Annotated in this window: 59 protein-coding genes, 5 pseudogenes and 1 riboswitch (2 of these 65 only partly in view); of the genes and pseudogenes, 41 read left to right on the top strand and 23 right to left on the bottom strand. The window is 64.7% G+C overall.

The genetic code is table 11. The features are described from left to right. Together QI450_RS06555 and QI450_RS06550 are read left to right on the top strand one after the other, a co-directional pair. Positions 1–606 carry the final stretch of an FAD-binding protein gene (locus QI450_RS06555; RefSeq protein WP_282468135.1) on the top strand. The gene continues 984 nt to the left of window position 1, outside the view, so 606 of the gene's 1,590 nt are visible here — the last part of the coding sequence; its start codon lies off the left edge, out of view; its stop codon occupies positions 604–606. Between the two features lie 114 nt (positions 607–720). After that, the gene (locus QI450_RS06550) at positions 721–1,371 is read left to right on the top strand and encodes a hypothetical protein (RefSeq protein WP_226773773.1); all 651 of its coding nucleotides are present in this window, start codon (positions 721–723) and stop codon (positions 1,369–1,371) included. Between the two features lie 293 nt (positions 1,372–1,664). On the opposite strand, the gene QI450_RS06545 is transcribed toward QI450_RS06550, so the two are convergent. Beyond that, positions 1,665–2,570 carry a LysR family transcriptional regulator gene (locus tag QI450_RS06545; protein ID WP_226773774.1) on the bottom strand — a complete coding sequence of 302 codons (906 nt, stop codon included), beginning with the start codon at positions 2,568–2,570 and terminating at the stop codon, positions 1,665–1,667. Positions 2,571–2,714: 144 nt separating this feature from the next. Here QI450_RS06545 and QI450_RS06540 point away from each other — a divergent pair, with 144 nt between their 5' ends. From QI450_RS06540 to QI450_RS06510, 7 genes are read left to right on the top strand one after another with little or no spacing between them, the layout of a single operon-like run. Next, positions 2,715–3,743, top strand: coding sequence for an amidohydrolase family protein (locus QI450_RS06540; protein ID WP_226773775.1), 1,029 nt, complete (start codon positions 2,715–2,717; stop codon positions 3,741–3,743). A 12-nt stretch (positions 3,744–3,755) separates the two neighbouring features. Next, positions 3,756–4,448 carry a 4-carboxy-4-hydroxy-2-oxoadipate aldolase/oxaloacetate decarboxylase gene (gene ligK, locus QI450_RS06535; RefSeq protein ID WP_226773776.1) on the top strand — a complete coding sequence of 231 codons (693 nt, stop codon included), beginning with the start codon at positions 3,756–3,758 and terminating at the stop codon, positions 4,446–4,448. A 2-nt stretch (positions 4,449–4,450) separates the two neighbouring features. Then, a complete protein-coding gene (locus QI450_RS06530) occupies positions 4,451–5,386 on the top strand; it encodes an amidohydrolase family protein (protein ID WP_226773777.1) in 936 nt (311 codons plus the stop codon). A gap of 1 nt (position 5,387) precedes the next feature. Then, on the top strand, positions 5,388–6,689 hold the full coding sequence (locus tag QI450_RS06525) for a protocatechuate 4,5-dioxygenase subunit alpha/beta (protein ID WP_226773778.1): 1,302 nt from the start codon (positions 5,388–5,390) through the stop codon (positions 6,687–6,689). Between the two features lie 32 nt (positions 6,690–6,721). Further along, positions 6,722–7,675 (top strand): Gfo/Idh/MocA family oxidoreductase, encoded by a 954-nt coding sequence (locus QI450_RS06520; protein WP_226773779.1) that lies wholly within the window; start codon positions 6,722–6,724, stop codon positions 7,673–7,675. A gap of 26 nt (positions 7,676–7,701) precedes the next feature. Further along, positions 7,702–8,646, top strand: coding sequence for an aldo/keto reductase (locus QI450_RS06515; RefSeq protein WP_226773780.1), 945 nt, complete (start codon positions 7,702–7,704; stop codon positions 8,644–8,646). Next, positions 8,643–9,341, top strand: a complete 699-nt coding sequence (locus tag QI450_RS06510) for a substrate-binding domain-containing protein (protein ID WP_226773781.1) — start codon at positions 8,643–8,645, stop codon at positions 9,339–9,341. Before QI450_RS06515 ends, QI450_RS06510 begins: the two co-directional genes overlap by 4 nt. A gap of 153 nt (positions 9,342–9,494) precedes the next feature. Here the strand turns inward: QI450_RS06510 and QI450_RS06505 are convergent, their stop codons facing one another. Both QI450_RS06505 and QI450_RS06500 read right to left on the bottom strand, forming a co-directional pair. Then, positions 9,495–9,677: an SDR family oxidoreductase gene (locus QI450_RS06505; protein ID WP_226773782.1), complete on the bottom strand. Its 183-nt coding sequence runs from the start codon at positions 9,675–9,677 to the stop codon at positions 9,495–9,497. 138 nt (positions 9,678–9,815) lie between these two features. Next, positions 9,816–10,241: an FAD-binding protein gene (locus QI450_RS06500; RefSeq protein WP_282468165.1), complete on the bottom strand. Its 426-nt coding sequence runs from the start codon at positions 10,239–10,241 to the stop codon at positions 9,816–9,818. Positions 10,242–10,269: 28 nt separating this feature from the next. Here QI450_RS06500 and QI450_RS06495 point away from each other — a divergent pair, with 28 nt between their 5' ends. The 4 genes and pseudogenes from QI450_RS06495 (at position 10,270) to QI450_RS06480 (ending at position 12,851) form a co-directional block, all read left to right on the top strand. After that, positions 10,270–10,716, top strand: a complete 447-nt coding sequence (locus QI450_RS06495) for an EAL domain-containing protein (protein WP_226773783.1) — start codon at positions 10,270–10,272, stop codon at positions 10,714–10,716. A 10-nt stretch (positions 10,717–10,726) separates the two neighbouring features. Beyond that, on the top strand, positions 10,727–11,005 hold the full coding sequence (locus QI450_RS06490; RefSeq protein WP_226773784.1) for an efflux RND transporter periplasmic adaptor subunit: 279 nt from the start codon (positions 10,727–10,729) through the stop codon (positions 11,003–11,005). 209 nt (positions 11,006–11,214) lie between these two features. Further along, positions 11,215–12,372 (top strand): annotated as a pseudogene (locus QI450_RS06485) (IS3 family transposase). Positions 12,373–12,455: 83 nt separating this feature from the next. Then, positions 12,456–12,851 (top strand): Rid family detoxifying hydrolase, encoded by a 396-nt coding sequence (locus QI450_RS06480; RefSeq protein ID WP_226773785.1) that lies wholly within the window; start codon positions 12,456–12,458, stop codon positions 12,849–12,851. 107 nt (positions 12,852–12,958) lie between these two features. On the opposite strand, the gene QI450_RS06475 is transcribed toward QI450_RS06480, so the two are convergent. Then, positions 12,959–13,246, bottom strand: a complete 288-nt coding sequence (locus tag QI450_RS06475) for a hypothetical protein (protein WP_226773786.1) — start codon at positions 13,244–13,246, stop codon at positions 12,959–12,961. A gap of 118 nt (positions 13,247–13,364) precedes the next feature. Here QI450_RS06475 and QI450_RS06470 point away from each other — a divergent pair, with 118 nt between their 5' ends. The 6 genes and pseudogenes from QI450_RS06470 (at position 13,365) to QI450_RS06445 (ending at position 20,030) form a co-directional block, all read left to right on the top strand. Then, entirely contained in the window at positions 13,365–14,060 is a 696-nt protein-coding gene (locus QI450_RS06470; protein WP_282361112.1) for a LysE family translocator, read from the top strand. A 602-nt stretch (positions 14,061–14,662) separates the two neighbouring features. Further along, positions 14,663–15,517 carry a tyrosine-type recombinase/integrase gene (locus QI450_RS06465; protein ID WP_226774388.1) on the top strand — a complete coding sequence of 285 codons (855 nt, stop codon included), beginning with the start codon at positions 14,663–14,665 and terminating at the stop codon, positions 15,515–15,517. Beyond that, entirely contained in the window at positions 15,514–16,446 is a 933-nt protein-coding gene (locus tag QI450_RS06460) for a tyrosine-type recombinase/integrase (RefSeq protein ID WP_226774389.1), read from the top strand. The genes QI450_RS06465 and QI450_RS06460 overlap by 4 nt, the downstream gene beginning before the upstream one ends. Then, positions 16,443–17,432, top strand: coding sequence for a tyrosine-type recombinase/integrase (locus QI450_RS06455; RefSeq protein ID WP_226774390.1), 990 nt, complete (start codon positions 16,443–16,445; stop codon positions 17,430–17,432). Before QI450_RS06460 ends, QI450_RS06455 begins: the two co-directional genes overlap by 4 nt. 109 nt (positions 17,433–17,541) lie before the next feature. Further along, positions 17,542–17,820 (top strand): annotated as a pseudogene (locus tag QI450_RS06450) (ATP-binding protein); the annotation flags it as partial. Positions 17,821–17,978: 158 nt separating this feature from the next. Continuing rightward, positions 17,979–20,030 (top strand): PIG-L family deacetylase, encoded by a 2,052-nt coding sequence (locus QI450_RS06445; RefSeq protein WP_226776166.1) that lies wholly within the window; start codon positions 17,979–17,981, stop codon positions 20,028–20,030. An 876-nt stretch (positions 20,031–20,906) separates the two neighbouring features. Here QI450_RS06445 and QI450_RS06440 read toward each other — a convergent pair. Next, positions 20,907–21,281, bottom strand: a complete 375-nt coding sequence (locus QI450_RS06440; RefSeq protein WP_226776165.1) for a hypothetical protein — start codon at positions 21,279–21,281, stop codon at positions 20,907–20,909. Between the two features lie 303 nt (positions 21,282–21,584). Here QI450_RS06440 and QI450_RS06435 point away from each other — a divergent pair, with 303 nt between their 5' ends. The 5 genes and pseudogenes from QI450_RS06435 to QI450_RS06420 all read left to right on the top strand — a co-directional run bounded on the left by QI450_RS06435 (position 21,585) and on the right by QI450_RS06420 (position 25,908). Next, positions 21,585–21,863 (top strand): DDE-type integrase/transposase/recombinase, encoded by a 279-nt coding sequence (locus QI450_RS06435; protein WP_226776169.1) that lies wholly within the window; start codon positions 21,585–21,587, stop codon positions 21,861–21,863. A 261-nt stretch (positions 21,864–22,124) separates the two neighbouring features. Beyond that, positions 22,125–22,445 (top strand): annotated as a pseudogene (locus tag QI450_RS18100) (hypothetical protein); the annotation flags it as partial. Continuing rightward, positions 22,367–22,603, top strand: coding sequence for an ATP-binding protein (locus QI450_RS06430; protein WP_348994534.1), 237 nt, complete (start codon positions 22,367–22,369; stop codon positions 22,601–22,603). The pseudogene QI450_RS18100 and the gene QI450_RS06430, both read left to right, overlap by 79 nt. Positions 22,604–24,223: 1,620 nt before the next feature. Next, positions 24,224–24,781 (top strand): DUF5067 domain-containing protein, encoded by a 558-nt coding sequence (locus tag QI450_RS06425; RefSeq protein WP_226776164.1) that lies wholly within the window; start codon positions 24,224–24,226, stop codon positions 24,779–24,781. 122 nt (positions 24,782–24,903) lie between these two features. Continuing rightward, positions 24,904–25,908, top strand: coding sequence for a hypothetical protein (locus tag QI450_RS06420; RefSeq protein ID WP_226776163.1), 1,005 nt, complete (start codon positions 24,904–24,906; stop codon positions 25,906–25,908). 265 nt (positions 25,909–26,173) lie between these two features. On the opposite strand, the pseudogene QI450_RS06415 reads toward QI450_RS06420, so the two are convergent. Beyond that, positions 26,174–26,578 (bottom strand): annotated as a pseudogene (locus QI450_RS06415) (dihydrofolate reductase family protein); the annotation flags it as partial. Positions 26,579–27,469: 891 nt separating this feature from the next. Between QI450_RS06415 and QI450_RS06410 the strand changes: the two are divergent. Continuing rightward, positions 27,470–27,955 (top strand): annotated as a pseudogene (locus tag QI450_RS06410) (DNA polymerase IV); the annotation flags it as partial. Positions 27,956–28,020: 65 nt separating this feature from the next. Here the strand turns inward: QI450_RS06410 and QI450_RS06405 are convergent. From QI450_RS06405 to QI450_RS06390, 4 genes are all read right to left on the bottom strand, one after another. Next, positions 28,021–28,245 (bottom strand): hypothetical protein, encoded by a 225-nt coding sequence (locus QI450_RS06405; protein ID WP_226776162.1) that lies wholly within the window; start codon positions 28,243–28,245, stop codon positions 28,021–28,023. A gap of 401 nt (positions 28,246–28,646) precedes the next feature. Beyond that, the gene (locus QI450_RS06400) at positions 28,647–29,843 is read right to left on the bottom strand and encodes an FAD/NAD(P)-binding oxidoreductase (RefSeq protein WP_226776161.1); all 1,197 of its coding nucleotides are present in this window, start codon (positions 29,841–29,843) and stop codon (positions 28,647–28,649) included. Positions 29,844–30,187: 344 nt separating this feature from the next. Next, positions 30,188–30,412, bottom strand: a complete 225-nt coding sequence (locus QI450_RS06395; RefSeq protein WP_226776160.1) for a DUF2892 domain-containing protein — start codon at positions 30,410–30,412, stop codon at positions 30,188–30,190. Positions 30,413–30,495: 83 nt separating this feature from the next. Beyond that, positions 30,496–30,753 (bottom strand): metal-sensitive transcriptional regulator, encoded by a 258-nt coding sequence (locus QI450_RS06390; RefSeq protein ID WP_226776159.1) that lies wholly within the window; start codon positions 30,751–30,753, stop codon positions 30,496–30,498. A gap of 191 nt (positions 30,754–30,944) precedes the next feature. Here QI450_RS06390 and QI450_RS06385 point away from each other — a divergent pair, with 191 nt between their 5' ends. After that, positions 30,945–32,351: an MBL fold metallo-hydrolase gene (locus QI450_RS06385; protein ID WP_226776158.1), complete on the top strand. Its 1,407-nt coding sequence runs from the start codon at positions 30,945–30,947 to the stop codon at positions 32,349–32,351. A gap of 207 nt (positions 32,352–32,558) precedes the next feature. Next, on the top strand, positions 32,559–33,758 hold the full coding sequence (locus QI450_RS06380; RefSeq protein WP_226776168.1) for an MFS transporter: 1,200 nt from the start codon (positions 32,559–32,561) through the stop codon (positions 33,756–33,758). A gap of 128 nt (positions 33,759–33,886) precedes the next feature. Here QI450_RS06380 and QI450_RS06375 read toward each other — a convergent pair whose 3' ends face one another. From QI450_RS06375 to QI450_RS06360, 4 genes are all read right to left on the bottom strand, one after another. Then, complete coding sequence (locus QI450_RS06375) at positions 33,887–34,924, bottom strand: HAD-IC family P-type ATPase (RefSeq protein ID WP_256447043.1); 1,038 nt, start codon at positions 34,922–34,924, stop codon at positions 33,887–33,889. A gap of 12 nt (positions 34,925–34,936) precedes the next feature. After that, a complete protein-coding gene (locus tag QI450_RS06370) occupies positions 34,937–36,193 on the bottom strand; it encodes an HAD-IC family P-type ATPase (RefSeq protein ID WP_226776157.1) in 1,257 nt (418 codons plus the stop codon). 6 nt (positions 36,194–36,199) lie between these two features. Further along, a complete protein-coding gene (locus QI450_RS06365; protein WP_226776156.1) occupies positions 36,200–36,634 on the bottom strand; it encodes a universal stress protein in 435 nt (144 codons plus the stop codon). Positions 36,635–36,803: 169 nt separating this feature from the next. Next, complete coding sequence (locus tag QI450_RS06360) at positions 36,804–37,199, bottom strand: STAS/SEC14 domain-containing protein (protein ID WP_226776155.1); 396 nt, start codon at positions 37,197–37,199, stop codon at positions 36,804–36,806. 167 nt (positions 37,200–37,366) lie between these two features. Between QI450_RS06360 and QI450_RS06355 the strand changes: the two genes are divergently transcribed. Then, a complete protein-coding gene (locus QI450_RS06355) occupies positions 37,367–37,522 on the top strand; it encodes a hypothetical protein (protein ID WP_168709239.1) in 156 nt (51 codons plus the stop codon). Positions 37,523–37,617: 95 nt separating this feature from the next. Here QI450_RS06355 and QI450_RS06350 read toward each other — a convergent pair whose 3' ends face one another. The 5 genes from QI450_RS06350 to QI450_RS06330 form a co-directional block, all read right to left on the bottom strand. Continuing rightward, a complete protein-coding gene (locus QI450_RS06350) occupies positions 37,618–38,382 on the bottom strand; it encodes a sulfite exporter TauE/SafE family protein (protein WP_226776154.1) in 765 nt (254 codons plus the stop codon). After that, entirely contained in the window at positions 38,379–38,984 is a 606-nt protein-coding gene (locus QI450_RS06345; protein ID WP_226776153.1) for a rhodanese-like domain-containing protein, read from the bottom strand. Before QI450_RS06345 ends, QI450_RS06350 begins: the two co-directional genes overlap by 4 nt. Before the next feature lie 157 nt (positions 38,985–39,141). Then, positions 39,142–39,444 (bottom strand): rhodanese-like domain-containing protein, encoded by a 303-nt coding sequence (locus QI450_RS06340; protein ID WP_226776152.1) that lies wholly within the window; start codon positions 39,442–39,444, stop codon positions 39,142–39,144. A gap of 83 nt (positions 39,445–39,527) precedes the next feature. Continuing rightward, a complete protein-coding gene (locus QI450_RS06335; protein WP_226776151.1) occupies positions 39,528–39,857 on the bottom strand; it encodes a metal-sensitive transcriptional regulator in 330 nt (109 codons plus the stop codon). 2 nt (positions 39,858–39,859) lie between these two features. Then, complete coding sequence (locus QI450_RS06330; protein ID WP_226776150.1) at positions 39,860–40,174, bottom strand: rhodanese-like domain-containing protein; 315 nt, start codon at positions 40,172–40,174, stop codon at positions 39,860–39,862. Positions 40,175–40,313: 139 nt separating this feature from the next. Between QI450_RS06330 and trxA the strand changes: the two genes are divergently transcribed. Together trxA and QI450_RS06320 are read left to right on the top strand one after the other, a co-directional pair. Next, positions 40,314–40,679, top strand: coding sequence for a thioredoxin (trxA, locus tag QI450_RS06325; protein ID WP_226776149.1), 366 nt, complete (start codon positions 40,314–40,316; stop codon positions 40,677–40,679). Positions 40,680–40,748: 69 nt separating this feature from the next. Beyond that, positions 40,749–41,240: an OsmC family protein gene (locus tag QI450_RS06320; RefSeq protein ID WP_282468134.1), complete on the top strand. Its 492-nt coding sequence runs from the start codon at positions 40,749–40,751 to the stop codon at positions 41,238–41,240. A gap of 580 nt (positions 41,241–41,820) precedes the next feature. Here QI450_RS06320 and QI450_RS06315 read toward each other — a convergent pair. Next, entirely contained in the window at positions 41,821–42,237 is a 417-nt protein-coding gene (locus tag QI450_RS06315; RefSeq protein WP_282468133.1) for a hypothetical protein, read from the bottom strand. A 3-nt stretch (positions 42,238–42,240) separates the two neighbouring features. Continuing rightward, a riboswitch (cyclic di-AMP (ydaO/yuaA leader) is annotated at positions 42,241–42,433 on the bottom strand. A 366-nt stretch (positions 42,434–42,799) separates the two neighbouring features. On the opposite strand from QI450_RS06315, the gene QI450_RS06310 reads away from it, so the two are divergent. From QI450_RS06310 to QI450_RS06275, 8 genes are all read left to right on the top strand, one after another. After that, the gene (locus QI450_RS06310; RefSeq protein ID WP_282468132.1) at positions 42,800–43,117 is read left to right on the top strand and encodes a heavy-metal-associated domain-containing protein; all 318 of its coding nucleotides are present in this window, start codon (positions 42,800–42,802) and stop codon (positions 43,115–43,117) included. A 75-nt stretch (positions 43,118–43,192) separates the two neighbouring features. After that, positions 43,193–45,307, top strand: a complete 2,115-nt coding sequence (locus QI450_RS06305) for a copper-translocating P-type ATPase (RefSeq protein ID WP_282468131.1) — start codon at positions 43,193–43,195, stop codon at positions 45,305–45,307. A 73-nt stretch (positions 45,308–45,380) separates the two neighbouring features. Beyond that, positions 45,381–45,851: a hypothetical protein gene (locus QI450_RS06300; protein WP_226775963.1), complete on the top strand. Its 471-nt coding sequence runs from the start codon at positions 45,381–45,383 to the stop codon at positions 45,849–45,851. Positions 45,852–45,990: 139 nt separating this feature from the next. Continuing rightward, positions 45,991–46,602, top strand: a complete 612-nt coding sequence (locus QI450_RS06295; protein WP_226775962.1) for a DUF305 domain-containing protein — start codon at positions 45,991–45,993, stop codon at positions 46,600–46,602. A 79-nt stretch (positions 46,603–46,681) separates the two neighbouring features. After that, a complete protein-coding gene (locus QI450_RS06290; protein ID WP_226775961.1) occupies positions 46,682–47,560 on the top strand; it encodes a F510_1955 family glycosylhydrolase in 879 nt (292 codons plus the stop codon). Between the two features lie 58 nt (positions 47,561–47,618). Beyond that, the gene (locus tag QI450_RS06285; RefSeq protein ID WP_226775960.1) at positions 47,619–49,199 is read left to right on the top strand and encodes a multicopper oxidase family protein; all 1,581 of its coding nucleotides are present in this window, start codon (positions 47,619–47,621) and stop codon (positions 49,197–49,199) included. A gap of 112 nt (positions 49,200–49,311) precedes the next feature. Then, positions 49,312–49,800, top strand: coding sequence for a helix-turn-helix domain-containing protein (locus QI450_RS06280; protein ID WP_226775959.1), 489 nt, complete (start codon positions 49,312–49,314; stop codon positions 49,798–49,800). 57 nt (positions 49,801–49,857) lie between these two features. Then, positions 49,858–50,652, top strand: a complete 795-nt coding sequence (locus tag QI450_RS06275; RefSeq protein WP_226775958.1) for an IS3 family transposase — start codon at positions 49,858–49,860, stop codon at positions 50,650–50,652. A gap of 37 nt (positions 50,653–50,689) precedes the next feature. Here QI450_RS06275 and QI450_RS06270 read toward each other — a convergent pair whose 3' ends face one another. Continuing rightward, complete coding sequence (locus QI450_RS06270) at positions 50,690–50,983, bottom strand: hypothetical protein (protein WP_226775957.1); 294 nt, start codon at positions 50,981–50,983, stop codon at positions 50,690–50,692. Positions 50,984–51,248: 265 nt separating this feature from the next. Next, entirely contained in the window at positions 51,249–52,574 is a 1,326-nt protein-coding gene (locus QI450_RS06265; RefSeq protein WP_226775956.1) for an APC family permease, read from the bottom strand. A gap of 149 nt (positions 52,575–52,723) precedes the next feature. On the opposite strand from QI450_RS06265, the gene QI450_RS06260 reads away from it, so the two are divergent. Then, positions 52,724–53,167 (top strand): hypothetical protein, encoded by a 444-nt coding sequence (locus tag QI450_RS06260; protein WP_226775955.1) that lies wholly within the window; start codon positions 52,724–52,726, stop codon positions 53,165–53,167. A gap of 319 nt (positions 53,168–53,486) precedes the next feature. Then, entirely contained in the window at positions 53,487–53,930 is a 444-nt protein-coding gene (locus QI450_RS06255; protein ID WP_282468130.1) for a hypothetical protein, read from the top strand. Between the two features lie 514 nt (positions 53,931–54,444). Here QI450_RS06255 and QI450_RS06250 read toward each other — a convergent pair. Further along, positions 54,445–54,708, bottom strand: coding sequence for an SHOCT domain-containing protein (locus tag QI450_RS06250; RefSeq protein ID WP_226775953.1), 264 nt, complete (start codon positions 54,706–54,708; stop codon positions 54,445–54,447). 295 nt (positions 54,709–55,003) lie between these two features. Here QI450_RS06250 and QI450_RS06245 point away from each other — a divergent pair, with 295 nt between their 5' ends. Continuing rightward, positions 55,004–55,755 carry the beginning of a TPM domain-containing protein gene (locus QI450_RS06245; protein ID WP_226775952.1) on the top strand. Its footprint extends 913 nt past the window's final position, so only the first 752 of its 1,665 coding nucleotides appear in the window; it begins with the start codon at positions 55,004–55,006; its stop codon lies beyond the right edge, outside the window.

Below are 55,755 nucleotides of genomic sequence, written 5' to 3'. Positions count from 1 at the left end.
CCGGACGCCGCCGCGGTGCCGGCCTGGCTGGTCGTGGACTCGCGGACCTTGGCAAAGTACGGGCTGGGCATGATCACGATGCCCCACCTGCCGCGTGCGGCACTGCGGCGCTACATCAAGGACGGTTATCTCTACGAGGCAGAGACCTTCACCGGCTTAGCGGCGCAGATCGGCGTGGACGCCGCGGGCTTGGAGTCGACCGTGCAGCGCTACAACGGGTTTGCCGCCACCGGCGTGGATGAGGACTTCCACAAGGGCGAGCTGCTCTTCGGTCAGGTGGCCGGGGACCCGGACCATGGGCCGAACCCGAACATCGGGCCGCTGCTGAAGGCGCCCTTTTATGCGATGGCCGTCGTGCCCACACCGCTGGCCACCGCCTACGGGGTGCTCACCGACGGAAACGGGCAGGCACTTGATACCCAGGGCAAACCGGTGGCCGGACTCTATGCCGCTGGAAACGACGCCGCGTCGGTCATGGGCTCGGAATACCCCGGCGCAGGCGTGCAGGTCGGCGCCGGCATGACCTTCGGCTGGCAGGCGGCCCGCCACGCGGCCGCCACAGCCCAGGCCGCGGCTAGTCTGGAGGGCAGCCTCCCCGCGCTCTGATACCAAGCGCCTGGTTTCCCTATTAGCCCCAGGAACGCCCGACGGCGGGACACTCCCGCCGTCGGGCGTTCCTGATGTCGACAAACCACCGCCGCCCACGGGTAACCTTGAGCCATGGCCTCATCCACACCCACCCTCGCGACGCACTGGGAACCCCTGCCCCTGCGAGTCGTGGCGGAGCTGCTCGGGCCGTCATCGGCGCGTTGGTGGTTGTCCGGAGGGGTGGCGCTCGACCACTGGCTCGGCACTAACACTCGCGAGCACGACAATATCGATGTCAGCACGACGATCGCCGACCTGCCCCAAGTGGTGCAGGACTTGCCGGCGCCGTTTAGCGCGTGGGCTCCGTCAGGCGACGGCGTTCTCCCTTGGGCAGAGGCTGATATGGATGCCGACCTGCAGCCGATCCGCATCCATAATGACGCAACGGGCGCATGGGTACTGCAGGTCAACGTCGAGGACGGCACGGATAGCGTCTGGGTTTATCGACGAGATCCCCGACTGCAGCTGCCGTGGGATCGTGCAGTGATCGACGTCGACGGCATTCCGACCGGGGCGCCCGAGGTGCAGCTGGTCTGGAAGGCGCTGCGTCCCCGTCCGGAGGACGACGCCGACAAGGATGCGGTTCTACCGGAGCTCTCTAACGAAGCCCGCGCCTGGTGGGAGCACGCGATTCTGACGATCCACCCGCACTCGTCATGGTCGATCCATGTGCGTAGCCCGTTCGCTCCGGGTAAGGCCAGCTGGAACAGGACAAAACGCTAGCGCTCCGCTTGGGCCTGCCGGCGATGGGCAGCCTGCCTGTGCCGCGTCGGTGAGGTGGCCTACGATCCAGCCGATTCTCAAGAGCGGGTGGTAGCACCCTGCAGGACGTGGTCGGGCCTTCTCCCAGTGCCGTGAATGACGGCTGCCTTCATTACAAGAACCTCGTCATGCTGCCAGACAATCTCGAAGTCGACTGGCGGCGCCGGGTCCCACCGTCCCCACCGACCTCTTCAGTCACGCCGGTGCAGCGTGAGCGGCCTGTCCGATTTTGAGACGCCCGCAGACGCTCATGACTACGACTTGTATTCATCCGCCGCAACCGCATCAAGCACCAGCGAGCGGAACCATCGCTGCGCCTGCGAGAGGCTGGCCTCGCGCCGCGTGTACAACTCCACTGGTGTGCTCTGCCCGGGCCAGGGCAGCTCGGCGATGCGAAGGCGGGGGAACCAGCCGCAGAACACCCCCGCTACATGTCGAGGCAGCAGGACGACCAGATCCGTCGCCTCGAGCACGGCGGGCACGGTGCCGTATTCCTCCATGGTCAGCACGACCTGGGACATCAAGTCGTGTTCGGTCAGCGCCTGCAAAGGATAGACGTGCCCGCCACGGGCGGAGACCCGCACAAAGCGTCTCCCCTCGAACATGTCAGGCCCGGTCGCGGGCAGTGGATGCAACCCGGACGACAGAGCCACGTATTCGACCGAACGCACGTGCGTCCTCCACAGCCGCGGTGTGGCGATCCGCGACACGGTTAATGCCAGATCGATGGTGCCGCGGATTAGCCCGCTCTCGACCTCGTCCGAATCGAGCCGTTCCACCTGTATTCGCGGATCGGCGCCGACCCGCCCGAGGGCGGTCATGATCGGTGGGAGGAACGTCTGCTCGCCGATCGAGGTGAGTCCGAGGACGAGTTCGCCGCTGAATCCGGTCGGTTCGAACACGTCCGCTCCCATGACGGTCGCGTCTATTTGTGCCAAGGCGTTGTGTAGGGGCCCAAACAGTTGCGTCGCCTTCGCGGTCGGCACCATGTCGTTCCCCTCGCGACGGAACAGCTCGTCGCCGAACCGCTCCCTGAGCCGCTTCAGGGAATAGCTGACCGTGGGCTGTGTCACGTGCAGTCGCCTGGCGGCGCCCGTGACGCTGCGCAGCTCGTAGAGCGTGACGAATGTCCGGAGCTGGTTGAGGTCGGTGAACGTCATGCCATAGATCTTATCTATGGATCTGTCTCTGCATATCTATTGGACCGCAGTGGCAAACACCCCTAGAGTCAGTTTGGGGCAGCACTGATCCAACGAAGTGCAGCTGCTTCGCACCGCTTACACTCAGTGACAAGGACGACACGCGTGATTATCGACATCCACGGCCACTACACCACAGCTCCAACACAGCTCGGAGCCTGGCGTGATCTGCAGATCGCATTCTCTGAAGGACGCGCGGACGCTCCTGACCCTGCGACCCTGCGCATCAGCGATGACGACATCCGTGAGACCATCGAGGCCAACCAGCTCAAGCTCATGAACGAGCGCGGCAGCGACGTTACTGTATTCAGCCCTCGTGCCTCGTTTATGGCGCACCACATCGGAGACCTCGCTGTGAGCGAGACCTGGGCCCGGATCTGCAACGACCTGTGCGCCCGCGTCAGCGAGCTCTACCCCGAACGCTTCCTAATGGGGGCGATGCTCCCCCAGTCCCCCGGTACGGATCCCGCGACGAGCGTTGCCGAGCTTACTCGTGCCGTCGAGGAACTCGGCGCCGTCACCGTGAACCTCAACCCCGACCCGTCCGGCGGCAACTGGACGTCCCCGCCGCTGACCGATCGCTCGTGGTACCCGATATACGAGAAACTCGTCGAATACGAGATCCCGGCGATGGTGCACGTCAGCACGTCGTGCAACCCGGCCTTCCACACGACCGGAGCGCACTACCTCAACGCCGACACCACCGCGTTCATGCAATTACTCCAGGGGGATCTGTTCCGCGACTTCCCCGAGTTGAAGCTCGTAATCCCTCACGGCGGCGGCGCCGTTCCCTACCACTGGGGGCGCTTCCGTGGGCTCGCAATGGCGCTGGGCAAGCCTGTAATCGAGGAGCACCTGCTGAACAACGTGTTCTTCGACACCTGCGTGTACCACCAGCCGGGCATCGACCTTCTCACCAAGGTCGTCCCGACCGAGAACATCCTCTTCGCGAGCGAGATGATCGGCGCCGTGCGCGACGTCGACCCGCGCAGCGGACACTACTTCGACGACACCAAGCGGTACGTCGACGCCACCACGAACCTGAGCGACGCGCAGCGCGCGCAGGTGTTCGAAGCCAACGCCCGCCGTGTCTACCCAAGGCTTGACCGCGCCCTTACTGCGCGCGGTCTCTGAGAGGACCATCAATTGCGACTGAACAACCTCGGCATCGTCCGCACCAACATCGAACGTCCGGATCCCACGGACGTCAAACGGCTTTCGCAGTTCGGCGTCGCCACTATCCACGAGGCGATGGGGCGAGTCGGGCTCCTGCGCCCCTACATCAGGCCGGCCTACACCGGCGCTAAGCTCTGTGGTCCGGCAGTGACCGTGCTGCTACAGCCTGGTGACAACTGGATGTTCCACGTCGCCGCCGAGCAGGTGCAGGAAGGCGATGTGATCGTCGCCGGCTGCACCACCGAAAGCGAAGACGGCTTCTTCGGTGAGCTGCTCGCCACCTCGCTGACCGCCCGCGGCTGCAAGGGCTTGGTGATCGACGGTGGTGTCCGCGACGTCGCCGATCTGGAGAAGATGGATTTCCCGGTGTTCTCCCGCGCTGTCAACGCCAAGGGCACGGTCAAGGCCACCCTCGGATCGGTGAACATCCCCGTAGTGGTCGCGAACGCCGTGGTGAACCCTGGCGACGTGGTCGTGGCCGACGTCGACGGCGTCGTGGTTGTCCCGCGCGAGCTTGTCGGAGCTGTGGCAGACGCCAGCCAGAAGCGCGAGGATAACGAGGAAGCCAAACGCGTGAAGTTCCGTGAGGGCGTCTTGGGCCTGGATGTCTACGGCATGCGAGAGCCGCTCGCCGCCGCCGGCCTCGAGTACGTGGAGAAGTGACCATGGCGCACGGAGACACCACGGGAGGCTTCGAGAAGTCCGCAGGCTGGCTCGACTGGTACGACGGCCCCACCAAGCCCACGTTCCGCCTGCCGGCCGACGCAGTCGACGCGCACTGCCATGTGTTCGGGCCCGGCGAACGGTTCCCTTACGCCCCCGAGCGGAAGTACACCCCGTGCGATGCCTCGGCGGAGCAGCTCTTCGCGCTGCGCGACCACCTCGGCTTCGACCGCAACGTGATCGTCCAGGCGACCTGCCACGGCGCCGACAACCGGGCACTGGTCGATGCGCTGCAGCACAGCGGCGGCCGCGCCCGCGGCGTCGCCACGGTCCGCCGCGACGTGACCGAGGAGCAGCTGGCCGAGCTGCACGCGGCCGGCGTCCGCGGGATCCGGTTCAACTTCGTCAAGCGCCTCGTCGACCGGGTGCCCACCGACTCGCTCGAGGAGATAGTCGCGAAGATCGCGCCGCTCGGCTGGCACGTGGTCATCTACTTCGAGGCCGCGGACCTGCCGGAGCTCTACGACTTCTTCTCCGCGATCCCGACCGACGTCGTCATCGACCATATGGGCCGGCCCGACGTGTCCAAGGACCCGGACGGCCCTGAGTTCGCACTGTTCCTGCGCTTCATGCGCGAGAACACCAATGTGTGGACCAAGGTCTCCTGCCCAGAGCGCCTGTCCGTCACCGGCCCGCACGCTCTCGACGGCGAACAGCACGCCTACACCGACGTGGTGCCGTTCGCCCGACGCGTGGTCGAGGAGTTCCCCGACCGCGTGCTGTGGGGAACCGATTGGCCCCACCCCAACCTCAAGGACCACATGCCCGACGACGGGCTGCTGGTCGACTACATCCCACAGATCGCGACGACGCCCGAGCTCCAGCAGAAGCTGCTCGTGGACAACCCCCGCCGCCTCTACTGGCCCGAAGGAGCATGACATGGCACTCGACAAGCCGTACAAGGACGTTCCCGGCACGATCATCTTCGACGCGGAGATGGCCCGCAAGGGATACCACCTCAACCAGTTCTCGATGTCGCTGATGAAGCCCGAGAACCGCAAGCGCTACCTGGCCGACCGCGAGGCGTACCTCGATGAGTGGCCCCTTTCGCCCAAGCAGCGCCAGGCTGTGCTGGATATGGACCTCAACGCCATGATGGCCGAGGGCGGCAACATCTACTTCCTGAGCAAGATCGGCGCCACGCACGGCCTGAGTTTCCAGCAGATGGCCGGCTCCATGACTGGCATGTCCGAGGCCGCCTACCGCGACATGATGATCGGCGGCGGACGCCACCCCGAGGGCAACCGCCTCAAGGACCTCGACGGCTGGGTCCCGCCGGCGCGGCGCGAGAAGTCCGAGACCATGCGCGAGAACGCCCCGGCGAAGTACACGTCGGCGCTGTTCACCTCGCATGTCCCGGCGATCGGTGCCGCGATGGACCTCGGCAAAACCGAGGAGCCGTACTGGAAGAAGGTGTTCTCCGGGTACGAGTGGACCCGCAGGTGGGCCAAGGAGAATACGCCCGACGTCGTCATCCTCGTCTACAACGACCACGCCACGGCCTTCGACTCGTCGATCATCCCCACCTTCGTGCTCGGCACCGGGGCAGAGTACCCGGTCGCGGACGAGGGCTACGGCCCCCGCCCTGTGCCCGATGTGAAGGGCTACCCGGAGTTCGCCGCGCACATCGCGCAGTCGGTCATCCAGGACGACTTCGACCTCACCCTCGTCAACGAGATGGTCGTGGACCACGGGCTCACCGTGCCGCTCTCGCTCGTCTTCGGCGACGTCGAGGAGTGGCCATGCAAGGTCATCCCGCTGGCCGTCAACGTGGTGCAGTATCCGGTGCCTTCCGGCCGCCGCTGCTACGAGCTCGGCAAGGCCCTTCGCCGCGCCCTCGACAAGTGGGACGGCCCGGAGCTCAACGTGCAGATCTGGGGCACCGGCGGCATGAGCCACCAGCTCCAGGGTCCGCGTGCCGGCCTCATCAACGAGGAGTGGGACAACGCGTTCCTCGACCACCTCATCGCCGACCCGCTGGGCCTGACCGAGTGGGATCATATGGAGTACGTCGATGAGGCGGGCTCCGAAGGCATCGAGCTCGTCGATTGGCTGATCGCGCGCGGCGCGATGGACGACCAGTTCGGCGGCGAGGCGCCTTCTGTTGACCACCGGTTCTACCACGTGCCGGCGTCGAACACCGCCGTCGGCCACCTTGTTCTCACGAACCCGACCGACTGACCGCATCCCGCATCCGCAACAAAGGAGCCCCCATGACTGACAAGATCCGTGTGGCCGTCGTCGGCGCCGCAGGCGCCTTCGGCATGAAACATCTCGACGGCCTGATGAACGTCCCCGATGCCGAGGTGACCGTCGTCAGCGGCACGCGGCTCGAACCGACCCAGGCAGTCGCCGCGAAGTACGGCGTCGCCAACGCCGTCATCGGGCTCGACGCCGTGCTCGAGCGCGACGACGTCGATGCCGTCATCCTCGCCACGCCCACGGGTCTGCACGCCTCGCAGATGCAGGAGGTCCTCAAGGCCGGCAAGCACGTGCAGGTCGAGATCCCGCTCGCCGACTCGCTCGCCGACGCCGAGGCGACGCTCGCGGCGGCCGAGGCGTCCGACCGCGTCGCCATGGTGGGCCACACGCGGCGGTTCAACCCCTCGCACCAGCTCGTGCACAACCGGATCGCCGAGGGCTCGTTCAACGTGCAGCAGATGGACGTGCAGACGTACTTCTTCCGCCGCACGAACACGAATGCCAAGGGCGAGCCGCGCTCCTGGACCGACCACCTACTGTGGCACCACGCCGCGCACACTGTCGACCTGTTCGCCTACCAGGCGGGCAAGATCGTGCAGGCGAACGCGATCCAGGGCCCCATCAACCCGGATCTGGGCATCGCGATGGACATGTCGATCCAGCTCAAGAGCGAGACCGGGGCAATCTGCACCCTGTCCCTCTCGTTCAACAACAACGGCCCGTTCGGCACGTTCTTCCGCTACATCGGCGACACCGAGACGTACATCGCGCGCTACGATGACCTCTTCAACGGCCGCGACGAGCAGATCGACGTCTCGAAGGTGGCGGTGAGCATGAACGGCATCGAGCTGCAGGACCGCGAGTTCGTCAGCGCGATCCGCGAGGGGCGCGAGCCGAACTCGTCGATCCGCCAGGTCATCGACTGCTACCGCGTGCTCGGCGCGCTTGAGAAGCAGCTGGCGTGAGGCTACCTCCCACCGGTCTGGGCTGTATGTCGCTGAGCCACGCGTACGGCGTCCCCCCGTCGCGTGACGAGGGGCTGGCGTTGCTGCGCGCAGCTCTCGATGAAGGTATCGGGATGCTCGACACGGCAACACTGTACGGTGGCGGCCGCAACGAAGAGCTTGTAGGTGCCGCGATCGCGGGGCGCCGCGACGAGGTCTTCCTTGCGAGTAAGTGCGGGATGGCGTCCGTTGACGGCGTGAAAGTCATCGATGGACGCCCCGATACGCTGCGCGCACAGGTCGATGCTTCGTTGAGCCGCCTTGGCGTCGATTACATCGACCTGTACTACCTTCACCGGTGGGACAAGAACGTGCCGATCGGCGACAGCGTCGGCGCGCTGGCCGAGATGGTCGCCGCGGGCAAGATCGGCGCAGTCGGTCTGTCCGAGGTGTCGGTCGCGCGACTGCGCGAGGCGCAGTCAATCACCCCTATCGCGGCCGTGCAGAACGAGTACTCGCTGTGGAGTCGCAATGCCGAGCTTGGCATGCTCGACGCCACTCGCGAGGACGGCGTGACCCTGGTTGCGTTTTCGCCGGTCGCAAGGGGTTTCCTTGCCGATGCGGTCAAGGACCCAGGTAAGCTGGCCCCAAACGACATCCGCCGCAGCATGCCGCGCTTCCAGCCCGAGCACTGGGGTGCGAATGCGACGCTGCTGGCCTCTTGGCGCGAGCTGGCTGCGGAGGCCGGTTGCACCCCAGCACAGCTCGCGCTGGTCTGGCTGCTCTCCCGCGGCGATCACGTTCTGCCGATCCCGGGAACAACGAGCGTCGCGCACCTGCGTAAGAACATGGCGGCGGCCGACATCTCTGTCGACGGAGCGCTGCTGACGCGGGCCGGCGAGCTGATTGGCACGGCCACCGTCTCTGGCCCGCGATATGCGCCAGCATCTGCTGCCGAAGTAGACGCCGAGACTTTCGAGGATGCCGCATGAGGGCGATCTCGTCGATGGCCACCCGCCACGTTCTCGCCGACCTCGCTGAAGCTGCCGCCGGGGCCGGGCTACCGCTTCTGCAGATTGAATCCGTAGGCGGAGTGGACGCCGCCCAGCGGGTGGCCGCCGGCGAGCCGTTCGACCTTGTGTTCCTCGCTGAGGACGCTCTGCAACGCCTCGCTGCCGAGGGGCACGTCGATCCGGCATCCATCGCCCCGATCGTACTGTCGGAGGTCGCCGTAGGCGTGGCCGCACGCAGCGCCGATGTAGCCACATGTTCCGAAGGCACGGCCTTTGCGAATGCCGACGAGCTTCGCGGCGCCCTGCGCGCGGCATCCCGCATCGGATATTCCACCGGACCGAGCGGCACCGAGCTATTGCGAATGATCGACCGCTGGGGCATGACCGATGAGGTCAGCGACCGGCTTGTGCAGGCCCGTCCAGGCGTACCCGTGGCGCGCCTGCTCGCCGAGGGAGAGGTCGATCTCGGCCTGCAGCAGCTCAGCGAACTGGTCGGGCAACCCGGCGTGTGCATCCTCGGCGTTCTCCCGGCCGACTGCGCGATTATCACGGTCTTCGCGGCTGCTGTCGCGGCATCCTCCAACAACGCGGCTCGTGCCGCGGAGGTGTTGGCCTTCTTCCGCTCGGACCTCTCGGCATCTATCAAGTCGTCGCACAGTTTTCGCGCGCCCTGAGGCCCTGCCGTGACGGATTGACTGATGCGGGTCCTGCAGACGCGGAGAAACCCGTCTTCGGTGACACCGCCGCCGTAGACCTTGACGTTAGCGGCCGGCCAGATTTTCCGCATGTTCGCCTCACCCCTAAGGAAGGCCTTGGTGGATTGGATTTCAGATGGACGTGTATCCGCCGTCGGCGTTGATAACGGATCCAGTCAGTGCGGAGGAGGCGTCACTGGACAGGAACAGAACGACATTCGCGATCTCCTCCGGTCGGCGCAGTGCGACAGCCCATTTGTTGCAGATGACAACACCCGTGAGGTCGACGTCGATGACGCGTTGCCAATTCGACATGTCGAGCTTGTGTAGCGGTGTCTTGACCTCGGGAATGCCGGCGCGGCACCGGCATCGGCAAGTTTGCGGGCTATGAGCATCCTGTTTCCTTACTCCTTCGGATCTTCGGCTGGGCGTCCTGTCAGGACCGGTAGGGGCTCAGACGCCGGCCACTCGCGGTACGCCGCGGTCGGCTGCGAGCTTGGTGATGTCCCTTCCGGCCCGGCAGCCGAATACCAGGGCGGGGCCGATGTGGGAGCCATATCCCGGGTAGCCGCCCCCGAAGACGCCGACGGCGGCGGCGCCGACGGCGATGAGGCCGGGAATAGCGGTTCCCTCTTCGGTTGTTACTTCGGAGCGTTCGTTAACGCCGATGCCTGCGAAGGTGCCCAGATCGCCCATCTGGATCTTGGCGGCATAGTAGGGGCCGTTGCCGACCGGGGCAAGGTTGGGGTTCGGTTTGTGTTCCATGTCGCCGCGGAAGTGGTTGTAGAGAGTGGAGCCGCGGCCGTACGCCGGGTCCTCTCCGCGTTCCGCGGCGGGGTTGAATTCGGCCACTGTTTCCTTGAGCCCTGCGGCGTCGATGCCGAGCTTGCCGGCCAGCTCCGCCAGGGTGTCCCCTGTCGCGGACCTCCGATCCGCCGCTGCACAGCTACGCGAACTTATCGCCGCCGGCGTCGGCGTCGCCCTCGATGACTACGGGACGGCGTATTCGTCCCTGGCCATGCTGCGCGACCTTCCCCTCACCGGGCTCAAGCTCGACAAATCCTTCATCGACACCATCGACTCCGACCCCACCTCTGCCATCCTCGTCTCCGGTGTTATCGCCCCGGCCAAAGCCCTGGGCCTCACCACCACTGCCGAGGGTGTCGAACGACAAACCCAACTGACCATCCTGCAAGAGCTAGGCTGCGACACCGCCCAGGGCTATCTCATTTCACGCCCCCTCCCGGCTGACCACCTCGACACAGTCCTGCGGGCGAAACACGCACGCACTGAGCCCCGGCACACCCCCGCGCCGCCCGCTCCCGTACATGCCGCGTTCACCAACAGCCCCTAGGCTCGGCAGGGTGCAAGAAATCACGGAAAACGCGGAATTACCCGCCGACGTTCCCGCTTCAGACTGGTCCGGCCTGCGGACCGGCCAGACGGTGACCATCACCGAACAAGGACACCCCACCAGCAACGGAACCATCGACGCCATCACCCCGGATGCATCCATCCTCTGGGTCCGGCTGCCTGGCCCTTCACCGCGGCGCCTGTTCCTGTGCACCGACCCGGTGACCATCCACCCCTCGCACTATGAGCATCTCCGGCGTCAACCGCCCGGGGTTCAGGGGTCGCCGTAGTACTCGCCGAAAACCGGGCGGATATGAGGCTAACCCAGTAGCGCGAAGTCCGTCCTCTGAGCGCCATCCTGTCGAACCTGCGGTGGTTCAGTTTTGCGAGCAAGGCCAAAACGGGACTGCCCCGGCTTTTGTTGACTCGGTGACCTGCCCCAGGGATTGGTTACCCGAAATGGTTTGAGTTTTGGGCTCTCGCTGAGAGGCTTTCAGACATGCCAAGGCCCTATCCACCGGAATTCCGTGCACGGGCAGTGGCCCTGGTCCGGGCCGGTAAACCAATCTGCCGTGTGGCTGCCGAGCTGGGCATCAGCGAGGGCGGCCTGCACAACTGGGTTCGTCAGGACCAGATCGACCGTGGCGAACGGCCCGGACTGACGACTCCGTAGAGCGCCGAGCTCGCCAAAGCCAGGAAGCGGATCCGGCAGCTGGAAACGGAAGTGGAGATCCTCAAGCGTGCAGCGAAGCTGCTCGTTGAGGGCCGGCCGGACCCAAAAGGATCCACCCGGTGATCGGAGAACTTACCGGTGCCGGGTTCCCCACGAAGGTCTGTTGCCGGCTGCTGGGGGTAAGCAGCCCGGGCTACTACAAGTAACGGAAGAGGCCGATGTCACCGACCAGGATGCGCCGGCAATGGCTGACCGGGCTCACCCGGGCGGTCCATGCCGAAAGCCGAGGAACTTACGGGTCCCGCCGGATCCATGCCGAACTGACACGGGGCATAAACGTCACCGTCAGCGAGCATCTGGTCGCGGAGCTGATGAGCCTGGCCGGAATTGCCGGCCTTCCCGGGCCGGCCAAGGTCAAACGCCTGCGAGGCATCGCCACCAGCTTTTGCCCTCGTGCACCGCAAATTCTTTGCGTCTGTCGCCGAACGAGCTCTGGGTCACGGACATCACCGAGCATCCCACCAGGGAGGGCAAGGTCTACTGCTGCGCCGTGATGGACACCAACAGCTGCCGGATCGTGGGCTGGTCGATCGACAGCAACCAGGACTCCGCCCTGGTCGTTAACGCCCTGGACATGGCCATGAGAAACCGCCGGCCCGTCCCGGGCGGGATCGTCCATGCCGACCACGGCGTCCAGTTCACCTCCTGGGCCTTCACCAACAAGATCCGCTCGGCCGGCCTGATGCCCTCGTTCGGGACGATCGGGGACGGCTATGACAACGCGATGATGGAATCCTTTTGGTCCAGCATGCAGATCGAGCTCTTGAACAGGAAACGCTTGAAGACCCGCACCGATCTGGCCAACGCGATCTTCGCGCTCCTTTCGAGATTTTCTACAACCGCCAGCGCCGCCATTCCGGACTGGACTATCGGACTCCGATCGAGCACGAGCTACACTGCCAGCACCCATCCCAAACAGCCTGAGACTCATTCTTCACGGGGTAACCAATCCCTGCGGCAGGTCAAGCTGTCAACTAAACCTTCAGCAGTCCCTATATTCTGGTGCCATGCCCCGATCAACTGTCACCGATCCTGCTGCACCGAAGCCGGTGGGGCCATATTCTCACGCCGCGTCCGGACCGGGGGATTTGCTCTATGTCTCTGGCCAGACCCCCATTGATCCGGCGACGGAGGCACTCATCCATGGAGGAATCGACGCCCAGACCGAGCGTGTGTTCGCCAACCTAGCGTCGGTGCTCGCGGCCGCGAATCGCAGCTTTGCGGACGTAGTGAAGGTCAATGTCTACCTGATTGACATGGCCGATTTTGCCTCGATGAACAGTGTCTACGCGAGGGTCTTTTCTGAGCCGTACCCGGCCCGAACCACCGTCGCAGTCGCCGGGCTCCCACTTGGAGCCCGAGTCGAAATCGAGGTCGTCGCGGCATCTAGGGAAGCCGACTAAGACTCGACGGGTCGCCGTTGGCTGGGCGCGTCGGACTTCTTGAGCCCGAGGCTTGGAAGTAGCGCACACGCTGATCCGTACGAGGCGTCCACGGCACTTGACCGTCGTCAGTCTTGCGCGGTGGCTGCCTCTCCCATCCGGGTCAGGGCGAGAGTGAGGATGGCGCTTGAGGTCGCGAAGTTGAGACGCACATACCCGTCTCCTCCGGAACCGAAAATGTGCCCGGAGTTGAGCGCGACCCGCGCCTTGTCGTGGAACAGTTTCGCAGGCCCGTCGACGTCGGTGGCGACCCCGAACGTCGTGCTCGCCGCGGTGATGAGTGGAATGGCGAGCTGCCCGCAATTGAGCCAGGCCAGATAGGTGCCCTCCGGTGGGATCCACGGCAGCTGAGGCACCAGAAAAGGCAGACCCGACCATCGTGGAGCCAGTAAAGAACGAGCCATCGGACCAAGGGCCGTTCTGCGATTTGACGAACACCGCAGCCAGAATCACCGCCTCGTCAGCGGCCGTCGAGTGCCCGCCAAGCGATCGTCGATCGGGCAGACCCGCACAACGGGTTGCCGAGTAGAATCCGGGGATACCCGTCGCGTACTTCTCGTTCCTAGCCATCGCCGTCGTCCTGACCGTGATCCCGGGCCGGCGATCGTGCTCATCATGAAGAACGCCGTCATCCGCGGCAGACGAGGAGCACTCATCACGGCGGCCGGAGTGTTTTCGAGCGACCTCGTATGGGTGACGGCCTCGATCGCCGGCCTGACCGCGTTGCTGGTCGCCTACCGTCCGGCCTTCGAGGCGCTTCGGTTCCTCGCGGCGGCGTACCTGATCTACCTCGGGCTCCGACTCCTCCTCAGCCGCGGACACGGCGTGGCCGATGACGAGACGGCGACGCTCGACGCGCGGGGCCCGGCACGGCGGGGATATGCCGAAGGAGCGCTGTCCGAGCTGTCAAATCCGAAAACGCTCCTCATCTTCACGACGGTCATCCCACCGTTCCTCCCGATTCACCCCACCCCCTTGGGTGTAGCCGTCTACGGGCTCACATTCGCCGTGGTCGGATTCGCGTCGAGCATCGCCTACGCACTCGTGTTCAGCGCCTCGCGACCACTCGTCAAAGGCCCCCGGGTCAAGAACCTGCTCTTCCGCGGCAGCGGAGGAGTGCTGACAGCTTTCGGCGTCGGCCTCGCCGTCGAAGGCGCACGGGAACTCTGATGCCAAGCCGTGGTCACACCGTGACGGTCACGCCATCCTGCCCTCCCACAGGAACTGGTCCGGCTGCGCCGCTACGGACTGATCATCGTCGATCTATGCCGAGCCCGTGACTATGCCGAGGCATTCGGTGGTGGCCGGTAAAGCCGTTGATGGTGGGGCGTTTCAGGCCGTGATGGACGTTCTCGTATCGGCATAGTCCCCGGGGGTGGAGCCTGTTCATGGGAGCAACCGTGCTTCCGTGAAGGAGGCGAAGTGCAGTGTCGGGAACGAGAAGGAAAGCTGGCCAGCTGTGGCCGCACGTCGAGGGTTACCGGGAGTGGTTGACGCGGCGGGGTTACACGCCGGGCACGGTCCGGAACATGTTGAAGGATTTAGGCCAGGTCGGGCTCTGGCTTTCTGCCGAGGGGCTCAACACTGAGGATCTGAACGAGGAACGCGCGGCCGAGTTCCAATCTGCCCGGCGAAACGCTGGCCGGAGCGGGAGCCCAGGTCCCCGTGCTCTGGTTCCGCTGATGAGCTACCTGCGGGAGTCGGGCGCCGTCCCCGTAAGAGCGCCTTTGGTGACACCGTTGGGTGCGCTTCTGGGCTCGTACCGGTCGTGGATGATCCAGGAGCGGGGGCTGGCGCTGACCACTGTGCTTCGTTATGAGAACACTGCCCGGCGCTTCCTTCAGGAGTCTTCTGTCGGTGGCGTGTTCGCTCCGGAGGCTCTGACCGGGGCGGACATCAATGCGTTCCTGCTGCGGGAATTCGCCCGGGTGTCTGCGGGGTCGGCGAAGGGACGGGTGGCCGAGCTGCGTTCGATCCTGCGCTTCCTCTATCTGCATGACATGACCGGGTTGAGTCTGGGTGCGTCGGTTCCTGCGGTGGGTGGATGGCGCTTCGCGGCTCTGCCCCCTGCCGGGTTGTCCGCGGCGGACGTGCAGCTTTTGCTCGACAGCGTTGACCGCAGCACGCTGGTTGGGGTCAGGGACTTCGCGATCGTGATGCTGGTGTCGCGGTTGGGGTTACGGTCCGTCGAGGTCGCACGCATGGAATTGCGGGACGTGGACTGGCGGTCCGGGGAACTCATGGTCCGGGGCAAAGCGCGCAGGCAAGACCGGTTGCCGTTGCCGGCCGAGGTCGGCGAAGCGCTGGTAGCCTACCTCTGCTCTGGTCGGAATCCTGCGGATGCCGTCCATGTATTCCTGACCTGCCGGGCACCCCGCGGGCCGATCCGCGCTGATCTGGTTGGCGATGTTGTCGAGCGGGCCTGCAAACGTGCAGGCCTGCCCGACGTCGGACCGCACGGGCTGAGGCACGCCCTGGCCGGTGAACTCCTCCGCCAGGGCGCCGGCCTGATGGCGATCAGCCAGGTCCTGCGCCATCAGGATCTGGCCACGACCGCCCTCTATGCCAAGGTTGATTTGGTCGCGCTGCGCCAGGTGGCCCAGCCGTGGCCGGGGCTTCTGCGGTGAGTGCGTTGGAGCAGGATCTCGCGGGTTACCTGCAACTGCGTCGTTCGCTCGGACACGAAATGGCCGAGGCCCGTTGGTTGCTGCCAGGCTTCGTGGCTTTTCTGGACACCCGCGGAGCGTCCACGGTGACCATAGAAGCGGCACTGGACTGGGCGCAGCAATCCCCGACAGGCCAGCCGACGACCGTGGGGCCGCGACGGATGACGGCAGCCCGCGGGTTCGCCCGCTACCTGACCGGCATTTACCCCGGCACGGAGATCCCGCCGCTGGGTCTGATGCCGCACCGGCAAAGATGGCGCCGACCGTTCATCTACTCCACAGCCGACATCGAGGCACTGATGAACCAGGCCCGCGTCTTGATCCGATCGCCGCTGCGGGCCGCGACCTACGAGACCCTGGTTGGCCTGCTGGCAGCGGGTGGTCTGCGGATCGGCGAGGCAATCAAGCTTGACCGCAGCGACATCGACTGGACCGGGAGCGTGCTGCTGATCCGCGAATCCAAATTCGGCAAATCCCGGCTGGTTCCACTCCACAGCACTGCCATGGAAGCACTGAGCGCCTACGCCCAACTCCGCGACGAGCTCGAACCCCGACCGAAGGAGCCAAGCTTCTTCGTGTCCCAGACGCACAAACGCCTCTGCTACGCGGCCGTATGCCCGACATTCCGGCATCTGGTCGATGCCGCCGGTATCGGGACCGGGGCACCCTCGGCTCCGCGGCTTCACGATCTCCGGCACACGTTCGCGGTCCGAACCCTGCTCGGCTGGTATCGCACCGGCGAGGACGTGCAGGCGAAACTCCCATGGCTATCGACCTACCTCGGCCACCGCGAACCGGCATCCACCTACTGGTATCTTTCGGCTGCGCCGGAACTGCTCGCCCTGGCCGCGGCACGCCAGAATACCGGCTGGACGGCGGTGCGATCATGACGCTGATCGCACCCACACTGCAGATGTTCTTCACCGACCGGCTCACCCAACAGCGCCAAGCCAGCCCGCGGACCATCGCCGCCTACCGCGACGCCCTGAAGCTGCTCCTGGAGTTCATCCACGCACGGACCGGCAAGTCGCCATCACAACTGGACTGGGACGACCTGAACGCGACCACAATCTCAGGATTCCTTACCCACTTGGAGAATGAACGGCACAACAGCGTCAGAACCCGCAACGTCCGCCTGACAGCCATCCGCTCACTTTTCTCCTACGCCGCGTTGCGTCATCCCGAGCATGCGCTGCTGATCCAGCGTGTCCTCGCCATCCCGCCGAAGCGGTTCGACAAGCGCACAGTGACATTCCTGCCCGCACCCGAGATCGACGCCCTCGTCGCGGCCCCGGACCAGTCCAGATGGGAAGGACGGCGCGACAGGGCCCTGATGCTCCTCGCCATCCAGACCGGACTGCGGGTCTCCGAACTCACAGGCCTGAACTGCACCGATGTCACGCTGGGCGCCGGCGCGAACGTCCGATGCGAAGGCAAAGGACGCAAACAACGCGCCGTTCCAATCACCACTCCCGTCGAAGGACTGCTGCGTTCCTGGCTGGCCGAACGAGCCGGAAAACCCCACGAGCCAGTGTTCCCGACCCGCACCGGGCGGCGGCTCAGCCGCGACGCCGTCGCGCTGCGGGTCAGCACCCACGCAGCGACCGCTGCCCGAACATGTCCGTCGCTATCGGGCAAGAAAATCCACCCTCACGTGTTTCGTCACAGCTGCGCGATGACCTTGCTCCAAGCCGGGGTCGACACCTCGGTGATCGCCCTCTGGCTCGGCCACGCCGGAGTCCGTTCCACCGACGCCTACGTCCACGCCGACATCACCATCAAGGAGAAAGCCCTCGCCCTCACCACCCCGGCATCCGCCAGCCCTGGCCGATACCACCCACCCGACAAGATCCTCGCGTTCCTCGAGAGCCTGTAACTATGCCGACCCGCGACCGGCCCGGACCCCGCACACCAGCCCGACCTGGCGGACACCTCGGCATAGTCGCGGGCTCGGCATAGACCGATCTATGCGGACATCCGCATAGATCGACGAAGTCGGCTACATCCCGTTCGAGCAGGACGCCGCGAACCTGTTCTTCCAGCTCGTCTCATCACGCTACGAACAAGCGTCCCTGATCCTGACCTCGAACCTGCCCTTCGCCCGCTGGGGAGACGTGTTCGGAGACCAGGTCGTCACCTCCGCAATGATCGATCGCATCGTCCACCACGCCGTAGTCATCACCCTCAAAGGCTCCAGCTACCGACTCAAACATGCACAGAAAGACTCCCTGCCCTCGACAAGACCGGAAAATCAGGCAGAATAACCAACATCAACGTGGCTCACTTTTCCGCCCGCGACATGGCTCAATTTTCGACCATCGCTGACAGTCGGCAAAGGACCTGGAGGTTTGGTAATGGCACGGAATCGATTCACCGGTCAACCCGGACAAGTCTTCGCACCGCAGCGCCCCTCGGTAAGTGCATGATGTCGCGCATCGGGGTCGAGGCAGTTTCCGGACGCGAGGATGGCTCGCGTGTCCTGGACGCGGCGGACGCCCGGGAGCCCCTGCGTGACGTGAGGCGGTCTCGCGATGCCGCCAGGGATGTCGCCGCCCAGTACAACCTGCTTGCGTTCCGCGCAGCACGCAGGCACATACGCCCTGTCCGGACCGCTACCGCTGCAGGACTTCGGGCGCTACGCGGCCCTGTGCCCACAGTCCTGGCGAGTTCTCTGAGCTTCGTTGCCCATGAGGACGACGACCTGCTGTTCCAGAACCCTGATATCAGCGACTGGATCGCCTCCGGGCTGCCGCACTGCACCGCGTTCCTTACCGCTGGCGAGTTCGATGGGCTGGCGAACCGCACGAGGGAGGAATACGCGGCAGACCGCCAGAACGGTGAACGAGCCGCCTATGCGCTCATGGCCGGAGTCCCGGACCACTGGGACCGGTCCAGCATGGACGTCGATGGCCGTCCGATTGAGATCGACACGCTCACCGATGCGCCCGGCCTGGTCCAGCTGGTCTTCCTGTGCCTTCCCGACGGAGGAGACGCCAATCATCTGGACGCCTTGGGGAAGTTGTTCCGCGGGGAGTCCGCTTCACAACCAACGATCGTGCCCACGGGGGGACCGGTCGCCAACAGCCTGACGTATACTCGGGCGGAACTCATCAGTACTCTGACGTCCCTCATGGAGATTTTCCAGCCCACCATCATCCGGGCGCAGGATCCGTGCCCGGACCCGCGGGCCGCCGACGATCACCGGGACCACATAGCAACGGCACAGTTCGTGGCCGAGGCGGTGGCCGACTACCACGGCCCGGACAGTTGCCAGCACGCGGCGCTGGTCAACTACCGCTGCTACAGTATCGCCGGTTCGCAGCCCAACCTGACCGGGCAGCGATCCGCAGAGAAGGCCTCCATCTTCGCAACATACGCGGCATCGGACCCGCAAGCCCATGACCTCGGCTGGACCTCGTCGAGGTACTACCGGTGGCCCTCCGGAAGCGTGTGGGCGGCCCGCGACGGGCTGGGCACGCCTCGCGCGTTCGCCGTCCTGGACAGTCAGGTCATGGCGTGGCACCAGGACCCGATCAGTTGTCTGTGGGAAGGGCCCAAAGAACTTGGGGGTGGTCCCGTCGCTCCGCACCTGGCAGTGGGGCACAATGCCGACGGCCGGCTTGAGGTGTTTGCATTCCGGATCGACACCGGAGACATCACCACGGCGTTCCAGACCGGACCCGACCTCGCATTCTCCGACTGGGTCAACTTGGGCAGCCCCGACGGCACCGGATCGGCGGCCACAGGCACCCCCACCGTCGCCAGCAACCGGGACGGCAGGATGCAGGTTTTCGCGCGCAATCCCAGTGGCGGAATGAGCACCATTGCCCAAAATGGGCCCAACCTCAACTTTTCCGACTGGCAGGACGTCGACGGCGGAACGGACCTGATCAACGAGCCCGCCGCGGCCGTTGTGACAGCCGACGGCCGCATCGAGTTATTTGCCAGCAACGGCGACGGCGTGGAGCACTGGTTCCAGCCCGTCGCGAACGGGCCGCTGGAGCATGACCCGGCGTTTCCCTCGAGGGCCGCCGCGGGGGCCCCGCAGGCAGCAAAGGGGCGTGACTCCCTGTTGCGGGTGTTCTACAGAAATCCACAGGACGGCCACGTGCTGGCGTCGCTCCAGGCCGCCGTGAATGGCGGCTGGGATCCCATCGTGTCGGACCTGGGCGGTCCGGCGGGGCAGGGGCAGACCACGGTGCTGACGAGGCCGGCACCGGACGGCCGCCTGGTTCTGGCCACCCGCGCAGATCCGAGCACGGAGTACTTCGACCTGCAGGAAGATGACGGCACCTTTGCCGGACTCTGGACCGAGCTGCCCTGCTCCCTGATGGGTGTACCCGCAGTCGTGCTTCAGGCCAACAACGTGTTGGCGATGCTGGGCATTGGGACGGACGGCTTCCTCTACGTCAACCAGCAAACCATGGACGGTCCGCCCTTCGATTTCCAGGGCTGGATCCGCGCGGGAGCTTAGCCTTGATCCACCGAAGATGATCGAGGCACCGACGGCGGTCTAAACCGGGAATGAACGTTCTTAAAGGAAAAGGGAAACCAGATCCGCGGCCGCCTCGCAGCAGCCCGCAGCGAAGGCACCCACCCCAGCGCAGCCGTCACCACGGGCAACGGTGCCGTGAACGCCAGAGAGTCCCGCACGATGGCAACAGCAGCAGGTGTCAATGGCCAGTAGGGACTGAACGAGGTAAGAACGGCCCGAGCCTATAAGTAACGGCGCAACCGCGACCTAGATGATCGAGCTATTTCGGATATCGTATATGTCCTGATGGGTGGGGCCCCGGAAGAAGCATTCTTCGAATTCAGCCACTTCGTGAGCATCATTGCGTGACCAACGGAGATGAGCGCCACGAGTGCAACTTTTGAGGGTAAAGCCCACCGGGGTTGTTGTGTGGTTCCCACCTTGCACGGCGCGTACGCTTCCGGGCACCGGCGGCCTGGGTAACCGCGCCTGGCAACGCACCGTTCGTCGCGGGCTACGTGGGACACTTCTGGGTGCCGCCCCAAAGTGTTACGTGCAGGCCCCTTCACCGGACTATCCATCGAACGGTCTTGCGGGACGTCGTCTGGCAGCCCACCTCTACTTCAAAGATCAGAACCTCGGACCTCGATGGGGACCCGCTAGCCCACGGATCAATCGAAGTCTGTGGTTGCGGGCGTTACCGGAGCATCTGCCTCTCCACGCGTCCCTTCTGCCCGGGACCCGGGCGAAAGCAGCAGTGGAGCGATCATATCGTTTTGCGCGGCAGATCTGGTCCACCATACCCGGGCGTGATCGAGATCTCCGCCCTCCCTAGCATGCAGACCGAGCATGTTCATGCTGTCCGTGTTGCCAGCATCAGCGGAGGCCGCGACGGCGCGAAGCGCGTTCATCGACGGCGTCGGCGGCGTCTTGAGGGAACAGCAGCAGGCAGTCAGCGGCAATGGTACTGCCTGCTTTGACAGCTTTCAGGAGCAATTGCCGGGCTAGCGGAACGGCTCCGCCTGCGAGATATAGCTCGGCGATGCTCATGAGCACTTCGGGGTTGCCCGAGGCTGCTGCACGCTTGCGGTGGTCAAGTCGAGCCTGCAGATCCCCGTCCGTGCAATACTCTCCCAAAAGGAGCTCCGCAAAGGGAGCGACATCCTCATCGCCGCTGTCGATGGCAATCTGGTAGGCGTTCCGGGCACCGGCCGGATCATCCTGCCCCTCAAGCAGCAGCCCCAGGTTCACGGCTGCCGATCTGCAAGGCGCTGCAGATCGCCCCGAGCACGTACTACGCCCGCCGTTCCCGGCCGGAGTCCGCCAGAGCAGTCAGCGACCGGGAACTGAGGGGAAAGATCGAGCGCGTCCACGCTCAGAACTACGATGTCTACGGAGTCCGGAAGATCCACAAGGAGCTGCACCGGCAGGACATCCCAGCGGCGCGCTGCACCGCCGAGCGGCTGATGCGCCAGAAGGGCCTGCGCGGGATCTCGCGGTCCAAGGGGCCCGCGCACCACGAAGCCGGCACCGGAGACCGGCAGGCCCGCGGACCTGGTCGAACGCCGGTTCCAAGCGACAGCGCCGAACCGGCTGTGGGTCGCAGACATCACGTATGTCCGCACGTTCGCCGGCCGGGTCTACGCGGCGTTCGTCATCGACGTCTTCTCCCACAGAGTCGTCGGCTGGCAGGTGGCCATCAGCCTCTACACCGATCTGGCACTGGACGCTTTGGAAATGGGTATCTGGGCCCGGACCCGGGACGGCGCCGAACTTACCGGCCTGATACTTCCCTCGGATTATGCCGAGGATGTTAACGCCAACCGAAAATAGGGCCAGAAATGCCAACTGAAAACAAGGCCACCGACCATTATGGAAGGTGATCAATTTGGATGATTGGGCGGAGATACGCCATCTGTCTTCAGCGGGTAAGCACTCGAAGCGTGAGATCGGCAGGAGCGTGGGGGGTCCCGCGGAACGGTGGAGCGGGCGCTGGAGTCGGCCCGGGCGCCGAAGTACCGGCGGGCGGCAGGAGTGTCGAGTTTTGATGCGTTTGCCTCCAGGGTGCGGGAGCTGTTAGTGAAGACGCCGACGATGCCGGCTGCGACGCTCGCGGAGCGGGTGGGTTGGTCTGGTTCCGCGTCGCTGTTCAGGGCGAAGGTCGCCGCGATCCGGGCGGAATACGGGACTTCCGCTCATAGATCAAGTACTACGCCCGGGGCCCTGCGCCCACCCCGAATGAGCGATGGGTTGCGTCGTCTCGGAGACCCGGCCCGGGACGCCGGCTGGTCCCATGAGGAGTACCTGGCAGCTGTCCTCTCCCGTGAAGTCTCCGAATGCGAAGCCTCCGAATGCGAAGCCTCCGGAGCGGCGACTCGGATCAAGGCCGCGAGGTTCCCCGCGCACAAGGACCTCGAGGAGTTCAACTTCGACCACCAGCCCTCCGCGGACCGGAAGCTTATCGCCTACCTGGGCACCGGGTGTTCCTCTTCGAGGCCAAAAACGTGGTCCTTCTCGGACCTCACGGCACCGGCAAAACCCACCTCGCCGTCTGGGGCGGTTTCTTGGGCTAAACGGTAGGTTCAACACCACGGCGGGACTCCTGATCTGATATGCCCGAGTATCCACGAACGACCGCCCCGATCGCACAGGTGATCGATCAAGATCCGGTCTGGGTCGTCGCCGCGCTGCCTGCCCAGCATGCGTTAACGACGGAGGAGGCAGAGATCATCGGGGGTGCTGGCTTTGGATTCGGGGGCCGGCTCCCACCCCCAAAACGGCGAGGACAGCGACGCCGGATACCCAGAAGCCGGATGCGGCGATGACGGGGACAATGATGGCTCCGGTGGCGGGTGAACTGGTGGGAGGACCATGGCAGCAGGGTCCACCGGTTCCTGCAACTCGCCCCGAGGCTGGCCCGCCTGCTGCCTGGCCAGGCTCAGCGAGCTCATGATCAGCTCCTGATCGGTTGCCTTGTCATGCTGTTCCCCCCGCAGTCCTGCATGAACTGGTGTCAGAGCGGAAGACCCGGACCGGCCGCAAACCCAAGGTCGATCTAAAGAATAATCAGCAAATCATGTCGTACGCGGCCCTGGCCACCATGAAGTAGTGAACGCGAAAACCCAACGGAAGGACGAACGAGGATGAACACCCCGAAGAGACCCCGCAGGGCGGTACCCGGTCCGCCGTAGTCAGCCGGTCCCCCCCACAACCGAATAGGACGTTTCCGGGAACCCACACACCCGGAACATCAGATCAGAGGCAAGAGTGTGGACACTGTCCACACGAAAAAACACCAAAAAAGCCTCTGACCTGAGGAAACACTGTGCCCGAGGTGGGACTCGAACCGGGTTCCAGCAGTTGCAAACACTGGGCTCCCGCCCAAACATACGGAATCCGGCCCAGTCCGGCACCGGTACGACCAGGTCCGAAGCCCAGGGTGTGCACATTGTGCACACCCTCTCTTTTGCCCTGCGGCGACCATCCGGAGACGCCAGAAATGGCTGAGATATTGGGCCTCTGACCGGCGCCCAGCTCGCCAGGAGATCCTGGTGCCGATTTCGTCCGGACGTGATACTCGAACACAAATTTCGGACCCACATGCATCTCCTCTCCTCTTTCCATTCGCCGGTGATCTTTCTCGCAGTTTCATCGCTTGTCCGGCGGCGGAGGACATGACCGACTTGTGAGGGCCCAGGACCCAGCCAACAATTTCAGCGCCTCGAGCTTGTGAAAAAACGTGGACGAGCCGGCACCGACTCCTGCCGAGTCGCCCACGGCCTCACCCGGGCAACCACCGGACCGTCGTCGTCGTGGTCAGACCTGGCGCGGTCGGCCGCCGACGCCCCTGCGATCACAGATGTTCCTTGAGTCTCTCCCACGCCGACTGACGAGTGATGCCCAGAGCCGCCCCCGATGTGGGCCCAGGCGACTTTCGTTCACGGACGACACGGACCCAGAGACTAAGCTGCTCTTCGACTTTGAGACGTATCCGGGAAATTCCGGGCAGGTGCTGCAGGGCTAGACCCACGGCGAGCGGGTCGTTGTCCATCCACACCGTCCCTTTCGGCCGATTCATGCACTCGCCACGACCGCGCCGATCCTTAGGAATCACGCTCAAGTGCTGACTTTCGGATAGAATTCAGGGTTGTCACTAGCTGCTTGCGATGCAAGCTTGGGGGAAGAAGTATTAAATGAAGAAGTCCTTTGTCGTGCTCGCATGCACATCGGTTGTTCTAGCGCTCAGCGCATGTTCTGGAACAACGGCGGCGAGCAACCAGTCGGAAAGCACGGTAACACCGAAACCGAGCCAGTCGGCTCCGGCTTCAGCTCCGAAGAGTGAGTCATCCTTCAAGGACGGCGTTCTCACCACTTCGAAATTGAAGATCGCTATCACGGACCACAAGGTCATCCCAGTCGGGGCTGCAGGCAACGAGTACGGGAAGAAACCCGTTATCGCCTTCTGGTACCAGACCACAAATCTGAGCGACAAAGAGGTAAGCCCGATGGACTTCATCTTTGATATCACGGCGTACCAAGACAACAACCCCAACAGGGAAAACAAGCTCAACGTTGGTTCCCTTCCAGATCCGCGCTTCCTTGAAAGTCAAACCGCGAAAATCAAGAATGGCGGAACCGTTGAAAACGCTGTCGCCTATGAGCTTGATGATGTGACCACTCCGGTGGATCTCGTCGCGTCGGAGAACCTCGGCATGGACAAGATCGGCAAGGTCACCTACACGTTGAAGTAAGTCCGGTTCGTCACGGACGACCAACACTGCAATGTATGAAGAGCGCCCCATCCTCCCAGATGAGGCGCTCTTCCATTGTTCCAGTTCCAAGACATGTCGGACGACCTAATTAGGCTGGTTGTATGACCTCTCAACCCCGTGTACTCGACACTGCCTCGGAGTGGCTGCAGTCAGCCCTTTCGGATCCCGACGGCGACGTCGTCCTCACGAGCCCTTACCTCTCCTATGACGTATGCAGGAGCATCGCCGACGCGGCGATCGGATCATCCCGCTCATGGACCCTCTACACAATGCTGGATCCGCTCGCCGTAGCGAGCGCGTTCCTCTCCATCCAGGGAATGGTGCTCATGCTCGACGCGGGAGTCGAGGTTCGCCACGTAGACCGCCTTCACGCTAAGTGCTTCATCTTGGGGAGCCGAGGGATGCTCGGTTCCGCCAACCTCACCGGGGCTGGGCTGGGCAGCTCGGTGAATGCGAACCGCGAGCTTGGTGTCGAGCTGCATACGGATCAACTTGAGGAGGCCCGGAAAATGATCAACGCCTGGCCTTCCCGATCAGTATCGAAGAGCGATCTCGACGACTTGGCAGTGCAAGCCAAGAAGCTACCGAAGCCCGCTCCGGGGGTAAAGAACCAGGACGAAGACTCAGCGCTTCTTGACATCGAACGGCTCCTTGCCGATGCTCGGGAACCGGAGCGATCTCTCTGGGTGAAGGTTGAGGACGGCGCTCCGGTCTTAGACCATTGGCGGCAAGAGTGGAGATTTGCGAACCCTGGTTCAAAGCGGGGAGACAAATGGATCGGAGAACCCTCTATCAAGACCGGCGATCTCGTCTTCATCTGCGCGACAGGGACCAAGGACTGCTACGTCATAGTCGAAGTGACAACAGATCCGGAGCTTCTGCCGGAGGACTACGTCGAATGGGCTGCTTACCGGGAGGGCGAGGACCCGGAGCGATGGCCCTGGGTCAACCGCACTAGGCCACGCCTTGTTCCTTCGAGTCTCATCGATTTCAAGTACGAAGACCTCCGTGGAGGAAAGAAACTACCTCGTGGCAGCCGTTTCCGCCTGAGCCCTGAAGAGTTCGTCGCAGGTGTCCGAGTACTCGCTCAACTGTCGAAGGAGTGACAGCACCGGACAAGGCACGGGGCAAGCGTTCAGGTAACTACCTGGCTGTTTCCAAGACTCGCCATCGTCATGCTCGGTCTCGCGCTATCATTCCGCTAGATCTCCGGGATGCCTGCAAAAATCTTGTCGCGGTGGGGATCCCATTTCGGGCTGATCGTCTGCGGTGAAGAACAAAATCTGGCAGGAACGTCACGATCGCCTCGGAACACACAGCGCCAAAGATCCTTGGAGGCCCGAGCCCGCGCGCTGATTCGACGCCGGGCACTCAGCGCCGAGTCTCGTACGCGGCAGGGACTACGCCGTTGAAAAGCGTCTGGGTCTCCACCAAGCTCAGGTTCACCCTGTTGTCCAGGGCCGTGAAGAACGGCGTGCTGCCGCCGATCAGCACCGGATGGGTGACGATCGCGTACTCGTCGATCAGCACGGCGCGCATGGCCGCCGCGACGGGTGTAGCACCGCCGATGTGCATGGAGGCGGCGTCGTCGGCCCTGAGCTGGGTGATCTCGGTCATCGCGTCGCCGGTGACCAGGCGGGTGTTCCAGTCGACCGTGCTGATCGTCGACGAGAACACCACCTTTGGCATGTCCCGCCAGCGGCGGGCGAACTCGATCTGCGCCCGTGTGGCGCCAGGCTGCTGGTCGGCGATCGGCCAGTGGGGGCTCATGGTCTCCAGGGCGCCTGATCATATTCCATGTCATGCCGTTCCCCTCGCAGTCCTGCATGAACAGGTAGCTGAGCGGAAAATCCGGACTAGCCGCAACCCTGGCCAGATCCAAAGAACAATCAGCAAATCATGTTGTACGCGGCTCTGCCCACCATGAAGTGGTAAACGCGAAAACCCCAAGGGAAGGATGATCGAGGATGAACCCCCAGCAGAGACCCCGCATGGAGGCAACCGGCCGACCGTAGTCCGCCGCTCCCCCACACAACCGAACATGTCTATTCGGGAACCCGCACACCCGGAACATCAGATCAGAGGCTGGAGTGTGCACAATGTGCACACGAGAAAACACTCAAAAGCCCCTGACCTGCGGAAACACTGTGCCCGAGGTGGGACTCGAACCGGGTTCCAGCCCCTGAAAATCCGCCACTCCCCCGAAAACATTGCCAATCCGGCCCGGTCCGACCCCGGTACGGCCCGGTCCCTCACCCAAAGTGTGGACACTGTCCACACCCCCACTTCTCCCCGCCAAGCCTCCCAAAGTGCCGCACCCCGCATTGACAGGGCGCGGCAGCTCTCTGTCTTGAAAAAGTTGAACAAGCCGTAGGACTCCACGAGCGGCAGCAACCTGGTCATGCCCTCGCTTAGTGCGGGCTCTGGGGCAGACACCGCAGGGCTGTCGGTCGCCAGGCTTTTCATAGTCATTTCACCTCCGTTCCTCCCTTTCATGGCCGCAATCGTCGAGAGCTGCATGACCGGCCGCGACTCTCACAACCCCGTTTCCGCGCACTCGCCGGAGTCATGCTCCAATCCGGGAATGATAGCGACGGCACCGACATCGGGCGGCGGTTAGGCGCAAGGAAATGCTTCGCCGTCGCGGGACACCGTTCGCCGCCTCCGCTTGCGGGCAAGCCGATCATTGTCGGCGGCCGAGGCGGTCCCATGGACCGGGCCGTGGTTTCGACCGCAACCTACTAGGCCAGGGCGTTCGGTGTGGGTTCCGGAATGCCCTTACGCATTGCGGCCCGTAGAGTGCCCGACGCTGTGATCGTACCGGCCGATCATGAGGCTTACCTCGCGGCGTCCGAAACAGTGATGGCTACCTTGCGCGCACAGCCCGGCGCCACCGTGCAGGTGCTGGGGTGGGATGAAGCCTTTCCAGGCTTCGAGACAGAGAGCCCGGAAGCCTACGCCCGGCGGTGCAGGCCGCCGTCCTGGAGCGGACGCGTCTGCACTGCAGCGTGGGCATCGGCGACACCCTGATCCGGGCCAAAGCCGCCACCGGTTTCGGCATGCCGGCCGGCGTCTTCCGTCTCAGGGCCGGGAACTGGCTCGACGTCGTGGGCGGCCGGCCCACCAAAGGAACTGTGGGGCGTCGGAACCAAGGCGAAGTGCTTGTCTTCTGAGCCTTCCGGCCATCCTCCGGGGTATCAGGTGACGGTGAGCTGTGCTTACATGCCTGCGGCGTAGTGGCCGGGGAAGTTGCAAACCAGTTCGTAGCGTCCCGGCGGAAGGTCCACACTGACCCAGCCGGCACTCCGGGGCAGGATCCCCTGGCCGGCGCCTTCGGGACAAGTGGACGAGGCCTCGCCCAGGCTACCGGCCTCGTCGATTTTTCCGTCCCCACCGACGGGCCGGGTTCCGGCGATCTGGTTTTCGGGAAGCGGCAGGATCACCAGCTCATGGGCTTAGTACCCTGTGGAATTTCGTAACGACCCGGAGATGCTGTGAAAGCAGGAGCGTCCCGGATGGTTCCCCAGCTTCCAGACCCGGGGCATAGCGCCAGCTAATCCCCTCATGTGGGCACGCAACAGGGAACAAAGTCACCCGCTGAGACGACTCTCTGCGATCCGGCCGGCGCGGCCGCTACCTGAGCCCAGAACGACAGGACCGTGTTTTGGGGGCCGATCATGGTCCGCGCGGTATCGCTCGGTGTTTGGGCTCAGAGATTGGATCCAAGCGCGGCCGGGACATACGGCTCCGCGTGTCCTCGATCCCGGTACCAAGTCACGTGGCCCGGGACGGTGAACTGTCCCGGGCCACGAGTGCTGTCTTCAGGGCTGATGCTTCGGGAGTCTCAGGCGCGGCCCTTGAGGATCAGGTTCCAGTACATAAACGGCAGTCCGTAGCGCTTGAGCAGCCACATGTCGCTGCGCTCCTTGGTGGTGTCGATGAAGGGGATGCTGGGGGCGGGCTGGAGGGTGTAGTCGAACTCGGCCAGCAGCATCTTTCCCCGCGCCGTGGTCAGCGGACATGAAGCGTACCCGCTGTACTGGGCCGCCGTCGGGGATCCGTTCATGGCTGCCAGCAGGTTCTTCACCAGCACCGGGGCCTGTTTGCGGATCGCGGCTCCGGTCTTCGAATTCGGCGTGGACCCGGCGTCGCCCAGGGCAAAAATTTCCGGGTAGCGCTTGTGCCGCATGGTGTGTTTGTCCACGTCCACGTAGCCGGCGGGGTTGGCCGGATCCGCCAGTGGCGTGCGCTTGAGCCAGTCCGGGGCCGACTGCGGCGGCACGACATGGAGCAGATCGTAGTGCAGGGACTCCTTGGAATCTGCCGCGTTGTCCGTGATCACCACTGTGCCGGCGGCGGGGTCCACTTCAGTCACTTCGCTGTTGAAGCGGACCTCGATGCCGTATTTTTCCACCACCCGTTCGAGCTCATCGGCGAAGACCTTGACTCCGAACATGCCGGGAGTCGGCAGAACCATGACCACCCGGATGTCGTCCAGCACCCCCTGCTTACGCCAGTAGTCGGCGGCCAGATAGGCGATTTTCTGCGGGGCACCGGCACACTTAATCGGTCCGGAGGGCTGGGTGAAGACAGCCGTCCCGGACTTCAGGTTCCGGATCATGTCCCAGGTCTTGGGCGCCAGGTCGAACCGGTAATTACTGGACGCCGCCGGGGACTCCATGGCTTCGGCCATGCCGGGGATCTTGTCCCAGTCCAACTGGATTCCGGGACAGACCACCAGATAGTCATAGGTGACGGATCCGCCGGAGGAAAGTGCGACACTTCGGCTCTCAGGATCGATATCCGTCGCGGCGTCCTTGATCCACGCAACTCCCTGGGGCATGACGGATGCCTGCGGACGGACCGTTTCCTCCTGGCTGGCGACGCCTCCGCCGACCAGGGTCCACAGCGGCTGGTAATAGTGCTGCTCGCTTGGTTCGATCAGACCGATATCGGTCCGCCCTGCATTGCGGAGTCGGGCGGCAACACTCAGCCCCGCGTTGCCGCCGCCGATTATCAGGATCTCGTGGTGCATAGACATTGGTAAGGCGCCTCTCTGGGAATCGAGCGTCGCTTCAGCACCGACGCCGGACATATCGGGTTGTGACCGGGCCGCGAAACCTGCGTAGCCTGCAGTGGGAGCGTCTTCGCCTCCGCTGCCGGTCCCACGCCGACTCCGTGTGGTCCGAACCTTGTGATACCTACCACGATATACCCCCCAGGGTATATCGGCGAGCCCGCCGCCGATTCCGGCACCAGATCGGACGTCGCGAGCCCTGCCGATCTGATGGCCCGGGCCTTCACCGCGGGCTTCGACGCGTTCGCCCGGGAGCGCAAAAACGGTCTCCCGCTTCCTTCGTGCGCCGGCGTCTGCTTCCAGCGGCGCTAGTGGCTGGCGCGCTTCGGCCTGCCCCACAGATCGGCGTGGAACAGCGGTGCCAGCAGGCAAAAGTTGAACACTCCAGCCGCGGTCATGACTGCGCCGAGGACAGCCAGCACAATGCCCCACAGGCCGCCGGCGGCGAAAATTCCTACCGCAGCCAGCACCAGACCGGCTGCTATCCGCAAAGTCCTGCCGGACGTGCCGCGCATAAAGGCTACAAATTCCATGGTCCTTCTCCGTTTCTCGGGTACAACTACCGTGCTGGACGCCGCCGGGGTGAGCTGGACATGCGTGGTGGTGACGGCGTGCCTCAGGCGAGGGACAGGAAGAGTTTTTCCAGGTCCTTGGTGTCCATGCTCGAGTCCCCGCGGACAAGGCACTGCTCGAGGCCGCTGGCGATGATCGCGAAGCCGGCCCGGTCCAAAGCCTTCGAGACAGCGGCGAGCTGGGTGACGATGTCCTTGCAGTCCCTGCCTTCCTCCAGCATGCGCGTGACGCCGGCGAGCTGTCCCTGGGCACGCTTGAGCCGGTTGATGATCGGGGTGAGTTTTGTCGAATCAAGTTCCATGACGGACTCCAAAGGTGGTGGGTACTTTTGCTAATTCTATACCCCGGAGGGTATAACGGCTAGCAGCGGTCTCCGGGATCCCGCCGCGACCGGACCATTTGCAAGATACCCCCTGGGGTATTACCGTTGTAGTTAGAGGAACGGAGAATCCCTGACGGAAACTCCCCCACCGCCCAACGAAGGAGAGCCCCATGCTTATTGAGCGCATTTACGACGAAGACCTCGCACAGGCCAGCTATTTCATCGGCTGCCAGGCCAAGGGCGAAGCACTCGTCGTTGACCCCCGCCGCGACATCGAGGTCTACCGCAAGCTCGCCGCAGCGAACGGGATGAAGATCGTGGCCGTCACCGAAACCCACATCCACGCCGACTTCCTTTCCGGGACCCGTGAACTGGCCGCCGCGACCGGCGCCACCGCCTATGTCTCCGGCGAGGGTGGAGCGGACTGGCAGTACCGCTTTGAGGCCGAGCGCCTCAACGACAACGATGTAATCAACCTGGGCAACATCACGGTCAAGGCCCTGCACACCCCCGGGCACACCCCGGAGCACCTGTCCTTCCTGATCACCGACGGCGCGTTCGCCGACGCCCCCGGCTACCTGCTCTCCGGCGACTTTGTGTTCTCCGGGGACCTGGGCCGGCCTGACCTGCTGGACGAGGCTGCCGGCGGGGTGGACACGCGCTTCGGCGGCGCCAAGCAGCTCTTCGCCAGCCTGCGCGATAAGTTCCTGACACTTCCGGACCATGTTCAGGTCCACCCGGGCCATGGCGCGGGCAGTGCCTGCGGTAAGGCCCTGGGCGCGATTCCGTCCTCCACGGTCGGCTACGAGCGGCTCTATGCCTGGTGGGGCCCGTACCTGGCGGCCAACGACGAGGAAGGCTTCGTCGCCGAGCTCCTCGACGGCCAGCCCGACGCCCACGCGTACTTTGGCCGGATGAAGCGCGAAAACCGTGAAGGCCCGGCCGTCATGGGCGAACGCGCACCCCTTGAGGAACTTGCCACCGCCGACGTCGTGGCCGGCCTCGCCGAGAACACCGTGACCTTCGTCGACACCCGCTCCAACACCGAAGTCCACGAAGGGACCGTCGCCGGCTCCCTCAACATCCCCGCCGGCAAGTCCACGGCCAGCTTCGGCGCCTGGGTGGTCAACCCCGAAACCGACAAGAACCCGCTGGTGCTCCTGGCCCCGAACCAGGCCTCCGCACAGGAGATGTGGGACCACCTGGTCCGCGTCGGCATCGACAAGATCGCCGGGTACGTCACCAGCATCGCGGGCCTGCCGGCCAGCACCCCGAAGCTCATCTCCGCCGAGGAGCTCGCCGGCTTCGACGCCGCGATGGTCCTGGACGTCCGCAACCGCACCGAGCACGCAGCCGGACACATCCCCGGCTCCCACCAGCTCAGCGGCGGACGGGTGATGTGGAACCTGAACGAGCTCCCCACCGAAGGCACGATCGTCAGCTACTGCCAGAGCGGGGTCCGGAACTCCGTCGCGGCCAGCGCGCTGCGCCGGGCCGGCTACGACGTCGTCGAACTCGACGGCAGCTACGCCGCCTGGGAAGCCCGGCAGCCGCTGGGGTCCCTCGCCAGCAACTGATCCAGGCACCATCTGAAGTGATTGATTGACATGCGTTGGCGGCGGTCCGGGACACCGGGCCGCCGCCAACGCATGTCCCAAAATAGGTGGAGTAAACAAATGACGCCCGGTAGCGCCCCATCACCGCAGGACCGCGGAGCCCGCGGGGGAACCCGACGCACGCGGGCGGCCATCTCGCTGGGCCTGCGGCAGAACCTGGCCCAGTTCATGCTCCTCGTCGCCGTTAATGCGCTCGTCGGCGGCACCCTGGGCCAGGAACGCACCGTGCTCCCGCTGCTGGCCGGGCAGGTCTTCCACCTCGACCTCTACACCAGCGCCCTGACCTACATCCTCGCCTTCGGCGTGGCCAAGGCCGGAACCAACTATTTCGCCGGAACGCTCTCGGACCGCTACGGCCGCAAGCCCGTCCTCGTGGCCGGCTGGCTCATCGCACTTCCCGTTCCACTGCTGCTGATCTTCGGACCGTCCTGGGGCTGGATCGTCGCGGCCAACGTCGTCCTGGGCATCAGCCAGGGCCTCACCTGGTCCACCACCGTGATGATGAAAATGGACCTCGTCGGCCCCTCCAGGCGGGGCCTGGCCATGGGCCTGAACGAGGCCGCCGGCTACCTCGGCGTCGCCGGCACCGCCCTCGCAACCGGCTACATCGCGGCGAACTATGGGCTCCGCCCGGGACCGTTCCTGCTCGGCGCCGCCTACATCGCACTCGGACTCGGCCTCTCGGTCCTCTCCGTGAAGGAAACCCGGGGCCACGCGAAACTTGAAGCTGCCAACCACACCTCCGCCCACGCAGGCGCCCACGCCGAACTGAGCAACCGGGAAATCTTCACCCTGACCAGCTTCCGGGACAAATCCCTCTCCTCGGTCAGCCAGGCCGGCATGGTCAACAACCTCAATGACGGCCTCGCCTGGGGCCTTTTCCCCGTCCTGTTCGCCGCCGCCGGACTGAGCATCGAAAGGATCGGCATCCTCGCCGCCGTGTACCCCGCCGTCTGGGGCGCCGGCCAGCTCGTCACCGGAGCACTGTCGGACAAATACGGCCGGAAATGGCTGATTGTCGGCGGCATGCTCGTCCAGGCAGTGGCACTGGGAATGGTCGCCTTCGGGACCGGTTTCGGATTCTGGCTGGCCGCCGCGGTCCTGCTCGGCGCCGGCACCGCCATGGTCTACCCCACCCTGCTCGCGGCCATCGGCGACGTCGCGCACCCGGAATGGCGGGCACGCTCGGTCGGGATCTACCGGCTCTGGCGTGACGGCGGCTTCGCCGTCGGCGCCCTGCTGTCAGGAATCATCGCGGATGCCTACGGCATCCCGGCGGCGGTCGCCGTCGTGGGTGTCCTCACCGCCCTGTCGGGAATCCTCGTGGCCGTCCGGATGCGCGGCACGGACCACAAACCCGCACGCTAGAAACCACAGCCAGGTCAAGGTGAGGATCGCCGTCAAGGACTTGACGGGGCGCACCGTTTACCACCCCGTCCAGGCTTCCCTGCCTGGACAACCGGTGCACCCTGGGCCCGCGGCAATGCCCCAGATGCTCAACCGGCGTGGAGCTTCAGCTTTCGGAAGGCGGGTACCTTCATCAGGTCAGCGATGAATCCGCCCGCGGCGGTCGCGGCGAGGATCAGCAGCAATAAGGCAGCGGGAACCGGTGCCATCATCAGCCCCCACAGTGCCAGCGCCGACGCGGCCGCGGCGTCCAGGACGGAAGCAGCCACCAGCAATCGGGAGGGCCGGCGCTTCCACGGTGGTAAAGCGGTGCGGACGACGTAGGTCGTAATCTGGCTGCTGAAGACCAGCGTCCGGAAAATAACCGTGCGGAGCTGGTCCAGGCCCCCTCCGGGCCAGAGCTGCCCGGAAGCCCAGAGCAGGGCCAGGGAAGATCCGAGCATCGGCGTGGCGACGACGAGGGCCCCGGCGATGGTCCTGCGCACTTTCCAGGTGTTGGGTTTCTGCGAATATGCCGCGTTGTCGGTGGTGATCATCATGCTCACCATGTCGTTCGCCAGCAGCAGTAACGCCATCAGCAGGGGTGTGAAGACCAGCTGCCCGAAGGCAAGCACCCCGACCGTCAGCAGCAGCGGCACTTCGAGTTTCTTGACGCTGACGTTGAGGGCATAGGTCAGGGAGCGCTGGTGGATGCTCCTGCTTTCCTCGATGAGGCCGACAATGTCGGTCAGGCCGCCGCGGACGAGGACGACCCCGGCTGCGGACTTGGCCACATCGGTGGCCCCTTCCATGGCAATGCCGACTTCGGCCTGGCGCAGCGCCGGGGCATCATTGACGCCATCTCCGGTCATTCCCACGATGTGTCCCGACTGCTGAAGTATCTGCACAATCCGGTGCTTGTCCTGGGGAAGGACCTCCGCAACAATGGAGGCCGAACCGCTGTCACTGGCCAGGGCCGCGAGTCCGTCGACCCGCACCACGCTTCCCTCCAGACCTACTTGGGCAGCAACTGCTGCGGCGGTCGCGGCGCTGTCGCCGGTGACCATGATGACGCGGATGCCCAGACCCGTGGGCCTCGTCAGGAGTCCAGCGGCTTCGGGCCGGATCCGGTCGGCCAGGGCAACCAGTCCTAGCTGACGCTACGCTCCGTTCCCGTCGTCGATGGCGACGGCGAGCACCCGAGCGCCGCCGGAGGCGAGTAAGCCCAGCTCCTGCGGGGGCTGTTCCCCTGCCATGGCCGCAATGACATGCGGGGCCCCCTTGGCGACACCAATGTTCCTGCCGCCGCTGACCACGGTGGCCTGGGACCGCTTGGTCGAGGGATCAAACGGTGTGAAGCTGGACCGGTCCTGGGGTGCCGCCCCGTCAGCGGCGAGAATCGCCAGATCGATGGGGTCCTGCGTGGAGGCATCGGAGGCCGCCGAGGCCCACCGCAGGACCTCTTCCCGGTTCGTGGCCCCGATCGGGTAGACGGCATTCACCGCGAGCCGGTTTTCGGTCAGGGTGCCTGTCTTGTCGATGCAGAGCACGCTCATGGATGCAGCGTCCTGCAGGGCCGTCAGCCGGGTGGTCAGGATCCCCATCGTGGCCAGATGCTTTGCCCCCAGTGCGCCGGCCAGCGCGAAGGCCGCCGGCATGGCCACCGGCACCGAGGCCAGCAGCAGGATCACGGCGTAGGAGATGACGTCCGCGATCGGGGCCCCTACTGCGGCCAGGTGAGTGGTGCCGACCACCGCGAGCCCCAGGTCCACGGCAATGAACACCCTGACGATCCGCAACACGACGTGTTCGAGATGGGCTGTTGGCGCGGAGCTGCCCACCAGTTCGGCGGTCTTGCCGAAGTACGTGGCGACACCGGTGGCGCTCACGGTGCCGGTGGCTTCCCCGCGGACGACTGTGGCGCCGGAGTAAAGGGTTGTCTCCGGTCCCCGGGAAACAGGCAGCGATTCCCCGGTGAGAGCGGATTGATCCGCCATTACCGTCCCGGCGTTCAGGAGGAGGTCGGCGGGGACGAAGTCGCCGACCCGGATGTGGATGACGTCGCCGGGAACCACCCGGGAGGCAGGGATCAGCGTCCACGTCCCGTCACGCAGCACTCGGGCATTGACTTCCAGCCGGGTGCGTAACAGCTCCACTGCCGCCTCGGCCCGTCTCTCCTGGATAATTCCCATCACGGTGTTCAGGGTCAGGACCGCCAGGATGATGGTCGCGTCGAGCCATTTGGCGAGGACAAACTCCAGAATAATTGTGGCTTCCAGCATCCAGGGCACGGGCGCCCAGAGTTTCCTGAGGATGCGTTCCGGGAGCCCGGTATGTTTCAGGGGAACCGCGTTGGGGCCGATGGTTTCCAGCAGCTCGGTTGCCTGCGCGGAGGTGAGCCCCTGAGGCCCGGGCACCTGCGCTCAGCCTTGGTCTGTATCCGCGCCGCTGCGGACGACCAGCACCGGGCAATGGGCGTGGTGCACGGCATGGCTGGATACCGATCCCAGGAGCATTCCGGCGAAGCCGCCATGGCCGCGCGATCCGACCACCAGCAGATCTGCCCCGGTTGCAGCCTTCAGGAGCACCTCTGCGGGATGGCCCTCTGTCACTGCGCCCGTGACTTCAACGCCGGTTTCGGATGCCCTTCGCAGCGCATCAGCGTGCACACTTCGGGCATTGTCTCCGAATGCTTCATGGTCCTCAGCCCTGCCGGCGGCGTCACCAATGACGGGGTAGTGCCAGGCGGTGACAACGTAAACCTCCCCTGAGCGCAGCCGCGCCTCTTCAAGGGCCCAGTCAAGAGCTGCCAGAGAAGAGTCCGACCCGTCGACCCCGACAACAATCCGAAAAACCATTCCTGCCGCCATCGTGCCTCCCGCTATGGAAACCGCGTCTTCGCGGCACTGCGTCGTTCCGCAGGGCCAACAATCCTCCCGATACGCAGGGGAATCAAGAGGACCCTCCTGCCGGAGGCGGACGTCGTGATGACGCCTCGCACCCCTGACACATCAGAGAGCGGAGACGCTATGCCTGGCGCAGGCCACTGCCCTGTGACGAGGCGAGACTGTCCAGCCATTCAGTTGCCTCCGCGCGCGAGGTGAAGTACGCGTGAGGACAGAAGCCGTGCCGTCCCAGGGCGGCGGCCACAACCGTGTCGACGACGGTGGATCCCACCATAGCCACAGCAGACACGGCCTTGGCACGTTCAAAGGCGCCCCTCGCCGCGGCACTCATGGTCACATCAGAGATTTCGACCAGGAGAGGCAACGCCCGGCCGGCGCTCAGGGCCTGCATCTTCTCGATGGATTTCATGGCGTCGTCAAAGTCGACCTGTGAACCGGGCATCCAGAACAGGTCAAGAAACCCTGGCCCGCTGACACCGAGCCGGCCTTTCCCGCCTGCAATCAGTATTTCTTCCACGACTTCCCCCTTGGCACGACACGCTACTCTTTCGAAGACTCCCCCACCCCGGCACGCCGGACTGCCCCTCCAGCTTCAGGGGGATGGTTTTCCCTCCTAAAATACCCCACGGGGTATCCTGATGGGACCATACAGCCACTAAAGGGAGCTACCAGATGTGCCGTGCCGTGACATGCAAGAAGTGCCAGAAGACGACGTGGGCGGGCTGCGGCCAGCACGTTGATCAGGTGATGCGCGGGGTTCCGGCCTCCCAGCGTTGCCGCGGGCACGAGCAGGAGAAGTCGACCGGCAAGGGCTTCTTCGCGAAGCTGTTCGGACGGTAGGCCTACCCGTCCGGCACCCGGGCCCGGGCGACGAAGAACAGGGAAGCGCCGGAGGATATATCCTCCGGCGCTTCCCTGTTCCCTTGCAGGCTCTGCTAGGAGATGAGGGCCTGCACCGCGACGTAGGCGGCGATAACCAGCACGAGGATGCCGAAGCCGCGTTTGAGTGCTTTGTCCGGGATGCTGGTGCCGATCCGGCCGGCTGCGAGCGAGGCGATCATTGCCGTGATGGCGAAGGCTGCCGTGACGGCCCAGTCGATTTGCAGGTCGCCCAGGTGGGCGGCGAAGCCGGCGGCGGAGTTGATGACGATGATCACCAGGGAGGTCCCTACGGTCACGGCCATCGGGAGCCCGAGGACCAGGGTCAGCGCCGGGACGATGAGGAAGCCGCCGCCGACGCCGAGCAGGCCGGTGAGGAACCCGACGACGGCGCCGGTCGCGATCGCCTTGGGGAGGCAGCTGCGCCAGTTCACCCCGCCTCCGGGCAGGGCGCAGGATCCGCCGGCGGAGGCGGAGGGTAGCAGCATCCGGATGCCGGCGAAGACCATGATCGCGGCGAAGGCCAGGAGCAGGATCGTCGGGTCCAGGAGCCGGTTGACCATCGCGCCGAGGTAGGCGGTGGCGGTTCCTGCGGCGCCGATGATCAGCGCGAGCCTCCAGTTCACCCCGGTCCGGAGCCGGGGCAGTACCGCGACGGCGGAGGACGCGCCGACGACGACCAGCGACGTCGGGATTGCCGCGGCAAGCGGCAGCCCGACCCCGTAGACCAGGGCGGGGACGGCGAGGATGGATCCGCCGCCTCCGACCAGGCCCAGCAGAGCGCCGACGATCAGCCCGAACGCCGCCGCGGTGAGGATCATGCCTTCGCGTCCAGGTTCTGCAGGGCCTGGTGCGCGGTGGGCTCGTTGGCGGAGCGGTTCCACGGCATCTTCGAGAGCATCTGGCCCATGGCGCAGCTGTTGGTCGCGGCGGAGAACGTCAGCCCGGCGCCGATGCCCCCGGCGACCAGTCCCAGTTTCGGTGAGACGAATTTCGCTGCGACGATGCTGGCCAGGACCAGGGAGCCTGCGGTCATCCGGACCTGGCGTTCCAGGGCCCAGGGTCCGCGGCCGCGGACCACGGTGCCGCCGGCGGCGGCGTAGGCCGGGACTCCCCCGGTCAGGACGCTGGCACTGGCCAGGCCGACGGAGTCCAGGTGTTTGCGGGCCTGCTCGGCGCGGTTGCCGGACTGGCAGACCAGCACTACGCGGGTGCCCATTTTGGCCGCGAATTCCTCGGTGTGCTCACTGAGCATGGGAAGCGGCACATGGTAGGAGCCCTTGATGTGCAGGGAATCGAATTCCGCACCGCCGCGCACGTCGATGATCATCAGATCGTCGTGGTTGTCTTCCCAGGCCTTCAGGGTCGAGGCATCAATGGACTGCGGGGCTGATTCAACGGGGGTGGTCTTCAAGGAAGTCATAATCTCTTTCGGTATATCTTGGAGCATTTCTGCTGGCGGCCCCGCATTTGCGGTAACCGACCTCCACCGCCCGGGTTGCCGTGTCAAGGACACGCTCCGGGCAGGTGGAAGCCCGGACGGCGCTTAGGGGGCGCGCCGTCCGGGCAGTCTGGTGGGGTCAGCCGGTGGGGAGGCCTGCGGCGGTCCAATCGAGCATTCCGCCGGGCACGGTGTAAGCCGTGAAGCCCGCGGCCGTGAGCTGGTCAGCGGCCGCTGCGCTGCGCCGGCCGCTGCGGCAGATGGCGATGACGGTGCGGGACTTGTCGAGCTCGTTGAAGCGGCCGGACAGGTCGCTTAGGGCGATGTGCCGTGCGCCGACGATCATGCCCTCGGCAACTTCATCTGATTCGCGGACATCGAGAATCTGGGCGTCGCTGCCGCGCTTGAGCTGCTCCGCGAGCTGCTGGGGGGTGATTTCCATGTGCTGGACCTTTCGGTAGGACGGGGCGGTTGTGCTGGATATTGGGGCTGGGCTCCGTTGCCCTGGCAGTGGCCGGAGCCGGCCTAGGTCAGGCGCAGGAAGAGCGTGCGGATTTCCTTCAGGGTGGGCCTCTGGACCGGCATTCCACGCTGCACGCCGCCTGCAGGGAGGACGTCCGCCGGCTCGGTGAGGCACTCGCGCATCGCCGCCGAGATCAGTTCGAATCCGGCCTTGTCCAGGGCACCGCGAACCGCCGACAGCTGGGTGACGACGTTGCGGCAGTCTGCCCCGGATTCGACGGCGGAAATCAGCGCAGTGAGCTGCCCCTGGGCGCGCTTGAGGCGATTGATGGTGCGGCGGCTGCCGGCGTCCGGGCCCGGCTCGAGCTGCGGGAGGCTGACGGTGGAGGACATGATCACTGGCCGCCTGCCCGGTAGGTGACCGGGTGCCCATTGCGGTACCACTCGGTAATACCGCCCATGACATTCACTGCGTCGTAGCCCTGCCCGGCGAGATGCGCCGTGGCCCGGGAACTGCGGCCGCCCGAAGCGCACATCACATAAACAGTCCGTCCGACCGGAACGTCACCGAGGGAGTGCTGGAAACCCGAGAGCGGAATGTTTTTCGTTCCCGGGACGCAGGCCTCCGAGTATTCCTCTTCTTCCCGGACGTCGATGATGGAAACATCAGACCCCAGTGCTGCCAGGTCGTCCACTGAAATGCTCTTCATGCTGGTGCCCTTTCACGTTGTCCGGCAGTCCGGGCGGGTAGTTACCCTCCATCATGATACCCCAGGGGGTATCAATGCAAACCGGCACAGAGCTCACTGCCCTGTTGCTCCAATACCCCTAGGGGTATATTATTTCACTATGACAACCATCGACATTTCTGAAGCGACCTTCAACGACACCATCACCGACAACGACATCGTCCTGGTGGACTTCTGGGCAGCCTGGTGCGGGCCCTGCCGGATGTTCGCCCCCACGTTCAGCAAAGCTTCCGAGAACCACGCGGACGTTGTTTTCGCGAAGGTGGACACGGAGGCCGAACCCGGCCTCTCCGCTGCCGCCCGCATCAGCTCCATCCCCACCCTGATGGCCTTCCGGGACGGGATCCTGGTCTTCTCCCAGCCGGGGGCGATGAACGCGGCCGGGCTGGAACAGCTCATCAAGGGCATCAAGGAACTGGACATGGAAGAGATCCGGGCTAAAGTGGCAGCCGCCCCGGCCTCCTAGGAAGTTACCCGACCCCAGCTCCGGCCCAGGGCTTCCCGGGCATGCCCCACCAGCGGATTGAGAAACACATTGAGCAGTGAACCAGTCATTACAGCCGCAGGCAGCGCAATAGCCACCGGAGGCCCTGCACCCGGGGGGAGCCAGCCGGTCCGGGTCGCGCACCTGGGCGGTGACCGCTTCGATATCAATATCCGTGGCCACATCATCCGGACCGACCAGCCAGTCGGCAACGGCGGGGAGGATACCGGCCCCACGCCGACGGAGCTGTTCATCGCGAGCCTCGCCGGCTGCGTCGCGTTCTATGCCCGCCGCTACCTGCAACGGCATGACCTGCCCACCGAGGGCTTGGCCGTGGAGGCGGATTTCGAGATGGGCTCACGACCCGCCCGCGTTGCGCGGATCAATGTGCACCTCACTATCCCCGACGGCGTGCCCGCCGAACGCCGCGAGGCCCTGCTCGCCGTCGCCTCCCACTGCACCGTACACAACTCACTGACATCAGTCCCTGAGATCTCGGTCGCCTTCGCCGGCGACTCCGGATGGCCAAACGCGAACTCCTGAGGTTCCAGCAAGGGTTCCAGCAAGCCACGGCTTGGGATCCGGGCGTCATCCGCGCCATGCACGGCGGCGGCGCCATAAACAGCAGCCCGTGGGGCGCCGACGGAACAATCGCCACCCCGCAATCGATCGGCCCGGCACAGCCCCCGGGAAGTGGAGGCCGCCGACGGGACCAAGACGCTGACAGCAGACCCCGTGAAGCCCCCTGCAATACGTCCCCTGTGCTGCAGGGAACGTATTGCAGGGACGTATTGCAGGGCAGGTTCTGACCCGGCGGGTCAGGAGCAGGTGCAGCGCCGCTCCTCCGGAACGTCAGCCATTACCGAATCGACGTGCTCGCCGCAGCCGGCCCAGGTGGTCTTTCCACAGTTGCTGCAACGGACGGGACTGCACATTGTTACTCCTCAGGTAGGTTGGTTACACAAGCAATAATACCCCCAGGGGTATCGTTTGCCAAGCACCCCGAAGATCTCTTGCATACCCCAAGGGGTATGCAAGAGACTGTCAGGATGCCAACAATTCCCAGGTCTGCAGGACCACGGCCCGCCGCATCTCTGGCCGGCCCCGCCGGCGGCGTCCTGCCTCAACGCAAAGTGGTCTCCATCCTGGTCTGCGGGCAGATTCTCGGCGGCATCGGCATGGGCGCCACGTTGTCCCTTGGCTCCCTGCTCGCGGCACAGCTTTCCGGATCGCCGGCATGGCCGCCACGATGAGCACCCCGTTCAAAGGCAATCCGGACACTGGCGTCAGCACTCAGCGCAGCGGGTGTCCGGGTGGACACCTCAAGGTTCGAGACAGGGGCCGAGTCCCGCTGCGCCGGGGCGTCGGCAGCCTGGGCGGCGATCCCGCTGGTCAGAACAAGTCCCGACGCGGCGGCGATGACGGTGGCCTGGCGGCCCACCCCGCCGGCGTTGCCGGTAGCGGTCCTGGAGATTGTCGCAAGGGTGCTGGTCTTGGCGGTCACAGCGCGGTGGCGGCCCGGATTTTTGCGTGCGGACATGAAGTAGCCTCTCCCCATGCCTGCGGGGTGAGGTGTCGGATTCGGATGGGAGACACCCGGCCGCGACCTGCATAAGTGCAGGGGCGCGGCTTCACCCCAAGGCCTGAGAACAGGCCAACATGTGGTTTCCTCGTCTCTGCCGGACGATTTCTGCGAACGGATCCCGGGCAGCGGCAGAGTTAGGCAATCGGCCAGGGAGTCCCTTTCTCGGAGAAAACCGGCACGAATTCGACGGTACGGTAATACTAAGGGGATGTCACATTCAGGTAACGAATGCTGCCGCATGGGTTCGACGGGCGGCCCCGCCATGATCCGCGGTGAGCGGGCGCCCCTATGGCGACAGCGCAGGGCGGCGGGACCCGGCAGGTGCCGCGTGCGGGAGGCTCCCCCCGTTCCTGAGTCCGTCAGAGGCATCCCGGGCACTTTGTAAAATATACCCCTTGGGGGTATATTTGACCTGTTGTCAGTGAAGTGGTTTGTCCAGGCCCGAGGAATTGCCGGCCGTTACAGCCGTTCAACCCCAGCATCCTCGTTACGGCTCTTTGTGAAGGAACGAACTGACATGTGCGGAACTAACAACCGGACCGAACTTCCCCTTGCCGCTCCGGAATCGTCCGGCTGCAGCTGCTGCTCACCCGGCGCCCGGACGCAGACACAGACCCCGGTTGAGGGCTTCGAATACCTGGTCGAAGGACTTACCTGCGGACACTGCGTTCAAACGGTAGAACAGGCAGTCAGTGCCGTGGCCGGGGTCGAGTCGGCGACCGTGGAGCTCGTCGTCGGAGGAGTGTCCCGCCTCACCGTGGCCGGAGCGGCGGACGTCTCCGCGGTTCGCAACGCAGTGACCGGCGCCGGCTACAGCCTTACCGCCGGCGAGTAGTCCAGCCCGTTCTCCGATACAGACAAGCCGTCGGCCCCGGCCGCCACCAGAGATAATTCCTGAGGAGCGCACCAAATGGACCACGACCACCACAACGGACCTTCCGCCCGGCAGGACGAGCCAAGCGCTCCCCCCAGCGGTTCCGCCGTCGCGCATGCACCTGATGCCCACGGCATGGATGATGAGCACATGGTGCACACCCAGGGCCAACACGCCGGACACAGCGTCGCGATGTTCAAAAACAGGTTCTGGCTGACGCTGGCCATGTCCGTGCCTGTCGTGTTCTTCAGCCCCATGTTCGGCGGGCTGCTCGGCTATACACCCCCGGTTTTCCCGGGCTCGGCCTGGATCCCGCCGGCGCTGGGCACCGTGATCTTCTTCTACGGCGGGCAGCCCTTCCTCAAAGGTGGCCTGGAAGAACTGAAGAGCCGAAAACCGGCCATGATGCTGCTGATCGCCATGGCGATCAGCGTCGCATTCATCGCCTCCTGGATCACCAGCCTCGGGATCGGCGGGTTCGACCTGGACTTCTGGTGGGAGCTGGCCCTGTTGGTGGCGATCATGCTGCTGGGGCACTGGATCGAGATGCGCGCCCTCGGCTCCGCACGGGGTGCCCTGGACGCTCTTGCGGCTCTGTTGCCCGACGAGGCAGACAGGATTACCGCTGAGGGCACCGAAACCATCAAAGTCAGCGAGCTTGCGGCGGGGGACACCGTCCTGGTCCGCTCCGGAGCCCGAATGCCGGCCGACGGCACCATTGTTGACGGCCAGGCCGAGTTCGACGAATCGATGATCACCGGGGAATCCAGGACCGTCCTCCGCTCATCCGGGGATAAGGTCATCGCCGGAACCATCGCCACAGACAACACCGTCCGCGTGCAGGTCACCGCTGTCGGGGACGACACCGCCCTGGCCGGAATCCAGCGCCTCGTCGCCGAGGCGCAGGCCTCCTCCTCCAAAGCCCAGGCCCTCGCCGACCGGGCCGCCGGTTTCCTGTTCTACTTCGCCGCCGGCGCCGGGGTCCTCACGTTCATCGTCTGGTCACTGCTGGGCAGCGTCCCCGACGCCGTGACCCGCACCGTCACCGTCCTCGTAATCGCCTGCCCCCATGCCCTTGGCCTGGCCATCCCCTTGGTCATCGCCATCTCCACCGAGCAGGCCGCCCGGGCCGGTGTCCTGATCAAGAACCGGCTGGCACTGGAGCGCATGCGCACCATCGACGTTGTCCTCTTCGACAAGACCGGGACCCTCACCAAGGGTGAGCCCGCGCTCAAGGACGTCGCAACCGCCGCGGGCGTGGACCGGGACGAGCTCCTGGCGCTGGCAGCAGCTGTGGAAGCGGACAGCGAGCACCCGGTGGCACGGGCCATCGTCCGGGCCGCGCAGGAGAAGAGCCTGCCGATTCCGACCGCGTCCGGCTTTTCGTCCATGACCGGCCGCGGTGTCCGCGCCACGGTCGACGGCAAAACCATCCAGGTCGGCGGCCCGGCACTGCTCCGTGACCTCGAAGCCCACGAACCGGAATCATTAGCCGCCGCCACCGGGGCGTGGATGGACCGTGGCGCAGCCGTCCTGCACATCATTGACGGGCAAAGGATCCTCGGGGCTGTGAGCCTCGAGGACGCCGTCCGCACCGAGTCCCGCCAGGCCGTCAAAGCCCTGCAGGACCGCGGCATCAAGGTCGCTATGATCACCGGCGACGCCCAACAGGTCGCATCCGCCGTCGCCGAAGAACTCAATATCGAAGAAGTGTTCGCCGAAGTACTCCCGGCAGACAAAGACAAGAAAGTCGCCGAACTGCAGGCCCGCGGACTCAAAGTCGCCATGGTCGGCGACGGCGTTAACGACTCCCCCGCGCTGGCCCGGGCCGAAGTGGGCATCGCAATCGGCGCCGGAACCGACGTCGCGATGGAATCCGCCGGTGTGGTCCTAGCCGGCAACGACCCCCGGGCCGTCCTGTCCATGCTGGACCTGTCCCGGGCAAGCTACCGGAAAATGTGGCAGAACCTCATCTGGGCCACCGGCTACAACATCATCTCCGTCCCGCTCGCCGCCGGCGTACTCGCCTTCGCCGGAGTCGTCCTCTCCCCTGCCACGGGAGCCGTGCTGATGTCCATCTCCACAGTGGTCGTCGCCCTGAACGCGCAGCTGCTGCGCCGGCTAAAACTCAACCCCGCCCAGGTCCGTTGAACCCGCCGCCGCCCGGGCCCGTCCCGGGCCGGTAATCTTGAAGCCATCCATACCGCCCGGAAGGAGGAACACCATGACCGCCATCTCAACCGGGCGCGCCACGGCGATCCTCCGCCGCGTAGTCGTTCTCACTGGGGTGCTGGCGATCGTCGCCGGCATGTTGGGCATGCACATCATGACCGGCACTCACGCCATGCCGGCGGTGGCCACCGGTCATGACACCGGGGCGCTGCACGCCATGCAGGCGGCGACAGACCACCCCGGCCACGTCGCGGACATCACCGCGGTCACGGGGACCACCACAGCGCAGAGCCTCACGCACGCACCAGGACCGTCATGCGCCGATAGTGGCGGGTGCACGATGATCTCCGCCATGCACGGGAACTGCGTCCCCTCTCCCGGGAACACGACACTGGCAGCTCCGCCGCCGGGCACGACGCCTCTGCTTTCCAGCATTGGACCCATCACCGGCGTTCCCGACATCGGGTACAAGTTCATTCCGCGAAGTCCTTCTCCGGGCCAACTTTCCATCAGCCGGACGTAAACGGCGAAGCTGCGCCGTGTCCTGCCCGGCGCGCCCCGCTTACCCGATACGCACCTGCTGGCCGTTCAGGCCGGTTATGGGCGTGTTATCCGCAGTCGTGCAACAACGCCGATTTGATGATTTAAAGGACTTGAACTCCATGAAGAAAACCCTGACCATTTCTGCCCTTGGCCTTGCCTCCGTCATAGCCCTTGCGGGCTGCGCGGGGACCTCCGGCAGCTCACCTGCCAGCTCCATGCCGGGCACGGGCCAAACCGGGATGGGGATGTCCACCAGCTCCGCCCCGGCCGCCGCGGACCACAACACGGCGGACACCATGTTCACCCAAGGGATGATCCCGCACCACGCCCAGGCCGTGGAGATGAGCGACATGATGCTCAAAAAGCAGGGCATGGATGCCCGGATCACCGCCCTCGCCACCAGGATCAAGGCCGCGCAGGCACCCGAAATCGAGCAGATGACGGGCTGGCTCAAGAGCTGGAACGAACCGGCCCAGATGGCGCCCGGCCATGGCATGGGCGACGGGATGATGGGCGATGACGATCTGAACAAGCTCGACACCGCCCAGGGAACCGAAGCGGCCAAGCTGTTCCTGACCGGGATGATCGCCCACCACCAAGGCGCCGTGACGATGGCCCAGACTGAAATCAGCCAAGGCAAAAACCCCGACGCCATCGAGCTGAGCAAGGCAATCGTGACCTCCCAGACAGCGGAAATCAAGGAAATGCAGGACCTGCTGGCCACCCTCTGACCGGTATCTTCCGGCGCCGGCCCCTCACGGGCCGGCGCCAACGCCCTTGCCATGCCCCACCTGAATCCTTGGAGTCCCCATGCCCCGTCCCTCCCGTCCCCGGCGCCGCGCCGCAGCCGTCCTGGCTTCCGGCGCCGGCCTCATATTTGCCCTCTCGGCATGCAGTCCCTCCTCCGGCACGGCAGCACCCTCGCCGGCCGGCACCGGCAGCGGCCTGCCTGACGCCCATGTTCACGGGCTGAGCGTCAACAGCGAAACCGGCCAGGTGCTGCTGGCCACGCACGATGGCCTATTCGACGTGTCAAAAAAACCGGCGACCAAAATCGGCGCCACCAACGACCTGATGGGTTTCACCGCCGCCATGGACGACGGCGTGTTCTACGCCTCCGGTCACCCCGGCAGCGACTCGACCCTTCCCAATCCGCTGGGCCTGATCAAGACCACCGACAGCGGTAGAACCTGGGAAGAGCTCTCACGTCAAGGCGGCTCCGACTTCCACGCCCTCACCGCCATCAAATCCGGGATCGTCGGCTACGACGGGTCATTGCGGACCAGCGCTGACGGGAGAGCCTGGAAGACCGTCGACACGGCCTTCCAGCCCGCCGCCCTGGCCGGAAATCCCTACAGCAACACCGTCTTGGCCACCACCACTGACGGCGTACAGCGATCGACCGACGGCGGCAACACCTGGCAGCTGGAAAAGTCCTCCCCCGTGATCCAGTTCGCCGCCTTCGCCAGCGCCAACGAAGCCGTCGGAGTCGCCCCCGATTGCACAGTGCAATATTCCGCCGACGCCGGCGCCACCTGGACCCGGAAAGGCCACGTCAGCGGGGAAGCGCAGGCGGTCGCTGCAACCACAGGCACAGACGGAAAGCCCCGGGTCTGGGTCGCCACCTCTGCCGGTCTGGTGGTGTCTACCGACGGCGGGTCAACCTTCCGATCCGTGGATGCCTCCTGAGCCGATGACCTTCGGCACACCCGTCCCCTGCCTCACCGAAGTGAACAAAGGAATTCCCATGCAACAGCAATTGAATCGACGCAGGTTTATCGGTCTGTCCGTCGCCGGCGCCGCCGCGGCTGCCCTCGCAGCATGCGCCGACACACCGGCCCCCGCCGGCGCCCCGCGCCGGGTGATGCCCACCGATCCTGTCGTCGCCGACTACGAAGCCCGCCGGGCTTTCACTGGAAAAACCGTCACCCAGACACTGGCCGCCGCATCCTTCCAGACGGCGGTTGCCGGAAAGGCCCTCACCACGTGGGGCTACAACGAAGCAATCAGCGCACCCACCATCCGGGCCAAGGCAGGGGATCGGCTCCAGGTTGCGCTGACCAACCAGCTCAAGGACGCCACGAGCATCCACTGGCACGGCCTGTCGCTGCGGAACGACCAGGACGGCGTCCCGGGCGTGACACAGGAGGCCGTCGCCGCCGGCGCCGGATTCACCTACGATTTCCGGCTCCCCCACCCCGGCACCTACTGGTACCACTCCCACGTCGAGATGCAGCGCGAACGCGCCCTCTACGGCGCCCTGGTCATCGAGGACCCGGACGAGAAACTCGTCTACGACCGGGACTGGGTGATCGTGCTCGATGACTGGCTGGACGGCATCACCGGGACCCCGGACGAGGTCCTGAAAGAACTCTCCGGCGGCATGTCCATGTCAGGCGACGGGATGGGCGGCGGTGGGATGCCCGGCATGGATCACGGTTCCATGGGATCTTCGCCGGAACCGACCGCGTCTGGAGGGGAGACCGGCGCGGGGAACATGCTGATGGGGTCCCGCAGCGACTTCCTCGGCGGCGATGCCGGCGACGTCAGCTACCCCTACCACCTGTTCAATTCCAAACCACCGCAGCAAGCGGAGGTCCTCTCCGCCAAGGCCGGGGACGTCATCCGGCTGCGGATCATCAACGCCGCCGGCGATACCGCCTACCGTCTTGGGGTGCCGGGACAGAAAATCACCCTCACCCACTCCGACGGGTTCCCCGTCCGGCAGGAGGACGTCGACGCCGTCGTGCTCGGCATGGGCGAACGCGTCGACGCCCTGCTCACCGTCAGAGAAGGATTCACCCCGGTCATGGCAGTCCCGGAGGGAAAACCAGGTCAGTCGCTGGGCCTCATCAGCACCGGCACGGGTAGGCCACCCCAGACCGAGGCTCTGCCCGACAAGCTCGACGGCACCGTCATGGACGGCGGCCAGCTCAAGGCCGACCCGGCAGTTGCACTGAAGCCCAAGGCGCCGGACCGGACCCACGAACTGCACCTTACCGGCGGCATGATGATGTACGACTGGGGTATCAACGGCCACCGCTTCAACATGGACAAGCCGTTCGAGAACGCTTTTGAGATCAAGGCCGGCGAACGGGTGGAAGTGAAATTCATCAACGACACCGACATGTGGCACCCCATGCACCTGCACGGCCACACCTTCCAGGTCGGAACCGACGGGGCACGCAAAGACACCATCATCGTCCGGCCCAAGCAAACCGTCACGGTGATTTTCGATGCCGACAACCCGGGCCAATGGCTCACCCACTGCCACAACGCCTACCACGCCGAACGGGGCATGATGGGTGTCTTCTCCTACATCAAGTAACGCTCAACGGGCCAGGCACGACAGGGACGGCGGAAATAAGGCCGACCGCCTTTTGAACTGCTCCCCAAAAGTTGGACTGAAAAATCGGTCCCTACTTTCGGGGAGCAGTTCTATGCAGGAAAGCAGTTCGTTATCTCAGGAACAGCGCGAGGCCGCGGTAGCGTTGTTCGAGATTGGTTGGGGCGCGAAGGCAGCGGCGACGAGATTAGGAGTCGGTTCAAAAGCTGTCATCCGCATTCATGCCCTATGGAGAGTTCGCGGAGGTACGGCGCTGGTGACCAAATCGACCCATCGGAAGTTCACGTTTGAGTTCAAACTCGATACGGTCCGTCGATTCCTAGCCGGGGAGAGCCAGGTCGCTCTGGCGAAGGAGCTCCAACTCTCCTCCCCGGATCTGATCAAGAAGTGGGCGCGGATATATCGCAATGAAGGCGAGGACGGCTTGCGCCCGAAAACACGCGGACGACCACTCTCATCTCTCGGGGCGCCGGCAGAGCCGGAGCCGGAGCTGCAGCGGCTTCGCCGCGAGAACGAACGGTTGCGGGCAGAGGTGGCCTTCCTGGGAAAAGTAAACGCCTTGAGGGACGAGGAACAGCGCTAAAAGTCCGCGCTGTCATCGCTCTCAAGACCCAACACCGGTTGGCAGTTCTGTTGGACGTTGCCGGCCTGCCCCGGTCCACGTTCTTCTATCACCAAGCTCGGCTGCTGGCTCCTGACCCCCAAGCAGAGCTCAAAAGCAGCGCTTACGGGCATCTTTGAGAAAAGCCACGCCCGGTACGGGCACCGCCGTGTCCATATCGAACTGGTCAAACAAGGCTGGACAGTCGCGAAGAAGACCGTGCTGAAGCTGATGCGTTTACTGCGGCTGGTCTGCAAGGTCCGGCGGAAAAACCGCTACAACTCCTATCAGGGCGAGCAGGGCGTTGTTGCCCCGAACCTGTTGAAACGCCAGTTCGAAGCGGATGCGCCGAATCAGAAATGGGTGACCGACGTGACCGAGTTCAGCGTCGGCGACAGGAAACTGTACCTCTCACCGGTCATGGACCTCTTCGACCGGCAGATCATCTCCTACGCCCTTGGCCTCTCACCTAACTTGGAACTGACCAACTCATCCTTGCGCGGTGCCCTGACCACCCTGGAGAAGGGGCAGAAACCCCTCGTGCACTCCGACCAGGGATTCCAATACCAGCACACCTCCTGGCGCAAACTCCTGGAGAACGCCGGCGCCATTCAGTCGATGTCCCGCAAAGCAAACTGCTACGACAACGCCGTTATGGAGAACTTCTTCGGACATCTTAAAGAAGAGCTCTTCCACCGCGTCCAATTCCTCAACACCGAAGCACTGACAGCCGCGCTGCACAAATACATCCACTGGTACAACACCGAAAGAATCTCCACAAAGCTCAACGGTTTGAGCCCGGTAGAGTATCGTGCTCAGACGCTTGCGGCATAAGTCCATGGCCGTGCACTCTTGGTCCCTGCCGCGTTGGCTAGTCGGCTTTTGAGAGCCCCATAAGGAAGTCCAGGGTAGCTCTGCCAGCGAGCACAGCCGAAACATGCGCTTCACCCAAGCCGACCTCAGCCGCGATCGTCAGTGGAGGTATTCCTGAGCCACCCATGGCTCGCAGAGCCTCATCTAGCTTGCGGGCATGGTCTTGCGCGGCAAGGAGGAGGGCTTGAAGTGTGACCCCGTTTTCTCTGGCAATCGCAATTAATTCGGCATCAGGAGCCGCCCACAGGGGATCGTCGGAAGAGTACTTGGACTCGAAAGGCTGATCACTCATGGACTCATTGTTCAACGCGGATACGGCGGTATGCGAAGAAGTCCCCGTCCCAAACGGGACGGGGACTTCTTCGAAGAGCCGATCTCTGGTCGCTAAAGTGGAACCCGTACATTGACGAGTCCAACTTTTGGGGACCAGTTCATTTCGGGCCGGGCTGAAGCACCAGATCGGATTGTGCGGCCCGGCCCCCGCGTGTCCTGGGGCCGGGCCGGACCCACGTCCGCTCTAAGAAACGGAAGGCAAGCGTCAGCCCGTCGAGTCGATCTCACCCGCGGGACTTTTGGCCCTTCAGGGCCTCGGCACTCTGATCGCGTCGTCGGACGGCCCACCACTGCGCAACAAAGATGGTCAGGGACAAGGCCGCGGCCACGGCCAGCGTGAGTAGATCCTGTCCGGCTTTGACGATAATAAAAGCAGTCACAACTATGACATCAAGGAATATCGCGACGGCGGGTACCCACCTCCTGGCCCCGATGTCTTGATGCAGATGCCGGATGACGCCAAGGTGGACGGCGATGTCCATGCTGATATAGAGCAGGGCCCCGAGGGACGCTATCTGGGTCAGGTCGAAGAAGACGGTGGCCAGGATCGCCAGACCGGCGGTGATCAGCAGCGGCTGGTGCTTAATCTTTTCGGGGAGCCCGGGCGCCTGCTTCATGTCCTGGAGCATCGCGTAGAGCCTGGACACCGAGTAGATGCTGGCCAGGAGGCCCGATAGCGTCGCCACAACGGCGAGGGCGATCGTCAGGCCCACGCCCCATGCGCCGAAGAGCGGCTCGGCAGCCCGTGCCAGAGCATAGTCCCTGGCCTCAATGATCTGCGGGACACTCAGGCTTGCGGTCACGGACACCGTGAGCAGCAGGTAAATGACCGTGCACAACGCCAACGAGATGATGATGGAGCGGCCGATGTTCTTCTTCGGTTCCTTGATATCACCGCCCTGATTGGTGATGGTGGTGAAGCCCTTATAGGCAAGGATGCACAGCGTCGTCCCTGCCAGGAACCCGATGATGCCCTGCTCCGGCGGTTCGCCCGAGCCGCCGGTGAGCGCAGTTCCCAGCGAGGACCACCCCGAGGCCAGGAGGCCGGCGATGGCCAGCGCTGCGATACCGATGATCTTGGCCGCGGCCGTAACGGTCGCGGAACGCTCCACCAAAGTATTACCGAAGATATTCACCACGGCGGCCAGCGCGATCGCCGCGACGCCCAAAGCCGGTACCAGCAGCGGAGATCCCTGCAGGCCGAACGGACGAAGCATGTAGGTACCGAAAGTCCGCGCCAGGAGACTTTCCGCGACCACCATGGAGACATACATAAACAGCGAGAACGACCCCGCAACCACACCCGGACCGTACGCACTCTTAAGCAGCATGGCGATCCCGCCGGAAGAGGGGTGGGCCCCGGAGTACTTCACATATGAATAGGAACTGAAGGCGACAACGACCGCCCCTGCGAGAAACGCCGCCGGCACCAACCCTCCAGCGAGTCCGGCCACCTGGCCCACCAAAGCAAAAATGCCAGCCCCCACCATGACACCGGTCCCTAGAGAGACGGAACCGGCCAGGGACAACTTCTTGGAATCATCAGCCATGACGACGAGTCTAACGGCCATATTCACTGCCGCGCGGGAACGCCCGCCGCACGCGGACCGGACCAGGGTTGCGACGCTGGCATCATCCTTTGAATTCCCTACGGTGTGACGGCATAGCCCTGATCCCCCGCTGCGGCTAACCTCAGGGCATGGGCAGACTTGCGAGAATGATACCGGCAGCGGTTGCCGTGTCTGTTTTTGGAATCGGCTGCAGCCCAGTACCAGGTAGCGGCGGCGATACCTGCGTGGACTGGGTCCGATTTGCAACCCCTCAGGACCAATTCGACAACGCCACCTTGGTCGTGGTCGGAAAGCCCCAGGCACAGAATGGCGATACCAGAATCTATGGCTATAAAGCCCGGTCGCATCAGGTGGAAATTGAGACGGTCCTCAAAGGTGACCCGGGGCAGGAATCCCTTCGCGTAGCCTCCATGCCCCAGACCTGCGGCACATCGTACCCGGACGGCGACCCGCTCGACACGAACCAGAGAGTACTCATCTTCGCCACCAAACAGAACAGCGAATGGTTCACCATGACGCCGGCCCAAGGTGTCGTACCGTTCAAACAGGGCACGAAGCTGCCTTTTCATTAGCTCGCCCCCATTCCACCCATTGGCCCGAACGAGGTCACCGGCTTCGATGAGCGGGGCCGCAGCGCTGGCCGACCCGTTCCGCGGGCGACCCACCCAACAAATCGGTGTTGGCCGGGCTGGAGAACGGGAAGACTCCCGGGTCATCCACGGCCCACTTTTGCGGCTGGTGCTGGCCACCTGCGGAAATATGAGGACCGGCAGAGCGTTCCTGGCCCCGGATGCTCCGGCGCCCCAATGCAGTCACTGCGGAACCGATCCTGTGTTCGAAGGAGGCGCCCGCTTGTAGGCTGGCCTCATTGATTCTTCGAAAAGGTTTCCCATGCGCGAGCCCCTGTTGGTACTCTCCGGTGGATCCCTTGTGGCGCTGGCTATGGCGGCCGGATTAATAGCCAACCGCCCCTCCCTGCGGCGGAACCACGACGATCGGGGCCGACAACGCAGGCAGCTGAGTCTGGCAACGTGCGCACTCCTGGCTTCCGTTGGTTTATACATCGTTTTGGTACCCGGGGCCGGCATCGTTTCCACCGGGACAGGAACCAGTGTGGAGCTTGGGCTTGGGATGCTGCTGCTGGCGAGGATTTGGTTCATCTTCCGCCGGGAGGTAGTCCGCTACCAGCTTTGGGTGGCGGCGGCTGTCTATGGCATTCAAATGCCTGCAGAACCGGCCCAGGTCAGGGCCGCAGAAACCGTGGGCGCGTGGTTCCGTGGCGTGCTCTTTGTCGCCGGAATGTCTATCATCCTGTTGCGGTTCATTTTTCGTTAAACCCTTCTCGCGTTCCACGGGCAGCACCATCGAACGAACGGTCCCGGAACGTTGAATGACATTCCAGGGGCGGAACCCGCACGTGCTCTACTGATGCCCTGCATCTCGCAACGGCTGTGCGGCAGGGCTGCGACTCCTTCTTCAGCCACGGCGGAGAGTTTCCCCATATCAGCGAGTTGACGATGTTCGAATTCGGAATCCCTTCGTCAGGCAGCCAGCCGTACTGCAGTCACCGACACCGGAGCGTAGGTGGCTCCGTCACGGAGCATGGCCCAGAGCACATTGAGGCGGCGTCTGTCGCACAACCCGTCTCAGAACTGGCCGTTAGTTGACGGCGGCCTGCGTCGGATACAAATGGGCCGGACCGCGGGGACAGTTACTTATCGGCGCCGTCCGGCGGGGTTTCACGGCCACAACGGGTTCAGGTTTTCGGGATTGGGCACAGCGGCCCGGCCGTCGGTGAAGAATCCTCCGCGAGGGGCCGGAGTAGCCGCCGAAGGGGTATCCGGCGTCGCTACGGGCCCTCGCGGAGGATTCGGAGACGTTCCTGGTACTCCTGTGCGCTCAGTTCACCGCGTGAGTATCGATCTGCGAGGATCCCGCTGGCACTCTCGGGGGTCTCGGCGGCCCCAATGTCCGTGTCTCGAGGATCGCGACCGTTCTGCCCGCTATTCTCGCCGGCGGCGCGGACGCCGCGGATCATGACCCAGATGAGGCCGATGGCCAGCAGCAGACCTATGATCCACCACCAGCCCATGCCGAACCCGCCACCCATCATGGTCCGTACGTCCTTTCACGGCCCTGCCGGGAATCCCTGCCGAACCGGCTCTTACGAAACGTACCATCCGGCGGGACAACGGTACAGAGCCCCCGCGTTGACTATCCTCAGAGGCCCGCACGGCCGCATTTGAGGAATTGTCGGAGAACTGCCCTTGGGCGCAGCGGTCATTTATCCACTCGGATCCGAACAGGGCGCCGCCCGGGGCCAGAGTTCGTGATACACCCCCAGGGGTATGGCGGCGTAGGCTGGAACCAGACGGCTGAGGAATAGGGTCGGTTGAAGGAGGCACCCCATGATGGGTGGGTATGGGTCCGGCATAGACGTGTCCTGGTTATTCTGGTTGATCCCGGTCACGGTCGCCGTCCTGGTGGTGGCGGCTCTCGCGGCCCGGGTATTGTCCGGTGGCCCCCGCCGAAGAGGAACGGGATCAGCACCGGGGCAGAACCATAGCGCCGCGGCGGGCAGGAGCAACGCACGTCGGATCCTCGATCGGCGATACGCCGGCGGCGAGCTGGGCACGCAGGAATACCGGGAGAGGTTGGCGCTGCTGACCGGCCCGGGGACACCACCGGGAGAACCGGGGGTAAATCCACGCGAGGACGGGCGGAGCGATCAGCCGGCGGCGTTGAGCTTTCCGGAGCTCAAGCAACGGGCCGCATCGCTGCTGATAGCAGCCGACGACGCCGTGCGCTCCGGCGAGCAGGAAGCCGGATTCGCGCAGGCCCAGTTCGGCGACGTCACCGCTAGGCCCTTTGCGGAGGCCCTCACCGACGCCAAGGCAAATCTGAGCGAGTCCTTCAAACTCCAGCAGCAACTGGACGACGCGATCCCGGCCACCGAGGAGCAACAGCGGGCATCGTATACCGAGATCATCAGTCGCTGCGAGTCGGCCAACCAGGCCCTGGCCGAACAGAAAGTCTCCTTCGATTCCCTGCGTGAACTCGAAAAGAACGCACCACGGGCCCTCGAACTGCTCCGGGCCGGACGCGCCGAGGCAGCGGCCAAGGTAGCGAATGCGGAGCAGGCCATGACCGGGATGCGCGT

Origin of the sequence: Arthrobacter sp. EM1, from assembly GCF_029964055.1 — a bacterium.
Taxonomy (GTDB): domain Bacteria; phylum Actinomycetota; class Actinomycetes; order Actinomycetales; family Micrococcaceae; genus Arthrobacter.
Note: the sequence above shows the minus strand (reverse complement) of the source record. Positions and strands in the feature narration are given on the sequence as shown.

What these genes read in the sequence shown, in the direction of transcription:
- QI450_RS06550 (WP_226773773.1), top strand. Translation starts at nt 721, where the DNA reads ATGGCCTCATCCACACCCACCCTCGCGACGCACTGGGAACCCCTGCCC.
- QI450_RS06545 (WP_226773774.1), bottom strand. Translation starts at nt 2,570, where the DNA reads ATGACGTTCACCGACCTCAACCAGCTCCGGACATTCGTCACGCTCTAC.
- QI450_RS06530 (WP_226773777.1), top strand. Translation starts at nt 4,451, where the DNA reads ATGGCGCACGGAGACACCACGGGAGGCTTCGAGAAGTCCGCAGGCTGG.
- QI450_RS06525 (WP_226773778.1), top strand. Translation starts at nt 5,388, where the DNA reads ATGGCACTCGACAAGCCGTACAAGGACGTTCCCGGCACGATCATCTTC.
- QI450_RS06520 (WP_226773779.1), top strand. Translation starts at nt 6,722, where the DNA reads ATGACTGACAAGATCCGTGTGGCCGTCGTCGGCGCCGCAGGCGCCTTC.
- QI450_RS06515 (WP_226773780.1), top strand. Translation starts at nt 7,702, where the DNA reads ATGTCGCTGAGCCACGCGTACGGCGTCCCCCCGTCGCGTGACGAGGGG.
- QI450_RS06510 (WP_226773781.1), top strand. Translation starts at nt 8,643, where the DNA reads ATGAGGGCGATCTCGTCGATGGCCACCCGCCACGTTCTCGCCGACCTC.
- QI450_RS06505 (WP_226773782.1), bottom strand. Translation starts at nt 9,677, where the DNA reads ATGTCGAATTGGCAACGCGTCATCGACGTCGACCTCACGGGTGTTGTC.
- QI450_RS06480 (WP_226773785.1), top strand. Translation starts at nt 12,456, where the DNA reads ATGCCCCGATCAACTGTCACCGATCCTGCTGCACCGAAGCCGGTGGGG.
- QI450_RS06465 (WP_226774388.1), top strand. Translation starts at nt 14,663, where the DNA reads ATGATCCAGGAGCGGGGGCTGGCGCTGACCACTGTGCTTCGTTATGAG.
- QI450_RS06455 (WP_226774390.1), top strand. Translation starts at nt 16,443, where the DNA reads ATGACGCTGATCGCACCCACACTGCAGATGTTCTTCACCGACCGGCTC.
- QI450_RS06445 (WP_226776166.1), top strand. Translation starts at nt 17,979, where the DNA reads ATGATGTCGCGCATCGGGGTCGAGGCAGTTTCCGGACGCGAGGATGGC.
- QI450_RS06430 (WP_348994534.1), top strand. Translation starts at nt 22,367, where the DNA reads ATGCGAAGCCTCCGAATGCGAAGCCTCCGGAGCGGCGACTCGGATCAA.
- QI450_RS06425 (WP_226776164.1), top strand. Translation starts at nt 24,224, where the DNA reads ATGAAGAAGTCCTTTGTCGTGCTCGCATGCACATCGGTTGTTCTAGCG.
- QI450_RS06420 (WP_226776163.1), top strand. Translation starts at nt 24,904, where the DNA reads ATGACCTCTCAACCCCGTGTACTCGACACTGCCTCGGAGTGGCTGCAG.
- QI450_RS06400 (WP_226776161.1), bottom strand. Translation starts at nt 29,843, where the DNA reads ATGTCTATGCACCACGAGATCCTGATAATCGGCGGCGGCAACGCGGGG.
- QI450_RS06395 (WP_226776160.1), bottom strand. Translation starts at nt 30,412, where the DNA reads ATGGAATTTGTAGCCTTTATGCGCGGCACGTCCGGCAGGACTTTGCGG.
- QI450_RS06390 (WP_226776159.1), bottom strand. Translation starts at nt 30,753, where the DNA reads ATGGAACTTGATTCGACAAAACTCACCCCGATCATCAACCGGCTCAAG.
- QI450_RS06385 (WP_226776158.1), top strand. Translation starts at nt 30,945, where the DNA reads ATGCTTATTGAGCGCATTTACGACGAAGACCTCGCACAGGCCAGCTAT.
- QI450_RS06380 (WP_226776168.1), top strand. Translation starts at nt 32,559, where the DNA reads ATGCTCCTCGTCGCCGTTAATGCGCTCGTCGGCGGCACCCTGGGCCAG.
- QI450_RS06365 (WP_226776156.1), bottom strand. Translation starts at nt 36,634, where the DNA reads ATGGTTTTTCGGATTGTTGTCGGGGTCGACGGGTCGGACTCTTCTCTG.
- QI450_RS06350 (WP_226776154.1), bottom strand. Translation starts at nt 38,382, where the DNA reads ATGATCCTCACCGCGGCGGCGTTCGGGCTGATCGTCGGCGCTCTGCTG.
- QI450_RS06345 (WP_226776153.1), bottom strand. Translation starts at nt 38,984, where the DNA reads ATGACTTCCTTGAAGACCACCCCCGTTGAATCAGCCCCGCAGTCCATT.
- QI450_RS06340 (WP_226776152.1), bottom strand. Translation starts at nt 39,444, where the DNA reads ATGGAAATCACCCCCCAGCAGCTCGCGGAGCAGCTCAAGCGCGGCAGC.
- QI450_RS06335 (WP_226776151.1), bottom strand. Translation starts at nt 39,857, where the DNA reads ATGTCCTCCACCGTCAGCCTCCCGCAGCTCGAGCCGGGCCCGGACGCC.
- QI450_RS06330 (WP_226776150.1), bottom strand. Translation starts at nt 40,174, where the DNA reads ATGAAGAGCATTTCAGTGGACGACCTGGCAGCACTGGGGTCTGATGTT.
- trxA (WP_226776149.1), top strand. Translation starts at nt 40,314, where the DNA reads ATGACAACCATCGACATTTCTGAAGCGACCTTCAACGACACCATCACC.
- QI450_RS06315 (WP_282468133.1), bottom strand. Translation starts at nt 42,237, where the DNA reads ATGTCCGCACGCAAAAATCCGGGCCGCCACCGCGCTGTGACCGCCAAG.
- QI450_RS06310 (WP_282468132.1), top strand. Translation starts at nt 42,800, where the DNA reads ATGTGCGGAACTAACAACCGGACCGAACTTCCCCTTGCCGCTCCGGAA.
- QI450_RS06305 (WP_282468131.1), top strand. Translation starts at nt 43,193, where the DNA reads ATGGACCACGACCACCACAACGGACCTTCCGCCCGGCAGGACGAGCCA.
- QI450_RS06300 (WP_226775963.1), top strand. Translation starts at nt 45,381, where the DNA reads ATGACCGCCATCTCAACCGGGCGCGCCACGGCGATCCTCCGCCGCGTA.
- QI450_RS06295 (WP_226775962.1), top strand. Translation starts at nt 45,991, where the DNA reads ATGAAGAAAACCCTGACCATTTCTGCCCTTGGCCTTGCCTCCGTCATA.
- QI450_RS06290 (WP_226775961.1), top strand. Translation starts at nt 46,682, where the DNA reads ATGCCCCGTCCCTCCCGTCCCCGGCGCCGCGCCGCAGCCGTCCTGGCT.
- QI450_RS06285 (WP_226775960.1), top strand. Translation starts at nt 47,619, where the DNA reads ATGCAACAGCAATTGAATCGACGCAGGTTTATCGGTCTGTCCGTCGCC.
- QI450_RS06280 (WP_226775959.1), top strand. Translation starts at nt 49,312, where the DNA reads ATGCAGGAAAGCAGTTCGTTATCTCAGGAACAGCGCGAGGCCGCGGTA.
- QI450_RS06270 (WP_226775957.1), bottom strand. Translation starts at nt 50,983, where the DNA reads ATGAGTGATCAGCCTTTCGAGTCCAAGTACTCTTCCGACGATCCCCTG.
- QI450_RS06265 (WP_226775956.1), bottom strand. Translation starts at nt 52,574, where the DNA reads ATGGCTGATGATTCCAAGAAGTTGTCCCTGGCCGGTTCCGTCTCTCTA.
- QI450_RS06260 (WP_226775955.1), top strand. Translation starts at nt 52,724, where the DNA reads ATGGGCAGACTTGCGAGAATGATACCGGCAGCGGTTGCCGTGTCTGTT.
- QI450_RS06255 (WP_282468130.1), top strand. Translation starts at nt 53,487, where the DNA reads ATGCGCGAGCCCCTGTTGGTACTCTCCGGTGGATCCCTTGTGGCGCTG.
- QI450_RS06250 (WP_226775953.1), bottom strand. Translation starts at nt 54,708, where the DNA reads ATGATGGGTGGCGGGTTCGGCATGGGCTGGTGGTGGATCATAGGTCTG.